Raw genomic sequence first — 57,671 nt, 5'->3', positions numbered from 1 at the left:
AGCCGTCTCTTCCCCGCCCGTCTGTGTCCTCGGCCTCGGTCTGATCGGTGGTTCTCTGCTGCGCGCCGCCGCGGCCACCGGAAGGCAGGCGTGGGGTTACAACAGGTCGTCGCAGGCCGTGGAGGCCGCCGTCGCCGACGGCTTCGACGCGTCCACCGACCTCACGGCCACGCTGCGTCGCGCAGCCGACACCAGCGCCCTGGTGGTGATCGCGGTGCCGATGCCGGCAGTGGGCAGCATCCTCGAGGCGGTGGCCGAGCACGCCCCCGAGGTCGCGCTCACCGACGTGGTGAGCATCAAGGCGGAAGTGGCCGCTGCCGTCGCCGCTCACGGCCTGTCGCGGCGTTTCGTGGGTGGACACCCCATGGCAGGTACGGCGGAGTCCGGCTGGACCGCTGGGACCGCCGACCTGTTCCGCGACGCGGTGTGGGTGGTGACCGTCGACGACGGCACCGATCCCGAGGTGTGGCGGCAGGTCGCCGACCTCGCGCTCGACTGCGGCTCCGTCGTCGTGCCCGCCGAATCCCGGGAGCACGACGCGGCGGTCGCGCGAGTCTCCCATCTCCCCCATCTCCTCGCCGAAGCGCTGGCCCTCTCGGGCGCCGGAGGCGGCGATCTCGCACTCGGTCTCGCCGCCGGCTCCTTCCGGGACGGCACACGGGTCGCCGCGACGGCCCCGGCCCTGGTCGACGCGATGTGCGAAGGCAACGCGGAAGCCCTGCTGGTCGCGCTGGACGAGACACTCGAGGTGCTGAGAACGGCCCGGGAGCAACTGGCCGACCGCAGCACCTCCGAACTCACCCGCGCCGGTCACGCGGCTCGGACCCGCTACGAACAGCGCCGTCGCGACCCCATCGTCGGCACGCAGCCCGGCGACGAGGGCTGGATCGCAGCGTTCCGCGAGGCCGGACGACGCGGTGGAGTGTGGACACGATGAACCTCCGCGACATCGCCACGGCGCTGACCACCGGCAAGACGACCCCCACCGAACACGTCCGCTCGGTTCTCGCCGAACTCGACGCCCTCGTCGGGACCCCCTGGGGGAACACCGTCGCCGCCCGCAACGACGAGGCGGCGCTCGAAGCCGCAGCCCTCGCCGACGAGCAGATCGCCGCCGGGAGCTGGATCGGCCCGTTGCACGGCGTCGCGGTCGCGGTGAAGGACAACATCGACGTCGCCGGGTTCCCCACCCGCTGCGGCAGCGCGGTCCTCGCCGATGCGCCTCCGGCCCGGCGCGATGCTCGCGTCATCGAGAAGCTCCGCGAAGCCGGAGCCATCGTGGTGGCGAAGACCCATCTCCACGAGTTCGCCTACGGGCCCACCGGGTTGATCAATGTGTCCGGCGCGGCCCCCCACCCCCACAACCCGGACCTGATCAGCGGTGGTTCGTCGTCGGGCTCCGCAGTGCTGGTCGCGAGGGGCGTCGTGCCCGTCGCGCTGGGAACCGACACCGGCTGCAGCGTCCGTACCCCGGCGGCGCTGTGCGGGATCGTCGGATTCAAGCCGGGCTTCGGTGCCCTGCCCGAGCAGGGCGTGTTCCCGCTGTCGACGACCTTCGACCACGTCGGTCTGCTCGCCGCCGACGCTCTGGACGCTTCACTCGCGTGGGGCGCCCTTCCGGGCATCGCGCACCTGCGCACCCCGGTCTCCGAACTGCGCATCGGACGCCTGCGGGGCGGCATCTGGGATCTGTCACCCGTCTTCGACGAGGCCGTCGAGACGGCGTGCCGCACCCTCACGGATCTGGGCGCCCGCGTCGTCGACGTGGAACTGCCCGAGACCGCCGAGATGCTCGAGTTGTATCCCGTGGTCACCGGCTCGGAAGCATACGAGACGCATCGCGCGTGGTTCGAAGCCGATCCCGACCGCTACCAGCCTCCGACGGCCGCTCTGCTCGCCGCGCAACGCGACCGGCCGGCCTACGAGTACATCCACGCGGCCCGGGCGGTGGCGCGACTACGTCACGACGTCGTGCACCGCCTCCGCACCGTGGACAAGCTCGACGCGCTGATCACCGTCACTACCGGCGTGCGTTCGGCGCCGCTGACGAGCGATCCCGTCGAGCTGCGCGCACCGCTGCTGCAGATGTGTGTCCCGTTCAGCGTCCTCGGTGTCCCGGCCCTGTCGGTGCCGGCTCCGGACGGCGGGTCGTCGCCGGTCGGACTCCAGATCGTCGGCCTCACCGGCGGCACGCACGGGCACGGCAGCCACCCCGCCGAATCGGCCGCGTTCGCCGTGGCGATGGCGGTGGAGGCGTCGGGACAGCCCTAGATGCGGGAGGCGAGTCCTCGGTATTCGAGGACGAAGCCGTCCTCGTCGACGGTCACCGACGACGACGAGCGCGGCGACAGCACGTGGATGCCGTCGGACGCACTGCTGTAGACGACCGTGGCCTCCTCGATGCTGAGATCGATGAGGTTGACGTAGACGACGGGCACCTCCACGTCGTCGGCTCCGGCCTGCAGGTCGTGCCGGCGGATGGGCAGGGCGTTGAAGAACGGGCTGAACACCACGTCGACGTCGAGTGCCCCGCCGAAGGTGGACCGCTGATGGTCGATGCCGTTGTCGGACATCCAGATGCCCTCTTCGGACCGGGTGAGGGACATGTGCCGTTCGCCCGAAGCGAGGGTGGTGCGCACCGACAATCGGCGGGTGACACCGTTCTCGTCCGTCACCAGGTCGTACGACGCGCTGAAGGCCGGATGGTCGGTGCACTCCGCACCCACGATGCGACCGGACGCCTTGATGCGGCGGCCGGAGAGCTGTACTCGTACCGACTCCATCCGAGACGCATCGGCCGCACGCCACGTGAGTAGCGCGGGCCACGTCGACGCGGAACCGGTGGCGTCAGAGGCTGGGGTGCTCACGGTCTATACGGTATGCGACGAAGCGCACACGGTGGGCAGCGGTGCCGTGATTCGTCCACAACACGGTTGCGGCGGGCCCACCTGCTCACGCCGTGTCCGGCAACGCCTCGTGCCGGGACATCTGACGCAGGTGGTGTGAGAACACCGACAGCGCCGCGGCGCCCACGGCGACGTTGAGCAGCGCCCCGAACTCCTGGACGGCGAACTCCAGCACGTCGACGAAGAAGACGGTGATCAACGCGGCCGTCCGGAGCGCACGGATCGCCCACCTCCGCCTGCGCCACAAACCCACCGATCCCACCACGCACAGCAGGACGGTGACGCCGGAGCCGACGAGCTGGATCACGGTCACCACGTTGCTCGTCCGCGCGGCGAGATCCTCCTCCAAGGTCGCAGCGGCATTGAGGAGAATGCCGACGGAGAAAACGGTGAGCAGGGCTGCCGCGACGCGGACGCTGCGCTCACCTCGCAGTCGCTCCGGCAGCCGGAGCGACACCCACGAGAAGCGCGATGGTACCTCCCGGCACCGGGCGAGCAGGAGATCGATCTGTTCGACGACCTCGGGATCGACTCCACCCTCACGTGCGCGTGCGAGCTGCACTCGCGCCTGGTCGCGATCGGTCGGGGTCAGGCCGTGGGCGAGCCCGTCCGTCGCCGTGAGCGCGGCGTTGGCGAGATACTCGTCGGGCGACGGCCCGCGACGGAGGTGCACCGCTCGATTGACGACGAGCAGCAACACGACCACCACGTACATGATCGCCACCGAGGGTCGGTAGAAGTAGTCGTTGGTCTTCGTGACGAACTTGCCGACCTCGTCGAGGAAGAGACCGAACCCGATACCGCCGAGCAGCACCGCGATGCGGTCGGGCGCCCTGCCGATGAAGGTCAACGAGACCATCAGCGCGGCGACCATGAGCAGACCGCCCCACAGCACGTGAGCGATGTGCAGGACCGACCCGCCGACCTGCGGATAGCCCGTCAGATGCAGGTACAGACGAGTGACGAGGATGGTCGCGACCGTGATGATCAGAAGTGCTTCGACCTGCGCGGACGACGCGGTGTCCCGCAACAACCGAGAACGGGAACGGGTCCGCACCGCTGTCATGGCACGCGAGCTTATCCGGCTCGGGTTCTCCTCGGGTTCTTCCTCCGGATTCGGCGGCGCGGCGCCTGCGCGGAGCGACTCCCCAATCTTGTGTGTGGCCTAGAGTCGCTCTATGCGCACAGTGTGGACAGTTCCTCCGAACATTGCCCAAACTCTGTTGGAATCTCCCGAGATCCAGATGTTCCTGACCAGCAACGAGTTGCCGGATACAGCGGACGATCCACGCCAGAGACTTGCGGAGTTCACCCACGCGCTCGGCGCCCTCAGCCGTCACATCGGACGCACCTTCGGTTCCGTGGACGCAGCCAACCGCGAACTGTTCGGCGGCTCCGCCGGCAAGGTCCCCGTGGCACTGCGCCTGACCGTCCTGCGGGCTCTCGTGAACCATGTCGAAGACCGCGCCCCCAGCCCGAAACTGCTTCCGAAGAACATTTGCGACCAGCTCGGCGCCTACGTCTACGCCCTGCTCGACCCTCGCGACCGGAGCATCTTCTACGTCGGCGCCGGACGCGGAAATCGCATCTTCACCCTCGTCTGGACGGCGCTCGGAGAGACCTCGAAGCTGACCGAGGCCGGCGAGAAGACACCGCTGGCCACCCCCGAGACCGAGGCGGCTCTGCGGCGCATCCGAACCGTCTACGAGTCCGGCTACGCGGTGGAGCATTTCGTCGTGGCCGACGCGCTGAACCCGAAGACCGACGCCGACCACACCGCCGCAGTGACGGCCGAAGCGGTCATCGCGGCGCTCGGACTGACCGAACCGCACCGCGGCGAATGCGTACTCACCAACCTGGCGGGCGCAACCGAGGAGTCCGAAGCCGATCGCACGGCGATCCCGATCGCGGAGCTCGTCCGTCAGTACTCGGCCTCGCCTGCTCCCGAGCTGCCGACGCCATGCGTGGTGCTGCGGGTCAACGAAGCGAAGAAGGCGTCGCCGGCTGCGGTGCGCGAACTCGCGTCCAAGCCGTGGCCGGCAGGATCGGCGGCGCGTGGAATCGACGGACTGCCGATCATCGTCGTCGCCGACAACATCGTCCGCGCGGTCTACCGCGCTACCGGGTGGGAGGCAGCCGCTCGCACGGAGGAGAACGGCGGCACGATCCTCTACCGGTTCGTTGGGGAGGCCGACGAAGAGCTCGAGGGCAAGTTCGTGAACACTCGCGTCACGCCGGACCGGCTGGGTCTCAAGCGTTGGCCGTCGCACGGTTGGGCTCCGCGTCTGACGCGTGCACTGCCGCGGCCGGTCGCGCGTCCGAAGGCACCGCGCCCCTGATTCTCCGGCTGCTTCCCGGTTCGTCTGCGGACCGGGAAGCAGCTCGTGCCGGTTCTCGAAAACCGTTGGGCCGGCACATTTTCTGCATAAGAAAACACGAAAGGGGACCCACAGTGTGGGTCCCCTTTCGGAACGGGTGTTCGGCGGTGTCCTACTCTCCCACACCCTGTCGAGTGCAGTACCATCGGCGCAGACAGGCTTAGCTTCCGGGTTCGGAATGGGACCGGGCGTTTCCCTGTCGCTATGACCGCCGTAACTCTATGAAACAATAGTCCACGCAGATTCCTCGAATCACCTGCTGCTGCAGGATTTTCGGATCTGTGTGTGTTGTTTCAGATACCGCACAGTGGACGCGTAACATCTTCGTGGTAAGTCCTCGGCCTATTAGTACCGGTCACCTCCACCCATTGCTGGGCTTCCAGTTCCGGCCTATCAACCCGGTGGTCTGCCGGGGGCCTTACCCCCTCGAGGGGGTGAGAAACCTCATCTTGGAACAGGCTTCCCGCTTAGATGCTTTCAGCGGTTATCCCTTCCGAACGTAGCCAACCAGCCATGCCCCTGGCGGGACAACTGGCACACCAGAGGTTCGTCCGTCCCGGTCCTCTCGTACTAGGGACAGCCTTCCTCAAGTTTCTAACGCGCGCGGCGGATAGAGACCGAACTGTCTCACGACGTTCTAAACCCAGCTCGCGTGCCGCTTTAATGGGCGAACAGCCCAACCCTTGGGACCTACTCCAGCCCCAGGATGCGACGAGCCGACATCGAGGTGCCAAACCATCCCGTCGATATGGACTCTTGGGGAAGATCAGCCTGTTATCCCCGGGGTACCTTTTATCCGTTGAGCGACACCGCTTCCACATGCCGGTGCCGGATCACTAGTCCCGACTTTCGTCCCTGCTCGACCTGTCAGTCTCACAGTCAAGCTCCCTTGTGCACTTGCACTCGACACCTGATTGCCAACCAGGCTGAGGGAACCTTTGGGCGCCTCCGTTACATTTTGGGAGGCAACCGCCCCAGTTAAACTACCCACCAGGCACTGTCCCTGAACCAGATCATGGTCCGAGGTTAGAGGTCCAATACGATCAGAGTGGTATTTCAACAACGACTCCACCCATACTGGCGTATGAGCTTCACAGTCTCCCACCTATCCTACACAAACCGAACCGAACACCAATACCAAGCTATAGTGAAGGTCCCGGGGTCTTTTCGTCCTGCCGCGCGTAACGAGCATCTTTACTCGTAATGCAATTTCGCCGAGTCTGTGGTCGAGACAGCAGAGAAGTCGTTACGCCATTCGTGCAGGTCGGAACTTACCCGACAAGGAATTTCGCTACCTTAGGATGGTTATAGTTACCACCGCCGTTTACTGGGGCTTAAATTCTCAGCTTCGCGGAGTAAACCCCGCTAACCGGTCCTCTTAACCTTCCAGCACCGGGCAGGCGTCAGTCCGTATACATCGTCTTACGACTTCGCACGGACCTGTGTTTTTAGTAAACAGTCGCTTCTCTCTGGTCTCTGCGACCACCCCCAGCTCGGACCGCAAGGGCCGTCACCGGGCGTGGTCCCCCTTCTCCCGAAGTTACGGGGGCATTTTGCCGAGTTCCTTAACCACAGTTCTCTCGATCGCCTCGGTATTCTCTACCTGACCACCTGTGTCGGTTTGGGGTACGGGCCGTGTACCAACTCACTAGAGGCTTTTCTCGGCAGCATAGGATCACTGAATTCCCCTCAACGGGTACGCATCACCTCTCAGGCTGTGTGAATGGCGGATTTGCCTACCATTCGCCCTACCGGCTTACACCAGGTACTCCATCACCTGGCCCAGCTACCTTCCTGCGTCACCCCATCGCTTGACTACTACAATCAGGGTCCCGTGCAGCCATCCCCACAGTTCCCGAAGGAACAGCGGAAACTTTTGGACGGTTAGCACAACTGATTCGCCATTGGGCGCGGATACACGGGTACGGGAATATCAACCCGTTGTCCATCGACTACGCCTGTCGGCCTCGCCTTAGGTCCCGACTCACCCTGGGCGGATTAACCTGGCCCAGGAACCCTTGGTCATCCGGCGGACGAGTTTCTCACTCGTCTTTCGCTACTCATGCCTGCATTCTCACTCGCACAGCCTCCACACCTGGATCACTCCGGCGCTTCCACGGCTGCACGACGCTCCCCTACCCACCCACACCACTGCACACGTTCCCGCAGGAACGAATGGGTGTTGTGTGAGTGCCGCGGCTTCGGCGGTGTACTTGAGCCCCGCTACATTGTCGGCGCAGAACCACTTGACCAGTGAGCTATTACGCACTCTTTCAAGGGTGGCTGCTTCTAAGCCAACCTCCTGGTTGTCTCAGCGATCCCACATCCTTTTCCACTTAGTACACGCTTAGGGGCCTTAGCCGGCGATCTGGGCTGTTTCCCTCTCGACTACGAAGCTTATCCCCCGCAGTCTCACTGCCGCGCTCTCACTCACCGGCATTCGGAGTTTGGCTGATTTCGGTAAGCTTGTGGGCCCCCTAGACCATCCAGTAGCTCTACCTCCGGTGAGAAACACGCGACGCTGCACCTAAATGCATTTCGGGGAGAACCAGCTATCACGGAGTTTGATTGGCCTTTCACCCCTACCCACAACTCATCCCCTCAGTTTTCAACCTAAGTGGGTTCGGGCCTCCACGACGTCTTACCATCGCTTCACCCTGGCCATGGGTAGATCACTCCGCTTCGGGTCTAGAACATGCCACTCATGCGCCCTATTCGGACTCGCTTTCGCTACGACTACCCCACACGGGTTAACCTCGCGACATGCCACTAACTCGCAGGCTCATTCTTCAAAAGGCACGCCATCACCCACCACGAACTGAATCGTGCATCGGCTCTGACGGATTGTAAGCGCACGGTTTCAGGTACTATTTCACTCCCCTCCCGGGGTACTTTTCACCTTTCCCTCACGGTACTAGTCCGCTATCGGTCACCAGGGAGTATTCAGGCTTATCGGGTGGTCCCGACAGATTCACACCGGATTTCACGGGCCCGGTGCTACTCGGGTATTCGAATCGACAGTCACCGTGTTTTCGTCTACGGGATTCTCACCCTCTACGACAGGCCGTTCCAGACCACTTCGACTAACACGACGATTTCTCACTGTCGGCCGGCATGGCAGCGCCGACACAACGAACCCCACAACCCCACGGATGCAACGCCTGCCAGCTATCACACACCCATGGTTTAGCCTCATCCGCTTTCGCTCGCCACTACTCACGGAATCACATGTTGTTTTCTCTTCCTGTGGGTACTGAGATGTTTCACTTCCCCACGTTCCCTCCACACACCCTATATATTCAGATGCGGGTAACACGACATCACTCGTGCTGGGTTTCCCCATTCGGAAATCCTCGGATCACAGCTCGGTTGACAGCTCCCCGAGGCATATCGCAGCCTCCCACGTCCTTCATCGGCTCCTGGTGCCAAGGCATCCACCGTACGCTCATAAACACTTACAACAAAGATGCTCGCGTCCACTGTGCAGTTCTCAAACAACACACAACAACCCCTACCGCAAGAAAACTGATTTCCTTGTTTCGCGGATCATCGTCGCTGATCAAACACATTGCGTGTTCTCTCAGGACCCAACAGTGCACCGATATAATCACCGCGACGAGGATCTGTATCCCCGCCATACGCGGTGATGGTTGTCAGCGTTCCACCCATGAGCTTCTGCCGTTCCACCTGCGGGAACGAAACAGTCTCTGCCCGTGAGGAAGTCACCTGTGTGACCCCTCGCCGGGAGAAATGCTCCTTAGAAAGGAGGTGATCCAGCCGCACCTTCCGGTACGGCTACCTTGTTACGACTTCGTCCCAATCGCCGATCCCACCTTCGACGGCTCCCTCCCACAAGGGGTTAGGCCACCGGCTTCGGGTGTTACCGACTTTCATGACGTGACGGGCGGTGTGTACAAGGCCCGGGAACGTATTCACCGCAGCGTTGCTGATCTGCGATTACTAGCGACTCCGACTTCACGGGGTCGAGTTGCAGACCCCGATCCGAACTGAGACCGGCTTTAAGGGATTCGCTCCACCTCACGGTATCGCAGCCCTCTGTACCGACCATTGTAGCATGTGTGAAGCCCTGGACATAAGGGGCATGATGACTTGACGTCGTCCCCACCTTCCTCCGAGTTGACCCCGGCAGTCTCCTGCGAGTCCCCACCATCACGTGCTGGCAACACAGGACAAGGGTTGCGCTCGTTGCGGGACTTAACCCAACATCTCACGACACGAGCTGACGACAGCCATGCACCACCTGTCTACCGGCCACAAGGGAAACCACATCTCTGCAGTCGTCCGGTACATGTCAAACCCAGGTAAGGTTCTTCGCGTTGCATCGAATTAATCCACATGCTCCGCCGCTTGTGCGGGCCCCCGTCAATTCCTTTGAGTTTTAGCCTTGCGGCCGTACTCCCCAGGCGGGGCGCTTAATGCGTTGGCTACGGCACGGATCCCGTGGAAGGAAACCCACACCTAGCGCCCACCGTTTACGGCGTGGACTACCAGGGTATCTAATCCTGTTCGCTACCCACGCTTTCGCTCCTCAGCGTCAGTTACTGCCCAGAGACCCGCCTTCGCCACCGGTGTTCCTCCTGATATCTGCGCATTTCACCGCTACACCAGGAATTCCAGTCTCCCCTGCAGTACTCGAGTCTGCCCGTATCGCCTGCAAGCCCGCAGTTGAGCTGCGGGATTTCACAGACGACGCGACAAACCGCCTACGAGCTCTTTACGCCCAGTAATTCCGGACAACGCTCGCACCCTACGTATTACCGCGGCTGCTGGCACGTAGTTGGCCGGTGCTTCTTCTCCCACTACCGTCACTTGCGCTTCGTCATGGGTGAAAGAGGTTTACAACCCGAAGGCCGTCATCCCTCACGCGGCGTCGCTGCATCAGGCTTGCGCCCATTGTGCAATATTCCCCACTGCTGCCTCCCGTAGGAGTCTGGGCCGTGTCTCAGTCCCAGTGTGGCCGGTCGCCCTCTCAGGCCGGCTACCCGTCGTCGCCTTGGTAGGCCATTACCCCACCAACAAGCTGATAGGCCGCGGGCTCATCCTGCACCGAAAAACTTTCCACCCCAGAACATGCATCCCGAGGTCATATCCGGTATTAGACCCAGTTTCCCAGGCTTATCCCAGAGTGCAGGGCAGATCACCCACGTGTTACTCACCCGTTCGCCACTAATCCACCCAGCAAGCTGGGCTTCATCGTTCGACTTGCATGTGTTAAGCACGCCGCCAGCGTTCGTCCTGAGCCAGGATCAAACTCTCCGTTGAAGACTCACAATCACCCCCAAAAGGGGCAATCAGTCAAAGACAAAAGAGTCAAATCACTAGCATAAAAACTCAAACTAGCTCAAACACTGACCATCCCAGACGGAAGAATGAGACGATCAGCAAATACCCACCCCATCGAAAATGATGGAGCGGAGTACCAAAAATATTTGGCACTGACATTCATCGGCACACTGTTGAGTTCTCAAAGAACACGCACACATCATCACGCTCCGGACTGACGTCCGACCCGCTCTGAGGCAACTGTTCCAGCCTACTTCCTCATCCTCACGAACGCAAGTCCGTATGGTTTTCGGAACCAGGGGCGGCTCGAAACCTTACCAGAAGGTTCGCAGCCATCACATTCGCAGGCGCCTTCGTCCAACCTCGTTGTCCCGTTCCTCTCGGCCCGGGTCGGTGTCCGTGTCGCTCTGACCTGGAATAAGTTACGCGAACATCTCCCAGAACACCAAATCGCGAGGTCAATGGCTGTTTCGATGGCCCGTAGCCCTTCACCGGAGGGGTAGGACGACCCCTCCATCGTGGTGCTCGTCGCGTCCGCTCACTGATCGTCCTACTTCTCGAGTAACGTTCACCGTTGAGCTGAGCGAGGAAGGGTGCCGTGACGTCGACGGGGAACATGGTGGGGTTGTTCGCCGGTATCGGCGGACTGGAGCTCGGACTCGGGCGACACGGGTGGAACACCGAACTCCTCTGCGAGATCGAGCCGGGTGCTCAGGCAGTACTACGTACGCGCTTCCCCGACGTTCCGCTTCATCCGGACGTCACGCGTCTCCGCTCTCTCCCCCGCGATACGGAACTGGTCGCCGCAGGCTTCCCGTGCCAGGACCTCTCCCAGGCCGGACGCACGGCCGGCATCACGGGATCGAAGTCCGGGCTCGTCGACGAAGTGTTCCGTCTCGTGAAGCGTAAGAACGGCCCGCGCTGGCTCGTCGTCGAGAACGTTCCCTTCATGCTGCAGCTCGGCCGCGGTGCGGCGATGCGCCACATCACCGACGCGCTCGAGGAACTCGGCTACATGTGGGCCTATCGCGTCGTCGATGCCCGCGCGTTCGGTCTCCCCCAGCGTCGGCACCGCGTCCTGATGGTCGCCTCACGCACGGACGATCCCCGCACGGTGTTGTTCGGCCAGGACGCCGGCATGCCCATGGAGGGCAATCCCGATCTGTTCCCCTGCGGCTTCTATTGGACCGAGGGTGTGCGCGGTCTCGGATGGGCAGTCAACGCCGTGCCCACGCTCAAGGGCGGTTCGACCCTCGGTATCGCCAGCCCTCCGGCCGTGCGACTGCCGTCCGGCGAGATCGTCACCCCCGGCCTGACCGACGCCGAGAGACTCCAGGGCTTCGACGCCGACTGGACGGCTCCTGCCGTCGAGGCCCCCGGTGTCCGCGCCGGACACCGGTGGCGTCTGGTCGGCAATGCCGTCAGCGTGCGGATGGCGTCGTGGGTGGGCCACCGGCTGAACAACCCCATCGCGTACAGCTCCGACCACGAGACCCCGCTGCTTCCGGGCGACACCTGGCCGACCGCCGCGTGGGGCGCCCGCGGACAGGCGTTCCGCGTGCACGAGTCGCAGTGGCCCGTTCAAGCTCCCTACGAGGACCTCGGCGGTTTCCTCCTCGACGCCCGTCTGCTGTCGGCGCGGGCGACGGCAGGATTCCTCCGACGCGCACGCTCCGGCAATCTGCGCTTCCTGCCCGGATTCCTCGAGGACGTCGAGAACCACCTCGAACGCATGGGTGGCTTCCCGCGAGTGGCGGCCTGAAAGACACCGTGATGGCGGCGTCGGATCGGCCCGGGACGGATCCGCGTACGAGTGCGCGGATGAGCCGGCAACGCCGACGCGACACCGTTCCCGAAGTGGCGTTGCGCAAGGAACTGCATCGCCGGGGGCGGCGGTTCTTCGTCGACCGCGCTCCTCTGCCGGGGATGCGACGCCGGGCCGACCTCGTCTTCCCTCGTCGTCGGGTCGCGGTCTACGTGGACGGCTGCTTCTGGCACAGCTGCCCGCAGCATGAGACGTTCCCGAAGAACAACGCCGAGTGGTGGGTGGCCAAGCTCGCTGCCAACGTGCAGCGCGATCGGGACACCGATGCGCGCCTGCAGGCCGCGGGCTGGACGGTGGTGCGGGTGTGGGAGCACGAGGATCCCGTCGTCGCCGCGACGCGCGTGGAGGATGCTCTGTCGGCTCCGCCGGAAACGGATGCAGGGCCGGCGCAGGGGTGATCCCCCGCACCGGCCCCTGGACCGATCCGATCAGCCCTTCGTGAGCTGTGCGTACCGGGCGACGTGCTGTTCGGCGGTGCCGAACTCGTACTCGATCGCGGTCAGTCGCTTGAAGTAGTGCCCGACGGCGAGTTCCTCCGTCATGCCCATGCCGCCGTGGAGCTGGACGGCGTTCTGGCCGACGAAGCGTGCCGCACGGCTGATCGTCGCCTTCGCGGCCGAGACCGCGCGTGCCCGCGTGGCGTCGTCGCTGTCGAGATGAAGAACGGCCAGGTAGACGGCGGACACCGCCTGCTCGACCTCCATGTACATGTCGACCATGCGGTGCTGGAGTGCCTGGAAGCTGCCGATGGGCTGGCCGAACTGCTGACGCTGCTTGGCGTACTCGACGGTGTCGGCGAGCACCTTGCGCATCAGACCCACGGCTTCGGAGGACACGGCGGCGGTCGCCTCGTCGGTGCCGCGCGAGACGGACGGCCATGCGCTGCCCTCCTCGCCGAGCAGCGAGTCGGCGGGCAGTCGCAGACCCGAGAAGACGATGTCGGAAGCGCGTCGGTCGTCGATCGTGCGGTAGGAGTGGATCTCCACGCCGGCCGGCGGGTTCGCGGGGTCGAAGTCGACGAGGAACAGCGAGATGCCGTCGGTGTCGGTGCGCTCGCCCGACGTGCGGGCGGTGACGAGCAGGTGCGTTGCGAGCGGAGCGCTGGTGACGACGGTCTTCTCACCGTCGATGACCCACTCGTCGCCCTCGCGACGCGCGGTGGTGGACACGTCGTGGAAGACGTATCCGGAGGTGGGCTCGGTCGCGGCGAACGCCGTGACGGCTTCACCGGCAGCGATCGCCTCGAGGACGGACCGGGCTCGATCGACCCCTGCACGACCGAGCAGCCCGCCCCCGAGGACGACCGTGTCGACGTACGGTTCGATGACGAGTGCGTGCCCGAGTGCCTCGGATACCACCATCAACTCGACCGGTCCGCCGCCCATCCCCCCTACCTCTTCCGGAAGCGTGGCCCCGAGGATTCCGAGATCCTCGGCGAATGCCCGCCACACCTCCGGTTGCCAACCTTCGCCGGTGGTCGCGACCTTCCGGCTTTGCGCCAGGTCGTAGCGACCGGCGAGGAACTTGGTGACCGAATCACGAAGGAGCTCCTGCTCCTTGCTCAAACCGAAGTCCATCAGAGCCCCAATGCTGCTTTGGCGAGAATGTTTCGCTGGATCTCGTTGCTGCCGGCGTAGATCGACCCGGCGCGGTCGTTGAAGTAACGCAGCGGCGCGACAGCCTGCCACTCCTCACCGCTGACGTAACCGTCGGCGGGCGGCACGTAGTCGGCCACCGGACCACCGGGCGCGGTGATGTGCGGCTGGTAGACCCGACCGCGCGGACCGGCCGCCTCGAGGGTCAGCCGGGTGATCGTCTGGCTGAGTTCGGTGCCCAGGATCTTGAGCATCGACGACGCGGGGCCGGGATTCTTGCCCGCGGATAACGCTGCAAGAGTGCGGTATTCGAGGATCTCGAGTACGTCGGTGCGGATACGTGCCTCGGCGAGCTTGGCGGAGAACGCCGGATCGTCGATGAGCCTGCCACCCGACGGACCGGGCTGTTCGGCGGCCTCCTCGGCGATTCGTTCGGCCATGACCTGCAGGGCCGGCGCTGCCGCCGCTCCCCCGCGTTCGAAGACGAGCAGGTATTTCGCGACGGTCCAGCCGTCGTCGATCTTCCCGAGCACGTTCTTCTTCGGGACGCGCACACCGTCGAAGAAGACCTGGTTCTGCACTTCCTCACCGGACGTCATGACCAGAGGGCGGATCTCGATGCCGGGCGAGGTCATGTCGATGAGCAGGAAGGTGATGCCCTGCTGCTTGCGACCGGTCTTCGACGTGCGCACGAGCGCGAACATCCAGTTCGCCTCGGTGGCGTGCGTGGTCCAGATCTTGCTGCCGGTGACGATCAGGTCGTCGCCGTCGTCGACCGCCGCCATGCTGAGCGACGCGAGGTCGGAGCCGGCCTCGGGCTCGGAGTAGCCCTGACAGAAGAAGACCTCACCTGTGAGGATCCGGGGCAGGAAGTAGCTCTTCTGTTCTTCGGTGCCGTAGGCGACGATCGCGTGCGCGACCATGCGGATGCCCATCGGCGACAGGTTCGGGGCGCCCGCGAGGATCGACTCGCGGCTGAAGATGTAGTGCTGCGTTTGCGTCCAGTCGCATCCGCCGTACTCGACCGGCCAGGCCGGCGCCGCCCAACCACGCTCATGGAGGATGCGCTGCCACTCCATGCTCGCTTCGTGGTCGGAGTACACGCTCGTCGCGAGTCGGCCGGCCCGCCGCAGTTCGGGCGTCAGCTTCTCCTCGAGACACGATCGCACCTCGTCTCTGAAGGCGGCGTCGGCCTCTGACCACGCAAGTTCCATGTCTTCTCCCCGCAGAGCGCGACCGCCGCTGCCGGACCGTCGTGCGAATTGTCGTTAACTTTTCGAGAGTGGTACGAAATCTACTTCCGCCCCAGCGGGCTCGTCAATAGACGGATTCCACCTGCGGTACCGGCAGGATCTCCGACCGGGGACGCGAACGATCGAGTCCCCGACTCCAGGTGGAGGGTCAGCTCGAAACGAAGACGGGACGTTCACTCGTAGCGCAGGAACCGGGGACGGTGGCGTTTCACCTCATGACTGCGGTCACATACTCTGATGGAACCTTGTTCTTGATAATGTAAACGTCACTCTTTCATCGTCGGCGCGCATCGAAGATTCGGGGGGCATTCGAGTGAAGTTCCGGAGCGGGACCGCATTCATGAAGGCCGCGGAGATGCCGGCCGTCGCCCGCATGCTCGACGACGCCGGATTCCACGGCCTGCTCGTCTCGGACCACCTCATCTACCCGAAGGAGTTGAAGACGGTCTACCCCGGGCACGAGAGCGGCAAGCCGTTCTGGTCGCCGGAGACCGGGTCTCCATCGGACTGTCCGCGGGATGGATGCGCGAGGAGTTCGAACTGCTCGGCCAGGACTTCGACAACCGCGGGCCCCGGCTGAACGAGATGATCCGGGCGCTGCGCGAACTGTGGAAGGGAGGATGGGTCTCGTTCCGGGGCGAGTACTACGACATCCCCGAAATGACCATCGAACCCCACCCGCCGAGCCCGGTACCGATCCTGTGCCGGCGTCATGGTGTCGCCGTGGGCCAACTGGGAGGCCACCCACTCGGGCGACCACGATCACCTCCTCGGCACCGCCGAGCAGTACCGCGCGCCGATCGAGGACTTCGCCGAGAGGATCATCGCGAAGCTCACGTGAGCGCAACCGGAAACAGTAATCCTCGAACGAGAAAACCCTCACCGACAGGATCGATGAGGGTTTGGTCTGTGTGCCCGAACTGGTCGAACCTAGCCTGTCAGGCGTTTGCAGCCAGTTCCCGGCCCTGAAAGTACCTGGAGTGCGTGCGACGAAGCGTCTCGAGGGAGTCGCTCACCAGCGAAACAATCTCCACATCTTTGTCCGTTCGAGACTTCTCGAGCTCGAGACGCCGACGCATAGCAGCACGTCGTCCGTCGACGCCGGGGAATGACGTAACCGTCCGGTCGGCAGTCTTCCGGTTGTACTCGATCACGAAAGCCGTCACTGTTCCATCCCCTTCCGCTGTGCGTCTCGAAGCAGCTTCTCTACATCGTCGAGCATAGGAGAGAGTTCGGCTTCGTCTTCCAGCACCTTGCACCCGAGCTGGCGCCGTGAACCTCTGCCGCCAACTCGTCGTACCAGATCATGACGTCGTCGTAGTCGGGAGCGCCCTCCGGTGTCGCGACATTGTCACGGAGGCACTGGGCAAGAATCTCCATCTGTTTGTTGGACCAGGACCGATCTTGCACACACCCTCCTGTAGTCCGGGGAAGTCACGTGACGCCCCTTGCCGAGTGAAGATAGCCACAAGATGTCGCTGAAGCCGGTCAGCAAGCCGTGTCGATTCTGTGTCGTGGCGACTCCGTAACCAGATACGAGAAAACCCTCACCGGAGTACCGGTGAGGGTTTTCGTGTGTGCGCCCGAAGGGATTCGAACCCCTAACCTTCTGATCCGTAGTCAGATGCTCTATCCGTTGAGCTACGGGCGCATGTGTATTCAATTGTCGTTGGTGACGCTACACCAACTGGCGGAGGCGAGAGGATTTGAACCTCCGGTCCCCGGTAAGGGGGACAACTCATTAGCAGTGAGTCCCATTCGGCCGCTCTGGCACGCCTCCTCGGGGATTCGATGCTCTCGAACCGCCGGATCGAAACATTACACATGCCCCCAGGGGAAACGCAAAACGCCTGGTCAGAGGCGTGTAGATGGACGGTCTCCCCCATCCTGCCGACCGGCGGTCACACGACGAGGCGCATAATCGGCTCGTGACTCCACAGACCCGCCCCGACCTCGAATCGATCCCCGCCTACGTTCCGGGCCGCTCGTTCCCCGGTGCGGTGAAGCTCGCCAGCAACGAGACGACCATCGGTCCGCTCCCCAGCGTCCGGGAGGCGATCGCCGACGCTGCCGCCGGCCTCAACCGCTACCCCGACAACAGCGCGACGGAGCTCATCGCGGCACTGTCGGAACGACTCGGCGTCCCGACCGAGCAGATCGCCGTGGGCTGCGGATCGGTGAGCCTGTGCCAGGAGCTCGTGCAGATCACGTGCGATGCAGGCGACGAGGTGATCTTCGCGTGGCGGTCGTTCGAGGCGTACCCGATCATCGCGGCCGTCGCCGGCGCGACCGCCGTGCGCGTCCCGAACACCGCGGACCACGGTCACGACCTGAAGGCCATGCTCGCCGCGATCACCGACCGCACGCGGCTGATCTTCGTGTGCAATCCCAACAATCCCACCGGGTCGCTGCTGGGCAAGGAGGAGCTCGCGCAGTTCCTCGACGCCGTCCCCGAGCACATCGTCGTCGCTCTCGACGAGGCGTACTTCGAGTACGTCCGCCCCGAGCCCGGTGAGGATCTGGCCGACGGTCTCGAGCTCGCGGAGGGTCGCCGCAACGTCGTCGTGCTCCGCACCTTCTCCAAGGCCTACGGTCTCGCCGGTATCCGCGTCGGATACGCGGTCGCCGACCCGTCCGTCGTGACGACGCTGAGCAAGGTCCACACCCCGTTCTCCGTGAACTCGCTCGCCCAGACGGCTGCCGTGGCCTCGCTCGCCGCCGCGACCGAGTTGCTCGCGCGCACCGAGGGCGTCGTCGCCGAGCGGGAACGGGTCCACGCGGCACTCGTCGAGGCCGGCTACGAGGTGCCCACGAGTGCCGCGAACTTCCTCTGGCTGCCGCTGGGTGAACGCTCCGCCGCGTTCTTCGAAGCCGCAGCGGAGGCAGGCGTGGTGCTCCGCAACTTCACGGGCGAGGGCACCCGGGTGACGATCGGCGACCCGCACGAGAACGACCTCTTCCTCGACTTCGCGACCGGGCAGGGACGGGCACTCGCCGGCATCGGCTGATCCTGTGACGAGACCCAACCGTTATAGCTGGGTATCGGTGGCGTGATCCGGCCCTGACAGACTCGGGCGGTCGGATCGGGCGGGTGGCGGAGGAACTGCATGGGGGCAGGCAAGGTGCGGCGCGCCCTGTCGGCCTGCGCAGTCGTCGGCTCACTGGTCGCCTTCGGTGGTGCGGCACCTGCCGGAGCCGCGCCGACGAGCACAATCCCCTCGAACGCCGTCCCGCTCCGGGTGATCGCATTCGGCGACCTGCACGGAAATCTGCTGCCCCCGCAGGGACTGCACGGCGAGGTCGTCCGGTCGGACGGCGTCTCGGTCCCCGCGGGGGGTGCGGCCTATCTCGCCGCCTACGTCCGGCAGCTCAGGGAACAGGCCGACAACTCCGTGCTCTACGCCGTGGGCGACACGTGGGGTTCGTCGCCGCTCGAGTCGGGCCTGTTCCACGACGAGCCGACCATCGCCCTGCTCGACGAACTCGATCTCACCGCCGCGACCCTCGGCAACCACGAACTCGACCGCGGCTACGCCGAACTCGAGCGACTGCGGGACGGCGGTTGCCACCCGAAGGAAGGGTGCCTCTACACCGAACCGTTCGAGGGCGCGAACTTCCCGATCCTCGGCGCCAACCTCACCACGACGGACGGCACACCGGCCGCACTCCCCTACAGCATCGACTACGTCGACGGACTGCCCGTGGGCGTCATCGGTGTCGTGCCGAGCAACACCCCCGACATCATCCGGCCCGACGCGATCGCGGGACTGCAGTTCGAGGACGAGATCGCCGCTGTCAACCGCACCGCCGACATTCTCGGTGCGCTCGGCGTCCGTTCGATCGTGGTGCTCTACAAGGGCGACATCGGGGCCATCGACGGCGACGATCCGTGTCCGAGCGGGGACGACGGAGCGGCGGCGATCGCGACGTCCGTCTCCCCCGACGTGGACCTCATCGTCACCTCCGACGGCGACCGGCACTTCAACTGCACCTACACCGACCCGGCGGGCAGGCCGCGCACCGTCGTGCAGGGTGCTTCGCACGGGCGCATCCTGTCGGTCGCCGACCTCGTCATCGACCGGCAGAGCCGGGAGGTGCTGCGCGACCGAACCGTCGTGTTCACGCAGGTCGTCACGCACGACATCGATCCGGATCCGACCACTCTCGAGTTCGTCGACCGGGCAGTCGAGAAGTCGGCGGAGGTCGCGAACCGGTCCATCGCGCGCATCGGCGCCGACGTCACGCGCAGCGAGAGCCCGAGCGGAGAGTCGGCGCTGGGCAATCTGGTGGCCGACGCACAACTCGCGGCGACGCGGCATCTCGGCGCGCAGATCGCGCTGATGAACCCCGGCGGACTCCGCGGCGACCTCCTCGCCGGCGACGGCACCGTCTCGTACCGGGAGACCTACGCCGTGCAGCCCTTCGGGAGCATGCTGCAGGTGCTCGACCTCACCGGAGCCCAACTCGACGTGCTGCTCGAGCAGCAGTTTCAGGACAGCCCGGTCGGCTCGGAGGTCGAACGCATCCTGGCGCCCTCGCACAATCTGACCTACACGCTCGACCGCCTGGCGCCGCGCGGCGAACGGATCCGTTCGATCACGATCGACGGCGAGGCCGTCGACCCCGAGCGTGTGTACAAGGTCGTGATGAACAACTTCCTGGCCGGCGGCGGAGACGGTTTCACCGTGTGTACGGAAGCGCACGGACTGGTCGGCGCGGGCAAGGATCTCGACGCCCTCAACAACTATCTGGCGACCCGCTCACGCGTGGAGCCGCCAGCCGTCGACCGCATCCGCCTCCACTGAGACGGTGCCGTCGACGCGCGATCAGCGGAGTCGGAGTGCGTCGGCGAGGGTCGGCCACGCGGCCTTGATGTCGTCCTGCCAGTAGCCCCACGAATGCGTACCCCACGGGCGGTAGACGACCTGCGCGGGGATACCGAGTTCGCGGAGGCGACGGTCGTAGGTGACGGTGCACACGAAGGTGCCGATCTCGAGCGGCGCGCCGACGGTGAGCACGTCCTGACCGGCGCCGAGATCGTGCGGGCCGAGCAGGCCGTTGCCGGTGCTGAGGAAGACCTCCTTGCCGCGCAGCTTCTCGGCGAGCAGGTAGGAGTCGTGCTCCTCCCATCGGGCGTCGTCGGGCGGTCCCCACATGTTGTCGGGGTTGCCGCCCTTGTACGCGACGGTTCCGCGGACGGTGTCGCGGGAGCGGTCGCTGGAGGTGTCGTAGCAGCCGCTGAGCGCCGCGACTCCCTGGTAGAGGTCGGGATTGCGGGTGATCAGGGACATCGCCCCGGTGGCGCCCATCGACAGGCCCGCGACGGCGTTGGTGCCGTTGCCGTCGAACTCGGCGTCGATCAGCGGGGGTAGTTCCTCAGTCAGGAAGGTCTCCCACTTGTTGATCCCGAGCACGGGGTCGGGGTTGTTCCAGTCGGTGTAGTAGCTCGCGGTGCCACCCACGGGAAGGACGACGTTGGTGTTCTTGTCGGCGAAGAACCCCGCGATGTCGGTGCGCTGGGTCCACGTGCTCTCGCGGAACTCGGACTCCTCGCCGGCGCTGACACCGTCGAGCAGGTAGAGGGTGGGGCGCGGCCCCGCCGAGGCCGGGTGCAGCACCTGCACCGGCACGACCCGGTTCATCGCGGTCGAGTGGACGAACAGCTTCGTCTGCCTGTCGCCGACCCGCTCGACATGGTCGATCCTGGCCGACACCGGCTGCACGTGCGCCGGTTGTGCATGGATCGGTTGGGCATGGGCGATCGTCGTGCCGGAGACCGGCACCATCAGGGCCACCGCTACAGCCGCCGCGCGTCTCTTCACCATCGAACTCCCCGTCCCCCGACGACCTGCAGTGATCTCACAGTCACTACCTGTACCCGGTCAAGCGGACCTGCACGCGACCCTAATATTCACCCTCCGATTCGTGACGAATCGGAGGATCCACGGCCGCGTCGCCCCCGCCGGGCGGCGGGAGCGACGCGTGGGAGAGCTATGTCGGTCAGCGGAGGTGGTGCACCTCCTGCAACCCGTAGACCGGGGTCGGGAGGCCCTCGTAACGCGCCTTGAGTTGCAGCGCCAAGTAGAGCGAGTAGTGCCGCGACTGGTGCAGGTTGCCGCCGTGGAACCACAGGCCGTCCTGCTGCGTGGGCTTCCACATGTTGCGCTGCTCACCCTCCCAGGGGCCGGGGTCCTTGGTGGTGTCGGAGCCCAGGCCCCAGCACTTGCCCACCTTGTCGGCGACCTCCTGCGAGATCAGGTCGGCGACCCAGCCGTTCATCGAGCTGTAGCCGGTCGCGTAGACGACGAGATCGGCCTCGAGTTCGGTGCCGTCCTCGAGGATCACCGACGTCTCGGTGAGTTCGCGGACGTTGCCGTGGGCGAGCTTGATGTCGCCGTTCGCGACGAGTTCCGAGGCACCGACATCGATGTAGTAGCCGGATGCGCGACGCAGGTACTTCATGAACAGGCCCGAACCGTCGTCACCCCAGTCGTGCTGGAAGCCCGCCTTCTCGAGCCGGTCGTAGAACTCGGCGTCGCGTTCGCGGATCTTCTCGTAGATGGGGATCTGGAACTCGTGCATGATCCGGTACGGCAGGGACGCGAAGGTCAGGTCGGCCTTCTGGGTGGTGACGCCGGCGGCGAGGGCCCGCTCGGAGTACAGGTCGCCGAGACCGAGATCCATCAGCGAATCGGACCGGACGATGTGCGTCGACGAGCGCTGCACCATGGTGACGTCGGCGCCCACCTCCCACAGGGCACCGCAGATGTCGTGGGCACTGTTGTTGGCACCGATCACGACGGCCTTCTTGCCGGCGTAGGCGTCCGGACCCGGGTGGGCGCTGGAGTGGTGCTGCTCGCCGCGGAACAGGTCCATGCCGGGGAAGTCGGGGATGTTCGGCTTACCCGACATGCCGGTCGCGATGACGAGCTGCTTCGGCCGGAGGACCACCGGTTCGCCGTCGCGCAGGACGTTGACGGTCCATTCGCCCGTCGCCTCGTCGTAGCTCGCCGAGGTGCACTCCGACTTCGACCAGTAGGGGACCTCCATCACCTTCGTGTACATCTCGAGCCAGTCCGCGATCTTGTCCTTGGGCGCGAAGACCGGCCAGTTGTCGGGGAACGGCATGTACGGCAGGTGGTCGTACCAGACGGGGTCGTGCAGACACAGCGACTTGTAGCGGCTGCGCCACTGGTCGCCGGGACGGTCGTGCTTGTCGAGCACGATTGCGGGAACACCGAGCTGACGCATGCGCGCACCGAGCGCGATACCGCCCTGACCACCACCGATGATCACGACGTAGGGCTGACGCGTGTAACCGAGTTCGCGTTCCTCGATCTCGCGCTGCTCCGACCACGTGACCCTCTGCTTGTCGGCGCCGTGCTTCGTGCCGCGGGGACGACGCGTGCCCTTGTTCTCCTCGTATCCCTTCAGCTCCTGCATCGTGGTCAGCAGCGTGAAGGCGCGGTCCTGGCCGCTCTCCTCGTCGCGCTTGAGACGCAGGTGGCCGACGCCGCGACCGACCGCGGTCTCGAACGCGATCCAGGCGCTGAGTACGCCGTCGTCGTCGCTCGCTGGTTCGGTGGTGCGGAAGCCGCTGGGATCGGTGTCGGCGAGTCGCGCGTGCAGCATGTCCGAGACGCCCTCGCGTCCCTCGACGGTCTTGAGGTTCCAGGTGAAGGCGACCAGGTCGCGCCAGAAGGAATCGGTGCCGAACAGGCCCGCAGCGGCGTCGACATCGCGCTGTGCGAGGGCGGTTTCGAAAGCTTGCAACCAGGCGTCGACGCGTTCGTCGGGCGTCGCGGTGCCGGAGGTCGTGGGCTTGTCGAGGGTGTCGGTCATGGTGAGTCCTTTCCCGTGGTGATGTGATCCAGGACACTCCCCGCGGCCGGTCCCCCGCAAGCGTTGCGTCACGTTGCACGGCGCCCCACTTGTGGCGCAGCACACATTTGCCACCTATGCTCCGAGGACGACGACGAAGAGGAGACCGTGACCACGTTCAGCGCGATCGCGCCCGGCACCGACCTGTCGCGCTACGCGCGCGAGTTGACGCGGATGCACGACGCGGTCATCGGCGGCGCCCGGTCACCCATGCGACCCCGTCCGCTCGTGTCCCGTTCGTGGCAGCGCGTGCTCGACGCGGGCCTCGATCCCACCGGCACCAACGAACGCAGCCGGCTGCCCGTCGCGGAGATCGAGCGACGTCGCCGCGCGTCCGCCCTCTCCGCGGTGATCGGCGATCTCGAGCAGGTCATCACACCCGTCGCCGACGCCTCGCATCTGCTGCTGGTGGTGACCGACGCCGACGGCGTGATCCTCTGGCGCAGCGGTTCGGCACCGATCCGGTCACGCGCCGACGCCCTCGGTTTCCAGGAGGGAACTGTGTGGACCGAGTCGACCGTCGGCACGAACGCCATCGGCACGGCGCTCGCGGAGGCCGCGCCCGTGCAGTTGTTCTCGGGTGAACACTTCGAGACGACCCAGCATCCCTGGTACTGCACCGCTGCGCCGATCCACGATCCGATCCGCGGCGACCTACTGGGCATCGTCGACGTCAGCGGTCCCGCGCTGACCCTGCACCCGGCCATCATCGCCCTCGTCGACACCGCCGTCCGGCTCGCCGAAGCACAACTGTGGCGACGGCACGAGGTGCGACTCGAACGGCTGCGCACCGAGGCTGCTCCGTTGCTGTCGTCGACGCGGGGACCGGTGCTGCTCGTCGACGAGGACGGCTGGGTCGCGCACGCCTCCGGTATCGCCGCCGAGCGGGTCGCGGTTCCGCGGCACGCACGCCCACTGACCGTTCCCGGTATGGGACTGTGTGTGCCCGAGCGGCTTTCGCACGGCTGGCTGATCCGTGGCGCGGCCTCGTCGTCGCGCATGCGGATGGTGCTGCACGTGTCGTCGTCGCCCACAGTGGAGGTCTTCGGGGACGACGACTCGTGGCACAGCATCGTCACCGCACGTCAGGCCGAGATCCTGCTGTTGCTGCACGAGCGCGGCCCGGACGGCATGACGGTCGCAGCGCTCAGCCGGGCCCTCTACGGGGACGACGACCATGCCGTGTCGGTACGCGCCGAGGTGTCGCGACTGCGACGCGCGATCGGGGACGTGATCGAGAGCAAGCCCTACCGGCTCGCCACCACCGTCGACCTGTCGCTGGATCTCGGTGCGGACGAACGCCTCGCCGACTCCGAGTTCGTCCGCCGGTCGGGGGCGCCGGGGGTGCGGGCACTCGGCGTCTACCGCTGACACGGCCGGGGGGCATGTTTCCGCCCCTCGGGGACCGGGAACGCACCAGTGAACCCAAGCCGCCGAACATGCTGGAGACACAATGACCGTTCTCGTCGTCACGGACAGCTCCGAAGGTCCGGCCCAGAAGATCGCCCGGCTCGTCGCCGACGCGCTGGGAGAGCGGGACATCGACGTCACCGTCGGTGACACCTCCGATCTCGAGCGGTCGGAAGAGTTCGAGGGCGTCGTCTTCGGAGGCGAGGTCGACGCCGGCGAGTACTCGCCCGACACCGTCGAACTGTTGTCGTCGCGGGCCTCCGGGCTGAGTCAGCAGCTCGTGTGGTTGTTCGCGGTGGGCGACGAAAGCACCGAGGACACAACGGATCTGGTTCCCGAACTCGCCGCGCTCGACTACCGGTCGTTCAGTCCGTCCGCAGGTGAGGACGAGGTGCGGTCGTGGGCCGCCTTCATCGCCGACGAGATCGACGGACACAGCTGAACCCGCACGTTCACCCGAGCGAAGGGCCGCCATGCTCCACACGGATGTCGCACCGGGCGTGCATCGCCTCGCGCACGCCGACGTCAACGTCTACCTGATCGAGGACGACGCCGGAGTGACCGTCGTCGACACGGGACTACCCGCGACCGCTGGTCGCATCGAAGAGGCGATCTCACGCATCGGTCGCCGGATCGACGACGTGCAGGGAGTCGTCCTCACGCACGCCCACTTCGATCACGTCGGGTCGGCGAAGCGGCTGCGTGAACGGTGGCGGGTTCCGGTATGGGCGCATCGCGACGAGAAGTTCCTCGCCGCCCACCCCTATCGTTACCAGCACGAACGCAACCGGCTGCTCTATCCCGTTCGATATCCCGCCTGCATCCCCGTTCTCGCCCGGATGACCGTGGCCGGTGCGCTGTGGGTGCGCGGGGTCCACGACGTGACGCTCTTCCAGGACTCCCAACCGCTCGACCTGCCGGGCCGCCCCGTCCCCCTGCACACACCCGGCCACACCTACGGGCACTGCGCGCTGCATCTCCCGGACCGCGACACCGTGATCGTCGGCGACGCCATCGTCACCCTCGATCCGTACACGGGCAGGCACGGTCCGCAGATCGTCTCGGGTGCGGCGACCGCCGACAGCAGGACGGCCCTCGCCTCGCTGGCAGCCATCGCCGGCACCGGCGCGAAGCACGTCCTCGTCGGCCACGGTGAGCCCTGGCACGACGGTGCGGCCGCGGCCGTGGAACGAGCGGTGGCCGCCGGACCGAGCTGACAGGTGTGATCGGTCCACGGGAACCGGGGACATGCCCGCACGGCGCGGGCACACCGGCCGCATGAATGCTCTCGGTGCCACTCTTCTGACCGGCGTCGCCGACCCGAAGCTCGAGGCCTTCTCACGGTTCGACGGAAGCTGGGGACGAGGGGCGCACCTGGATCCTCGAGGAGAAGATGGTCGCCACCCGGCGGTAGAAACGAGAAGAGGCTCCGACTCCCTGACGGGTGCCGGAACCTCTTCCGTGGCGGAAGCGGAGGGATTTGAACCCCCGTTGGTGTTACCCAAGCTCGCTTTCAAGGCGAGTGCATTCGGCCGCTCTGCCACGCTTCCGTGGCAGATCCTAACCGCTCCGCGCAAGCAGGGCATAACCGATTCGCGACCTCAGCGGTCGGCCAGAGTGTGCTCGACGCGCGCGAAGACCCGCGCCAGCATGTCGAGCTCGTCGGCCGACAGCAGGTCGATGAGGTAGTTGCGCACGTCGTCGACGTGGGTGGGGGCGGCCTCCGCCAGACGCCGCCTGCCTTCGTCGGTGATGGTGGCGAGCACACCGCGACCGTCGTCGGGGCACGAGCTGCGCACGACCATCTTCTCCTGCTCCATCCGCCGGATCTGATGGGTGAGCCGGCTGCGTGAGGAGAGCACGCCGTCGGCGAGATCGCTCATGCGCAGGGCGCCCTCGGGGGCTTCGGAGAGCATGACCAGGATCCGATACTCCGCCAGCGACAGGTCGTGTCGGTCGTTGAGAGACCGACTGAGGGCGCTCATGAGACGGTTGTTGCCGTCCATGTAGAGACGCCAGGCCTCCTGCTCCTTTGCGGTCAGCCACTTGGGTTCGTCTCGTTCGCTGGTCACGCCGGGAGTGTAATGCCGACGGCCCGATCCGGTTACCGCACGGTAGCTTCGAGCAGGTGAGCGCGCGGCGAGCGGCGTGATCGTCTCCTCACTGCCCCGCACGCGATAGCGTCGAACACATGTATGCAATCGTCGCCACCGAACCCGGTGGTCCAGAAGTTCTCCGGTGGACCGAGCAGCCCGACCCGGACCTGCCTCCCGGGCACGTACTTCTCGATGTCGCGGCGACCGCGGTCAACCGCGCCGACCTGCTGCAACGGCGCGGCCTCTACCCGCCGCCCCCGGGGGCGAGCGACATCCTGGGCCTCGAATGCTCCGGAGTGATCTCCGAACTCGGCGAGGGTGTGACGGGCTGGAACATCGGCGACAAGGTCTGTGCCCTCCTCACCGGTGGCGGTTACGCCGAGAAGGTCGCGGTCCCTGCCTCCCAGCTGCTGCCCGTCCCGAAGGGCATGGACATCGCGGTCGCCGCGTCGCTTCCCGAGATCGCGTGCACGGTGTGGTCGAACGTCGTGATGACCGCCGGCCTGAAGCGCGGCGACGTCCTGCTCGTCCACGGTGGCGGCGGAGGCATCGGCACACATGCCATCCAGGTGGGCAAGGCGCTCGGCGCGAAGGTGGCGGTGACGGCCTCGGCCGGCAAACTCGACCGCTGCCGCGAACTCGGCGCCGACCTGGCGATCGACTACCGCGAACAGGACTTCGTCTCCGAGGTGCGCACTGCCTTCGGTGGCGCCGACGTGGTGCTCGACAACATGGGTGCGAAGTACCTGTCCCGGAACATCGACGTCCTCGCTCCGGACGGACGGCTCGTCGTCATCGGCATGCAGGGTGGCACGAAGGGTGAACTGCACCTCGGCAAGTTGCTCGCCAAGCGCGGTCACGTCATCGCGACCGGTCTGCGCGGCCGTCCGGACTCGGGGCCGTCGGGCAAGAGCGCGATCATCGACTCCGTGCGCGCCGATCTGTGGCCGCTCATCGAGGAGGCGAAGGTCCATCCCGTCGTGCACGCCGAGCTGCCGATCACCGAGGCGGCACAGGCGCACGAACTGCTCGACAGCCCCGAGACCGTCGGGAAGGTCGTGCTGCGGATCGAACGGAACTAGAGGTTGCGGAGCTCACGGACGAGCTGATCGACCTCGAAGCTCGTGGTGTAGGGGGCGAGGCCGATGCTCACCGCTCCCCCTTCGTCGCTGACGCCGAGGGAGTCGAGGAGCCGGCTCGATCCGCGGGTGCTCGCCACCGTCGCGATGCGGCGGTCGGCGAGATGCGCGGCGACCTTCTCGGCCGGGACCCCGTCGACGGTGAAGCTGAGGGTGGGGACGCGGCTCGACGCGCGGCCGAGCACGATCACGCCGGTGAGACTGTCGAGCTGTCGCATCAGACGGTCGAACAGCACGTCCTGGTAGTTCTGCATCGAGCTGATCGAGATGTCGAGACGCTCGCGGCGCGAACCGGTGGCGTCGTCGTCCAGTGAGGCCATGAAGTCGATGGACGCGGGGATACCGGCGAGCAGACCGAACTGGTGACCGCCCACCTCGAGGCGTTCGGCGCCGCGCGCGTGCGGGTTCAGCGACATGGCCGGAACCCGTTCGAGATGCGCGGGGTCGGAGAAGACGAGCGCACCGATCTGCGGGCCGCCCCACGAGGCGATGTCGACGGTGATGACGTCGGCGCCGAGATCGTCGATGTCGACGTGGGCGTAGGGGGCAGCGCCCGCGGCGTCGACGACCATGAGCCCACCGACCTCGTGGACGAGATCCGCGACGACCCGCACGTCGGGCGCGGTGCCGACGATCGACGACGCCGCGGTGAGCGCGACGAGCCGGGTGGTGGGCGTGATGAGTTCCTCGTACTGCCAGGTGGGCAGCTCGCACGTCTCGATCTCGACCTCGGCCCAGCGCACCTGCGCGCCGTAGCGGCTCGCGACCCGCAACCAGGGAGCGATGTTCGCCTCGTCGTCGAGCCGTGAGAGCACCATGCCGGTGCCGAGCCCGAGGCGGGAACTGAGTGCTTCGGCGAGCCAGGCGAGCAACACCGCGTGGCTCGGGCCCAGGACGACCCCGTCCGGATCGGCACCCACGAGTTCCGCGACCGCGACGCGCGCCTCCTGGAGGATCGCGGCGCTGCGACGTGACGACAGGTGCCGTCCGGTCGACGACGCGGCCGAGTTGCGGAAGGCAGTGGACACGGTGCGCGACACCACATCGGGGATCTGCATACCGGCCCGTGGATCGAGATGGATCCACCCGTCCCCGAGCGAGGGGATCAACCCCCGGATCCGGGCAACGTCGTAAGCCATGGCAGACACTCTAGGTCCCGATGTCAATGGGACGCGCCGTACCTGCACTCGGCGTTGCCCTCTCGGTAGGCTCGATCGGGGTACCCGGCACTCCGGGTCCCTCGGGTAACCGGGCACCCCCGAGGTGGGAAAGGGAGAATGGAGCCATGACGCATCCGGACAACGACCAGGTTCTCGTGATCGGCCCCGACGGCCGGCCCATCCGTGTCTCCCGCGAGGAGGCGGCCCGCGTGGAGGCCGACGGCCGGCCGGAGGAGGAGAAGACCGAGAACGGCGGCGAATCCCTGGCCGACATGGTCGAGCAGCCGGCGAAGGTCATGCGGATCGGCACCATGATCAAACAGCTCCTCGAAGAGGTGAAGGCCGCGCCGCTCGACGACGCCAGCCGCACCCGGCTCAAGGACATCCACCTGTCGTCCATCCGCGAACTCGGTCAGGGCCTCGCCCCCGATCTGCGGGAGGAACTCGAGCGGCTCGCGCTGCCCTTCGGTGAGGACGCGGTGCCCTCCGACGCCGAGCTGCGCATCGCGCAGGCTCAGCTCGTCGGTTGGCTCGAAGGTCTGTTCCACGGCATCCAGACAGCGCTGTTCGCTCAGCAGATGGCGGCTCGTGCCCAGCTCGAGCAGATGCGTCAGGGAGCGCTTCCTCCCGGCGTCGCGCAGGGCGGTCGCGGCCAGAACGATCAATCGTTTCCCGGTCAGACCCACCCCGGAACCGGCCAGTACCTGTAGTCCCACCGGGTACGCCCCGGGACTCGGGTATCGGCGCGACGGGTACGCTCGGGTCCCGTGTCAGCGTCTGGAGCAGCATCGTGAGTCGGGTCAGCATCGAAACGCGCGGCGCGTGCGTCGACTTTCCCATCTTCGACGCCAAGACCCGGTCCTTGAAGAAGGCCTTCCTGGGTAAGGCGGGCGGGGCGATCGGCCGCAACGACTCCGATGTCGTGGTCGTCGAGGCTCTGCGCGACATCACGATGTCGTTGAAGGAAGGCGACCGCGTCGGGCTCGTCGGCCACAACGGTGCCGGCAAGTCCACGCTGCTGCGTCTGCTCTCCGGGATCTACGAGCCCACGCGCGGCCACGCTCGGGTGAAGGGTCGCGTCGCGCCGGTGTTCGACCTCGGCGTCGGCATGGACCCGGAGATCTCCGGCTACGAGAACATCATCATCCGCGGCATGTTCCTCGGGATGAGCCGCAAGCAGATGCTGGCCAAGGTCGACGAGATCGCGGACTTCACCGAGCTCGGCGACTACCTCAACATGCCGCTGCGCACCTACTCGACCGGTATGCGGGTGCGTGTCGCGCTCGGCGTTGTCACCAGCATCGATCCCGAGATCCTGCTGCTCGACGAGGGCATCGGCGCGGTCGACGCGGAGTTCATGAAGAAGGCGCGGGTGCGTCTGCAGGATCTCGTCGCGCGCTCGGGCATCCTCGTGTTCGCCAGCCATTCGAACGAGTTCCTCGCCCAACTGTGCGACCAGGCGATGTGGATCGACCACGGCCAGATCCGCGAGCAGGGCGACATCGAGCACGTGGTGCGCGCCTACGAGGGCGACGAGGCCGGCGATCACGTGCGCACGATCCTCCACGAGCTCGAGCGTGAGCGGATCGCGAAGTCCGCCCCCGACGCCGCGGCCTCGACGGGTTCGAACGGTGGCTGACGAACGGATCATCGGCGTCGTCGTCACACACCGCCGACGCGAACTGCTGGCGGATTCGCTGAAAGTTCTTGCCTCGCAGTCCCGTCCGCTCGACCATCTCGTGGTGGTCGACAACGGCGACGAGGACGCGGTGCGTGAGCTCGTCGACGCGGTGGACCTGCCCACGAGTTATCTCGGCTCGAAGCACAATCTCGGTGGAGCAGGCGGCTTCGCCCTCGGCATCCTGTACGCGCTGTCGCTGGGAGCCGACCGGGTGTGGCTCGCCGACGACGACGGCCGCCCAGAGGGACCGGACGTGCTCGCGACGCTGCTCGACTGCGCGCAACGCAACGGCCTGGCCGAGGTGTCGCCGGTCGTGTGCGACATCGCGCAACCCGACCGCCTCGCCTTCCCGCTGCGTCGCGGTGTGGTGTGGCGGCGGTGGCGGCACGAACTCGGCGACGAGGACCTGTTGCCCGGCATCGCCTCGCTGTTCAACGGTGCGCTCTTCACCGCCGCGGCGATCGACGCGGTGGGTGTGCCCGACCTGCGCCTGTTCGTCCGTGGCGATGAGGTCGAGGTGCACCGGCGTCTCGTCCGCTCGGGACTGCCGTTCGGCACCTGCCTGCAGACGGCCTATCTGCACCCGGACGGTGCCGACGAGTTCAAGCCGATTCTCGGCGGCCGGATGCACACGCAGTATCCGGACAACGACACCAAGCGCTTCTTCACCTACCGCAACCGCGGCTACCTGCTGTCGCAGCCGGGACTGCGCCGGTTGCTGCCCCAGGAATGGGTGCGGTTCGCCTGGTACTTCCTGATCACGCGCCGCGACCCGGCCGGTCTGCGCGAGTGGATCCGGTTGCGCAGACTCGGGCGCGAGGAGAGATTCGAACGCCCCTGACGGTGCCGTCGCTCAGTCGGTGATGACCGTCTGCGCTGCGATCTCCTTGAGTTTCGCGTTCGCCCAGCGCAGTTGGCGCAGGGTCTGCGGATGGCAGCGTTCGGAGAGGGCGAGCAGTTCGCGGTCGCTCAGGGCCTGCGCCGTCTGGGCGAGGATCTCCCAGTCGAGGGAGACACCCGCCGCCATGCGGTGCACGGTGCGCAGGTCCCGCAGCAGCAGGACACTCGGGGTGTGTCGGCGTCCGAGCATCTCGCTTCCCTTCCGCCGCACCTCAGCGAGCACCTCGTGGACGCCCTGAGGCTCGTCGTCGAGGTCGAGGTCGTAGTCGTGGCCGGCGCGGGCGAGTTCGCGCACATGCTGCTGCGACCAGCCGGCGATGTCACGCGCAACGTGGAAGATCTCGTGGTCGACCTTGTGCCGGTCCGCCGTGCGCAGCAGTTCGGTCGCCAGGTCGTTCTCCGAGCGGTGCAGTTCGCGGATCGCCAGGGAGACCTTGTTCATCGCGGTCCTCCGTCGTCGAGCGTCTCGGTGATCTCGGCGTCCGGTCCACCCGAGGTGGCGGGCACGCTGCCGGAGACCGGTGCCGAGGCGGTGGTGGTCGGTGCCGCGGACGGCCCGCCCTCGGCGACGGCGACCCGTTCGACGCGCGCGGCGCCCGACTTGAACAGGGGTTGCTTGGACGCCGGGTCCCAGTCGGTGAAGGTCAGTTCGTTGGCCGCGCGCCCCTCGAGCGCCGGTTCGTGGCCCGCCGGGGTGTCCCAGTAGCCGTAGTGGAACGGCAGGAACAGCACCCCGTTCCGGATCCCGCTGATCCGCAACCGCGCGGTGACGTGCCCGCGCGGGGTGTCGATCCGCAGCAGGTCGCCCTCCGACCAGCCGTGCCGCTCGGCGTCGCCCGCCGACATCTCCACCCACACCTCCGGTGCCGCGCGTTGCAGTTGCGGGGCGCGGCCGGTCTTCGTGCGGGTGTGGAAGTGGTAGAGCGTGCGGCCGGTGGTGAGTAGATAGGGATACTCGTCGGAGACCGTCTCGTGCGGGGGAAGATACTCACCCGCCTTGATGATCGCCTTGCCGAAGGGGTTCAGCGCCCGGTACTCGGTGGGTTCGACCGGCGCTCCGGTGACCATGTCCCGCCCGTAGTTCTCGCAGTAGTCCGGTGCGGCCCAGAACTTTCCGCCCTCGTAGAGACGTTCGGTCCCGTCGGGTGCGTCGGCGTTGCACGGCCACTGGATTCCGCTTCCGCCACGTAGTTTTTCGTAGGTGATGCCCGTGTAGTCGCAGGGCCGCCCGGCCGTGCACTCCTTCCACGCCTCGAATGCCTCCTCGGGCGTGGACCACTTCACGAGCGGGTCTCCGTCCTTGTCACGCAGATCGATCCGGCGCGCGTAGTCGACGAAGATGTCGAGATCGGGTCTGGCCTGTCCGGGTGGTTCGACGGCCTTCTCCGACAGGTGCACGGTCCGGTCGGTGTTGGTGAACGTCCCGGTCTTCTCACCCCAGGTCGCAGCGGGCAGGACGACGTCGGCCAGCTGCGCGGTCTCCGACAGGAAGATGTCCTGCACAACGAGGAAAAGCCTGTCCTGGGAGAGGATCTCACGCACCCGGCGCAGTTCCGGCAGGGACACCGCCGGGTTCGTCCCGCTCACGTAGAGGAAGCGGATCGAGCCGTCCTCGACGTACCGCATCATCTGCATGAGGTGGGTGGGCGCGGTGTAGTGCGGGATCCGCATCGGATCGATGTTCCACACCCGGGCGAGGTCCTCGACGTGCGATTCGTTGGCCCAGTTGCGGAAGGCCGGCAGGTCGCCGTCGGCGCCGCATTCGCGGGTGTTCTGCGCGGTGGGCTGCCCGTTCATCTGGAGGACTCCGCAACCGGGCCTACCGAGCATGCCGCGCACGAGATGGATGTTGTTCACCTGCACGGCAGCCGCGGTGGCCTGATGGGACTGGTAGAAGCCCTGCAGGACCGTCGAGAGCAGCCGCTCCGCCGTGCCGAGCAGTCGAGCGGCCTCCCGCAGATCCTCGATGGGGACGTCGCAAATCTCGGCGGCCTTCTCGAGGGGATAGTCGTCGAGTTGGGTGCGCAGTTCGTCGAATCCGACGGTGTGGTCCTCGATGTACTTCTCGTCGATCCACCCGCGTCGCAAGATCTCGTGCAACAGCCCGTTCATGAGGACGACGTTGGTGCCCGGGCGCGGGGCGAGGTGCACCGTCGCGGCCCGCGCGACCGGCGTCCGCCGCGGATCCACACAGATCACGGCCGGCGGATTCGGTCCGGCGAGCCGATCGAGGACCCGCGTCCATGTCACCGTCTGCGTCTCGGCCATGTTGTGTCCGTAGAGCGCGATGACGTCGGCATGATCGATGTCGGTGTAGGAGCCGGGCTGGCCGTCGCACCCGAAGGACTGTTTGAGGGCGGCAGCCGCCGTCGCTGTGCACAGCCTCGTGTTGCCGTCCATGTGGTTGGTGCCGATGCCACCGTGACCGATGAGCGCGAGGGTGTAGTACTCCTCCAGGAACAGCTGCCCGGTGGTGTAGAAGCCGACCGAACTGGGGCCGCGCTCGTCGAGCAGTTGTTTCGTGCGACCGGCAACGGCATCCATCGCGGTGTCCCAGTCGGTCTCGACGAGTTTGCCGTCGCGGCGGATCAACGGCACGGTGAGCCGGTCCTCCGAGTGGTTCGCCTGCCAGCCGAACAGATCCTTGGGGTCGAGCCGCCCGTGGTTGACCCGGTCGACGGCGCGTCCGCGCACCCCCACCATGCGTCCGTCCTTGACGGCGATGTCGAGGCCGTCGCCGTTGGAATGCAGGATGGTCGCCGACTGCACCCATCTGTCGACATCGTCCTCGGTCAGTCCGTCGGCGAGATAGGTGTCGACGCGGATGGGCCAGCGTTGCCCGCGTCCGTAGGGTGTGCGCGAACCCCACGGATCCGCGATGCGATCCACGGTGGTCATGTTCCCGGCAGTACCCGGGGTGGGAGTGCTCAAACGTTGCACCCCCACACGACCGGACCTTCAGTTCCTCGCAGCGACGATGATGGCGTGGATGATCCATACCGGCAGCCACGCGCCGCACGTGATCAATGTGAGGACGAGATGCAGGAGATGGGGGCAGTCCGCGCGTTTCACATTATTGACGGTGACCTGCTGGATCGGCGCGAACGGCTGCGGGGGCGGGTACGCAGACTGCGGATGCCCGTGGAACTGCTGATGCGCGTAATTCTGTGGCGGGTACTGCTGTTGCGCGTGCGGATACGGCTGCTGATTCTGCTGCTGTGCATACAGGTTCTGCTGGTGCTCGGCGACTCTCCGTTGCTGTTCTTCGAGCGCGATCTGCTGATGGTGGTCTCGAAGACGCTGAGCTTCGGCCTCGCGCTCCTGCTCTTCCTTCCAGGCGCGAAGACGGTTCAACTCCTCGAGTTCCCCTGGCTCGAGATCCCTCTGGTACTTCGGTTGCGGTTCCCAGTTTCCTGCCGGTCCGGTCATCGGTGGTTCCTCTCCCCTCGCCGGTTCCACGAAACCGGAACGAACGTCAAATAGGTCGAATCGTACAGACAGGAGTCACTACAGCCGAGATCTGACTCTGCCTGTTCCTCAGTCCATCCCATCAGGACACGCGCGCGAAATCTCGGAACACAATCCGGCAGATCCGACCGCGGATGTACGCACTTCGTCCTACACTTTCGCCACCCTCGACCTCGGGAGCCAGTGATGACCCCTCGTGCCACCTCACCGTCGACCCTCTGCGAAGCCTTCCAGACCACCGCCGCGGCGTACCCCGACAAGGTCGCGCTGCGCACCCCCGACGACTCCGTCTCCTACACCTGGCGTCAGTACGCGCAGCGCGTCGAACGCCTCGCCGCCGGACTCGCCGGGCTCGGCGTGAACCGCGGGGACACCGTCGGCCTCATGCTCACCAACCGGCCCGAATTCCACCTTCTCGACACCGCCGCGATCCACCTCGGCGCGGCGCCGTTCTCGATCTACAACTCGCTGACCGCCGAACAGATCTCGTACGTGCTCGGCAACGCCGGCAACCACGTGATGATCGCCGAGGAACAGTTCGTCCCCGTCCTGCGGCAGGCGATCGGCGACACGAAGGTCGAGCACCTGGTGTGCATCGACGGCAAACCGGAAGGCACCATCTCCCTCGACGGCCTCGAGGCCGCCATCGATCCGTCCTTCGACTTCGAGGCCTCGTGGAAGGCCGTGCAACCGCCCGACCTGCTGACCCTCATCTACACCTCGGGCACCACAGGCCCGCCGAAGGGTGTCGAACTCACCCACGCCAACCTGCTCGCCGAACTCGAAGCGACGAGCTCGTATCTGCCCATCGGTCCGGACGACCGGATCCTGTCGTATCTGCCCGACGCGCACATCGCCAACCGCTGGGGCTCGCACTACTCGAGCCTGTACAGCGGCATGCAGATCACCACGCTCGACGACCTCAAGCAGGCCATCACCGTGCTACCGAGCCTGCGGCCGACGCTCTTCGGCGCCGTCCCCCAGGTCTGGTACAAGCTCAAGGCCGCGATCGACAAGACCCTCGCCGAGGAGTCGAGCCCGATCAAGAAGAAGCTCGCGCTGTGGGCGATCGACGTCGGACGCAAGCGCGCCCGGCTGCAGTCCGACGGCAAACCGGTCCCCCGGTCCCTCGAGGTGCAGCACGCGGTGGCCGACAGGCTGGTGCTGTCCGCGATCCGCGGCAAACTCGGTCTCGACCAGGTCCGCGCCGCCGTCACCGGAGCCGCGGCGATCTCGCCGGAGGTCCTCGAGTTCGTTCTCGCCCTCGGCATTCCGTGCTCCGAGGTGTGGGGCATGTCGGAGACCTCGTGCGTGGTCACGATGAACCGGCCGGGCGCCATCCGCATCGGTACCGTCGGCCAGGCCGTGCCGTGCGCGCAGATCAGGATCGCCGAAGACGGCGAACTGCTCGTCTCCGGCCCGCTGCTCATGAAGGGCTACCGCAACGACCCCGAGAAGACTGCCGACGCAATCGATTCCGACGGCTGGTTGCACACCGGCGACATCGGCGAGATCGACGCGGACGGTTACCTACGGTTGATCGACCGGAAGAAGGAGATCATCGTCAACGCGGCGGGGAAGAACATGTCGCCCACCAACATCGAAGGCGCCCTGCGTGCCGCGTGCCCGATGCTCGGTGGCGCCGTCGCCATCGGCAACGACCGCCCCTACAACGTCGCCCTGCTCGCACTCGACCCCGACGCCCTGGCCGTCTTCGCCGAACAGCACGGTCTCAGCGGCACCCACGAGGAACTCACCCGGCATCGGGTGGTCCTCGAGTCGATCGCGAAATCGGTCGAGGAGGCGAACAGCAAGTTGTCGCGGGTCGAGCAGATCAAGAAGTACACGGTGCTGCCGACGATCTGGGAACCCTCGGGCGACGAACTGACCCCGACCATGAAGCTCAAGCGCAAGCCCATCGACGCGAAGTACGCGGAGGAGATCGACAAGTTGTACGCGGGAGCCTGATCCGTCACAGGGCGGCTGATCCCCGAGTTATTTCGACGAATCGGTGAGCGACGCGGTGTAATCGCCGACGATCTGCTCGGCGATCTCACGCACCTTGACGTTGCGGTGCTGGGAGAAGGCGACGAGTTTGTCGAACGCCGCGTCGGCGTCGCACTTGAACGTGGCCATCATCAGTCCGACGGCCTTGCTCAGTGTCGACCGGGTCTCCAACGCCGTCTTCAACTGGTCGGACTCACGCTCCCGCGCGGCGAGCATCTGCTCACGCAGCCACGACAATTCGAGGTTCACGCGAACGCGGGCGACGAGTTCATCGGGGTGGAACGGTTTGGTGATGTAGTCGTCGGCGCCGGTGCGCAGACCACCGATCGTGGCCTCCGCGCCGGCACGTGCCGTCAGGAGGATGACCGGCAGACGGGAGGTCGCCGGGTCGCGGCGGATCTCCCCGAGCAGCTCCACCCCGTCCCGGCCGGGGAGCATGATGTCGCTGAGGACGAGATGCGGCGGTCGCGATCGGATCCGCTCGAGTGCGGCATCGCTGTCCCCCACCGCATCCACGTGCCAGCTCTGGCGACGCAACAACTGCGTCAGGTAGTCACGCATGTCCGCGTTGTCCTCGATCACGAGGATCCGTGGCAACGATTCCACATCCTCTCCCTGCGTGGACGATTCGTCCTCGTCGAAAGTGACCCTGTCCCACTGTTGCGCTTCGCCGACGTACATGGCGCCCAGATCCCCCGGAACGGTTCCGGCCGGAGACTCCGACGTCGGGTCGAGGACGCGGGGAACGGACACGGTGAAGGTGCTGCCGCGTCCGAGTTCACTGGACACGGTTACCTCTCCCCCGAGCGCGTGGACCCAGTCCGAGACGAGGGACAGACCCAGCCCGATCCCTTCCCGGCTGCGTCCGCCGGCGCTCTCGACGCGATGGAACCGTTCGAAGACGCGGGCGAGTTCCGACTCCGGAATGCCGAGACCCGTATCGGCGACCTTCAGGACCAGTCGATCGCCCTCGACGTCCAGATCCACCTCGACCGACCCCGAAGGGGTGTACTTGATCGCGTTCGAGAGCAGGTTCAGCACGATATGAGCCCACGTCTGGGGATCGAGCCGGGTCTGCTCGGCCGCCGCGTCGGCGATCCGGCTGCGCAGGTCCAGGCCCGCACGCTGAGCCGCGTCGGCGAACAGGTCCACACATTCGGCCGTGAGCGCCGCCGGATCGGTCGGCCTCAGGGGCTTCCGCGACGGGTCGGTCTCGGCACGCGTCGCTTCGAGCAACGCGTCGACGAGCCGCCGCAACCGGATCGCGGCGCGCTGAGAGGCCTCCAGCGACTGCCGCTGCGCGTCCGTCAACGTCGTGGCCTCGTCGAGCACGCTCTGCAACGGGCCGAGGAGCAGCGTGAGCGGCGTGCGGAACTCGTGGCTGATCGATTCGAGGAACCGCGTCTTGGCAGCGTCGAGCGCCGCGAACGCATCGGCCCGGCGACGCTCGGCATCCATCGCTGACGCATCGCGCAGCAGCCCCGAAATCTTCGTGACCACGAGGTCGACGAAGGTCGAGTACGCGGCGTCGAACACCCGGTACGGACTCAGTCCGACGGCGAGGACACCGAGCGGGAAGTCGTGTCCCGACGCCGTCAACGGCACGAGGAGGAGGGTGCCGATCGGATGGTCGCCGAGGGCCCGCTGCGGGTCGAGCAGATCCGGGGAACGCTCGGCGACGCCGGAGACGACGAAGGGTTCGGAGGCTCTGGCGGCCTTCGACAGCAGCTGGTCCTCATCCGGTCCGAGCAGGGCACCCGAGAAGCCGGGCTTCGTCCCCATTACGGCGAGCTGCTTCCAGTTCGGTTGCGGATCATCGGGATCCACCACCCGGCTGTCGAGGAACAGCGCGGCCAGGGGAATGTCCTGATGGCTCGGAGCGAGCGCGTCCAGCGCGTTCCGGCACGTGTCGATCACCGACAGGCCCGAATCGGTGATCGCCACCGTACCCAGGCGGCTCAGAGCCTCCAGACGACGCTCACCGAGTACCCGTGAGGTGACGTCGGTGGTCGCGACGAAGACCCCCGCGACCTCGCCGGACTCGTCGCGGATCGGGCTGTAGGAGAAGGTCCAGTAGGTTTCTTCCTCGTAGCCGTGGCGCTGCATGAACAGCAGTTCTTCCTCGGCGAAGGTGGCGGTGCCCGCCATCGCCCGTTCGACGCGCGCGCCCACCTCGTCCCACACCTCGTGCCAGCATTCCGGCGCCGGTTGCGCGACCGCCGCGGGGTACTTGTCGCCGAGGACGGGGATGATCGCGTCGTTGAAGATCTGCACCAGCTGCGGCCCCCACCACAGGAGCATCGGCACCTCGGACGGCAATACCGTCCGCACTGCCATGCGCAGTTCCGCCGGCCAGGACTCCACCGGCCCCAGAGGGGTGGCCGACCAGTCGGTCTTCCGAAACCGTTCCAGGCATTCTCCCGGCCCCGCGAACAGGCGTTCCGCCGACCACGCCTCTCCCGACTCGGCTGTCGCCCTCATGCCCCGTCACTCCCATCTCCGGTACGTCCCGCCCGCCGTCATTCTCCCCCGATATCGCGCAGAACGACGCCACATGGAGGACATGCGTCCTCCTTTCCCCAGGTGGGCGGCATGGGTGGAAATGGTGGTACGTCGGCGGACGCTGGGAACAGTGAAGGCGGCGGCTTCGGCGGCGGGGCCCGACCCGCCGGCGCCTACGTCATCAGCGGTGGGAACGTGTCGGGCGACCCGCCGTGGACGTCAACCGTCTGGTGCGCTCGATCGCGGGGGTGGTGATCACCTTCCTGATCACGCGCACTGTCGTCGACCGTCCGCCGAGTCGAACCGTTGGTCTAGTACAGGACCGACCGTTGCCCGTATTGCGCTTCCGGACGGTCCCGTAGAACTTCACCGATGGCGGCCTGCCTGCACTTCCTTCGACGCGCGCTCGGCCTCCACCACAACTGAGGGCGAACCCTCGGCGCGCTCGTCGCCGGTGCATGGCTCGGCGAGACGCAGCAGGTGCAGATACAACCGACGTCGGAACTGTACGAGTGGCTGGGCGACTCCGGCCATATGGACGACGGCGACTGACGAGGAGCCGAGCGAGTCCGACGTTGTGTGCGAGGAAACGCCGAGAACTCGACAACAACGTCGGACTCGATTGCACCCGATCGTGTTTCCCGCGTGACAGATGTGCATACTGTTGCGGGTCGTTCAGGGGGAACGACCGCGACGATCAGGGGGATCATGACCGACCTCAGCATGCCCGCAGCCGGCTCCGACAGGTTCGAGGGTCTGAGCGAGACGTGGCGGTTCCGCTTCGAATTCTTCGCCGCATACGGCGTCCCGGGATCGCTGAAGACGTCTCCCGAATACACCGCGGCCTTCCGCGCCCTGCCGCTGCGGCAGCGCATGAAGCTGAACATGAATCTGCTCGGGTTCCTGTTCGGCATCTTCTACCTGCTGTATCTACGGTTGTGGAAGAAGGCGCTGGTGGTGTTCGGCGTCGGCCTCATGCTGGGTCTCCTCGTCGTCGCGCTGGCGCTGCCCTCGACCGTCGACACCGCTCTCACACTCGGCCTGTGGCTCTACGCCGCGAGTCGCGTGAACGTCTACCACTACGAGAACCGGGTACTCGGCCGTCAGACGTGGGGCCTGTAGCCCCGGCTCCGGCGTGCACTTCTCGTCGTGAATACCGCGCAAGATCGACAGGACCTGCACACGCACGGCGGTCCCGTCGACCCCGCGCCCCGGCAGGTCACATTTACGCCGCGGGTAGGCTCGGGACCCGTGTCTGATGCCCTCACCGTCGACGACGAACCCATCGAGTCGTCCTCACGTTCGTTCCGGCGCGCGTTCCAGGATCTGCGCGAAGGCTTCAACCACCGCGAACTGTGGTTGCTGCTCGGCTGGCAGGACATCAAGCAGCGCTACCGCCGGTCGGTGCTCGGCCCGTTCTGGATCACGATCGCCACGGGTGTGTCGGCGATCGCGATGGGTGTGCTCTACGGCACGCTGTTCAACCTCGATGTCCCGGAGTTCCTGCCGTACGTCGCGCTCGGCTTCATCATCTGGAACCTGATCCAGGGGTCGATCCTCGAGGGCGCGGACGTGTTCATGTCCAACGAGGGCCTGATCAAACAGCTGCCGACGCCGCTCAGTGTGCACGTCTACCGGCTGGTGTGGCGGCAGATGATCCTGTTCGCGCACAACATCGTCATCTACATCGGCATCTTCATCTTCTTCCCACGTCAGCTGTACTGGACGGCCTTCCTCGCCATCCCGGCGCTGGCGTTGATCGCGATCAACGCGGTGTGGGTGTCGCTGGTGTTCGGCATCCTCGCCACGCGCTACCGCGACATCGCGCCGCTGCTCGGCAGCATCGTCCAGCTGCTGTTCTTCATGACACCGATCATCTGGACGGAGAAGACGCTCGAGGGCACCGGCAACGAGGGGCGGGCGCGGATCGCGGAGATCAACCCGCTCTACCACTTCCTCGACATCGTGCGGACCCCACTGCTCGGCGGCGACCAGCAGCTCTACCACTGGGTCATCGTCCTGATCATCACCGTCGTCGGCTGGGGTATCGCCCTGCTCGCGCTGCGCAACTACCGCTCGCGCGTCGCCTACTGGGTCTGAGCCGGTTCGAGCCGGACCAGCTGTGAACGGTGGATCGGCTCCCGGTCGGTGATCCGGAAACCGACGGCCTCGAGCTCCCGGTAGGTGTCGGTCTCGGTGAACCGGTGGGGTTCGAACCGCCACCACACGTTGTTCGGGTGCCACACCCGGAAGCCGGTCTCGCGCTCGCCGTCGGCGACCACCCACAGCACCTCGCATCGGGCCGCCGCGCGTCGGGCGAGTTCCGGCGGCGGAGCGTCGGTCGACCACAGGTTCACGCGGTCGACGGCGTCGTAGCCGAGCCCCACGTCGTCGAGTCCTTCCACCGCGTCGGGCCGGGCGTCAACGACCGCGCGCAGTGAGGTCGGTGCCCACGAGACGCGCGATTCGAAAGCGACACAGTCGCCGGGTTCGGAGCGTTCGACCAGCCGGTCGGCGATCACGCTGTAGTCCATCCCGCCGGCCTTGCCGAACGGCTGTCGCTGCTGCACGTAGGCCGGCGCAACGCTGACGGCGACCGCAGTCAGCACCACCAGCATCGACCACCAGCGGGTTGCGATGCGGGCCGCCGCCCAGCCCACGAGCAGCACCATCGCGGGAACCGTGAACGACAGATAGCGCTCGAGGTACATGTTGTCCTCGAGCAGCGAGTAGCCGAGCAACAGCACCATGGGCACGGCGAAACCCGGCACAGCGAGCCACAGCAGGGTCCGCTCCCCAGGCTCCGCGCCACGACGGCACGCGGCGATCACCCCGGCGACGACGATCGCGGCGAACAAGGCGGCCGTCCACGGGGCCTGCGGGAACCACTGATCGAGAGCGATCGTGCGGACGATCGTCGAGTCGAGCGGAGGAATCCAGGCGACCTGCTTGGCCTGCGAATAGGCGAGCAGGACGAACGGCGTCGACAAGGCCGCGCCCACCCCTGCGGACAACAGGAACGCACCGCGCCCACGACCACGGACCAGCACGGTGAGGAGATGCGCGACAACGACCGTCGCGGAGTACACGAACATCACCGTCGCGACCGGCAGGACGACGGCGTACAGCGCCCACCACCGTCTACGGCCGGTCGCGCAGCCGAGCGCGACCAGCAGCGACAACACCGCGACCAGCGCCGCAGCGAAGGCATAGGACCGCGCTTCGGTGGCCGCCCAGGTCACCCGCGGCGACAGCGCGAACAGCACCCCGGCGGCGATCCCCACGCGACGACCCGCCAGCACCTGGCCGGTCGCCGTGACGGCTGCGGCACCCACCCCGAGCGCGAGCACACCGGGCAGGCGGGCGGTGAACTCGTCGACGCCCACGAGGGAGAACCAGTAGTGCAGCAGCAGATTGTGCAGGCCGTGGACGGCGTCGATCCGGGTGTGGACGCGGAGCATCCCCTCGACCGACCGGTCGGCACTCGAGATGGTGGCGGCCTCGTCCCACCACAGCGAGGGGACCCACGAGAACGCCCCTGCGACGAGCACGGTCGCAACCCCGATCAGCAGGGGAAACGACCATGCCCTCACGGTCTACCCGTCGATGCCGTACAGGCGCGCCCAGTTCTCGCGGCTCGTGAGCTTGGGGAGCGCTTCCTGCCAGACCGTCTTCATCCGGGGCGCTTCCTTGCGAAGCTGCCAGCACACCTTCGCGGCCTGCTTCGCGAGGTCGACGGCGGTGTCCTTGTCGCGGTGACGCACCCGCACGGCGTTCTGCGAGGCGTCGGTGACGACGGCCTTGTCGAACAACGACACGTGCCACCACGATGCGAAGTGAGCGGGAACGGTGACCGTCCGGCGGTCGACCTTGCCGGCGAACTGCTGCACGGCACGCTTGAGCAGCACCAGGCCCTCGCGCTTCTTGTCGGGCTCGAACTGCCAGACCGACATCTGCGTGTGCGGATCGGATTCCTTGCCCACCTGCGCGGCCGGAAGCGGCTTCGTCTCGGGATAGCGGTCGCGCAGTTCGCGCAGTTCCTTCAGCACGGACTGGCCGCCGTCGTAGAGGAAGTCCGGTCCGGCGAGGAAGTCCTCCGCAGCCTTGATGAAGGTCGCGGCGAGACCGTACTGCATCGAGACGATGAGCTCACTGATCTTGCGGAACAGGTACTTCGACATGTCGTTACCGTCGAAGCGCCCGTAGATGGACGAGACGATCAGGCCGTTGCGGATGCTGAAATAGCGCGCCCAGTCGTCGTAGTCCTTGAGATAGAAGTCGGCATGCCACACACCCGCATTGGGCAGGGTGACCGTCGGATGCCCCGCGTACCGGGCACGGATGCCGTATTCGATGTCGTCCCACTGGAAGAACAGCGGGATGGGCAGACCGCAGTCGGCGATGATCTCGGCGGGCAGCAGGCAGGTCCACCAGCCGTTCCAGCCGGCGTCGAAACGCATGTCCTGCTTCTTCTTCACGAGGTCGATGCCCATGCGCGCACCCGGAGTCAGTGCGCCGGCGGTGATCTCGTCGAGCACCTCACGCTCGGCCGAGACGTGCAGGACCTGGGGATTGCTCAGCGACAGCATCTGGGCACCGACGATCGTCGGCTGCACCGTCATGTTCGCGAAAGCGTTGAGACGCAACACCGATTCGGGTTCGCACAGGATGTCGTCGTCCATGACGATGACGTTGGCGTGCTCGGCCTTGGCGGAACCGGTGATCTCGTACATGCCGCGCGAGAAGCCACCCGCACCACCGAGATTCGGCTGGGTCAGGTAGATGAGCTTGTCGCCGAGCTTGTCGGCGACCTCGGCGAACGCCGAGCGCGAGCGCACCTGGTCGGTGCCCTGGTCGACGATGCACACCGCTTCGATGTCGGCCATCGCCCCGTCGTCCGAGGCGAGAGTGCCGACGGTGACGGTGCAGTCGTCGGCGCGGTTGAACGTGCAGATGACCACAGCCGCGGGACGCAGGTGCTCGGGAGCGGCGACCGTCCAGCGCGCGTCGGAGACGAGCACCGATCCGTTGCCGGCATCGATGGAGAACCACATCGCACCGCCGTCGACGAACCGTTCGATCGGCAGCTCGAGGTCGAGCTCGCCCGAACCCGACACCGTCTCGACCGTCACGATCCGCTCGCGTCCGCGTGCATCGGACGCCCACACGGTGAACTCAGCCGTACCGGAGCAGCCGTAGGTGAGCTGCAGGTTCACGGTCTTCACGTCGGTCCAGCGCTGCCAGAACGTCGCGGGAAAGCGGCCGAAATAGGTGTTGGTGTGGGCGGTCGCGCCGTCGGCGAGCTGCAGCCCGTAGCGGTCGGACGCCGCGCCACCCTTCGTGTGGACGTACATCTTCTCCGGCACGCGCGGCGACAGAGATGCGAAGACACCGCGCTGGACGATCAGCCGGTCGCGACGCACCGGTTCGGTGAGAACCTCGTCCAGTGTGTCCGCCTCATGTCCGATCGTGCTTGTGTCGCCGGCAGCTGCCTGCTCCATCGGGCTACTCCCCGCTCGTGGTCGATCCGCTGTTTTCGATGCGACAGTAGCAGCGGAAACAGGAGCTCCACGGTTGTGTGCGTCGTGTACCGGTGTTTCGACCCATTCGCGAATTGTGCCGGGACCACCCCGAACGGCGCGGGTTATCCGCCCAGAACGCGCTCGACGCGCCTGTAGGCGGCCTCGGTGGCCCGTTTCTGTGGCGTCCACCACTGCTCGTGGGCGCGGTACCAGTCGATGGTCGCGGCCAGCCCTTCACGGAAGTCGCGGTAGCGGGGCGCCCAGCCCAGTTCGGTGCGCAGTCGGGTCGCGTCGATGGCGTACCGCAGGTCGTGGCCGGGGCGATCGGTGACGAAATCGAACTCGTCACGGCCCTTGCCGCACAGCTCGAGGACGGTTTCGACGACGGTGCGGTTGTCGGTCTCCCCGTCGGCGCCGATCAGATAGGTCTCGCCGAGCCGGCCGTGTTCGATGATCGTCCACACGGCGCTGTTGTGGTCGTCGACGTGGATCCAATCCCGCACGTTGGTGCCGGTGCCGTAGAGCTTGGGGCGCACACCGGTGAGCACGTTGGTGATCTGGCGGGGGATGAACTTCTCCACGTGCTGATAGGGGCCGTAGTTGTTCGAGCAGTTGGAGATGGTCGCGCGGACGCCGAACGAGCGCACCCAGGCGCGCACCAGCAGATCCGAGCCGGCCTTCGTCGACGAATAGGGGCTCGACGGATTGTAGGCGGTGGTCTCGGTGAACTTGATCGGATCGTTCAGCGGCAGGTCGCCATAGACCTCGTCGGTGGAGATGTGGTGATAACGCACGTCGTACTTGCGGACGGCCTCGAGCAGGGTGAAGGTGCCCACGAGATTGGTCTGCACGAACGGTGCGGGGTTCGCCAGCGAGTTGTCGTTGTGGGATTCGGCGGCGAAGTGCACCACCAGATCGGTGTCGGCGACGAGCCGGTCGACCAGCTCGGCGTCGGCGACATCGCCCTGGACGAAGGTGATCGTGTCGGCGACGGGGTCGAGGGAGGCGCGATTGCCGGCGTAGGTGAGCTTGTCGAGCACGGTGACCTGCGTGTCGGGTCGTTCCGCGACGGTCTGATGGACGAAGTTCGCGCCGATGAAACCGGCACCACCGGTGACGAGCAGCCTCATTGGCGCAAGCCTACTCATGCGAGACTGTCCGACATGCGCGGAATCATCCTCGCGGGTGGGACGGGCTCGCGTCTGCATCCGATCACCCAGGGCGTGAGCAAGCAACTCGTGCCCGTCTACGACAAGCCGATGATCTACTACCCGCTCTCGACGCTCATGCTCGCCGGGATCCGCGACATCCTCATGATCACCACCCCGCACGACGCCGGACAGTTCCGCTGGTTGCTCGGCGACGGTTCGCAGTTCGGCGTGAACATCACCTACGCGATCCAACCCTCACCCGACGGCCTGGCACAGGCCTTCGTGCTCGGCGCCGACCACATCGGAACCGAGCCGGTCGCATTGATCCTCGGCGACAACATCTTCTACGGCCCCGGCCTCGGCACCCAGCTCAAACGCTTCGCCCACATCGACGGTGGTGCGGTGTTCGCGTACCGGGTGTCCGATCCGTCGGCCTACGGGGTGATCGAGTTCGACTCCACCGGTCGCGCCCTGTCGCTCGAGGAGAAACCCGACGACCCGAAGTCGAACTTCGCGGTGCCGGGGCTGTACTTCTACGACAACGACGTCGTCGAGATCGCCCGGTCGCTGAAGCCGTCGGCGCGCGGGGAACTGGAGATCACCGACGTCAACCGCACCTATCTCGAAGCGGGGAAACTGCAGGTCGAGGTGTTGCCGCGCGGTACCGCCTGGCTCGACACCGGCACCTTCGACTCGCTGCTCGACGCGTCGAACTACGTGCGCACCATCGAACAACGTCAGGGATTGAAGATCGGTGCGCCCGAGGAGGTCGCGTGGCGTCTCGGGTTCATCGACGACGAGCAACTGCGCGCCGCGGCCGAGCCGCTGGTGAAGTCGGGCTACGGCAGCTACCTGCTGGATCTGCTCGAACGAGGAAAGGACCGCTAGGTGCACTACCGCGAACTGAAGGTCGCCGGGGCGTGGGAGATTACGCCGAAACAGTTCGGCGACGACCGGGGCGTGTTCCTCGAATGGTTCAAGCAGGAGAGTTTCACCGACGCCGTCGGCCGGCCCCTGGAGTTGGCGCAGGCGAACTGCTCGGTCTCCGCCGCCGGAGTACTGCGCGGCATCCACTACGCGGATGTACCTCCCGGACAGGCGAAGTACGTCACGTGCGTGTCGGGGTCGGTGCTCGACGTTGTCGTCGACCTGAGGGTGGGGTCGCCGACCTTCGGGCAGTGGGATTCGGTGCTGCTCGACACGAAGGACCGGCGCGCGATCTTCCTGTCCGAGGGCCTCGGCCACGGTTTCCTCGCCCTCGAGGACAACTCGACCGTCGTCTACCTGTGCTCGACGGGCTACGACCCCGACCGTGAGCACGAGGTGAACCCCTTCGATCCGGAGATCGGGATCGATTGGCCGACAACGGGACCTGACGGCAGGTCGCTGACCTACGAACTGTCGGCCAAGGACCGGGCGGCACCCACCCTCGCCGACGCCCGCGAAGCGGGTCGTCTCCCGCACGCACAAGACTCAGCCACCGATCCGTAACATCTTGGGACTCTTGCCGATAGCCAGGGCAGTGCTTCCGCACCGACATACCGAAGAGACAGGATCCGACCGTGAACTTGAAGACCACCCTCGGACGGGTAGCGAGCGTCGGCGTCGCAGCCGCCGTTACCGCCGGCCTCGCTGTTGCCGGAACTTCCACCGCTTCCGCGGACTCGAACTGGACCACGTTCACCAATACGGTGGGTCTGCACCTCGATACGGGTTCGAGCGGGTATGCCGGCAACGCAACCCCGTTCATCGATGCACCGGTCGTGCTCCGAACCGACCCCGCCTCTCCCGAACTGCCACTCTGGATCGGGGGAATCGGATCACCGTTCTGCCCCTGCACCGTGCACTGGCACAACGAGACCACAGGTGAGCGCGGGAGGGTACGTGCCAACAGCACTCTGCTCCCCTCGGAAACGGGTGCCGGGGAGATCTCGGCATACGTCACCATCGACGGCAACGTCAGCGTCACCGCCGTTCGTGGCGTCGCCAACTGGACCGCCCGATAGCAGATCTGGTTGTTCCGACGGCGTTCAGCGCGGTCGGAACAACCAGATCATCGGGTGCGGCCGAGTGCCGCACGGATCCGGCGTACGACGCCGTCCGGGTCCTGCGTCAACATGTGCCAGGTGAATCGCAGAACGTGCCATCCTGCGTTGATCAGGACGTTCTGTCTTTCGATGTCGTGGCAGTGACGGTCTGCGTCGCGATGCCACACCCAGCCGTCGATCTCTATCGCCACCCGTTCGGCCTCGAACGCGACGTCGATCTCGTATCCACAGCTCATCACGTGTGCACGCCAGCCGGTGAACCCTGCCTGACGTAGCAGCCGATGGAAGATGCGTTCGGCCTGGGAATGCCCGCCGTCCCGGGCGGTGCACAACAATTTCTCCGCAGCGCGCGACCCACGACGTCCCGGATTCCTCAGGTGGGACCGCTCCAGCAGAGCCAACGACGTGTGTCGTTGAAGTGCTCTGTCCATGAGGACGGAACCCTCTTTCAGCTCGACCGCTGCCTCCAACACCGTGAGAGGTACACCTGTGACCCGCAGCCCGCGCACGGTCACGATGTCGTCGGCGGGCAGGTCCCTGCGACGGAGGTGCACATTCCCGTTCCTCACGATGGCCCGCCCATGTGGGACGGTGACGAAGTAACGGGCGGGAGGCCTGTCGAGGATTCCGTGCCACCACGCGGCGCTCGGACCCCATGCCGTCGCCGCACGTCCCGCACCGTAGACAGCGGCGCGAAGGTGCACCGAAGGGGTCCGCTCCCGATCGGCACGGAGATACACACCGGGAACCAGTGAGACCCATTCACCCGACCGCACGTAGTGATCGATGATTGCGATGCTCAGACCGCACCGCACCGCCTGATCGCGGGTGACGACACCGTCCTGCCTGGCCATGATCGCGTGTGCTCGGGAGCGTGACATATCCGGTTCGACGCCACAGGAGCCGGACCGGTTCCACACAGCTCGGATCTGGTTGGTCCGACCGTGTATGTCGCCGTCGAACCAACCAGATCAGCGCAGGCGGAAGATCACGACGCGCTGGACGACGAAGTTGATCACCGTCGCGACGCCTTGGGCGACGACGAAGGCGAAGGGCGTGACCCACCACTCGTCGCCGAGGGCTTCGTTGAGTACACGGTTGATGCCGACCTGTGCGGCGAACGTCACTGCGTAGAGGACCACCACGGCTGCGAAACGAACGCGGCTCGGCGGGGCCTTGAAGGTCCAGCGGCGGTTGATCAGGTAGGCGGTGGTGGTGCCGGCCACGAACGACAGGGCCTTCGCGACGTCGCGCGTGACGCCCAGTGCCATGAGCAGGACGTACAGGCCGTAGTCGACGATCGCCGAGAACCCACCGGTCAGGACGAACCGTGTGAGCTGCGTCTTCAGGTCCAGCGCTTCGTCGGCCGTCGAATCGGTCAACGGCAGTTCGGGAGCCAGTGGGGCGTGATGCTCCGGCAGCGGCTGCACATGGTCGTGGGATTCCGGCACGCAGACGAGGGTAACGCCCGTGAGGAACAGCATCTTGCCGGGTGACCAGGACACACGGGTAGCCTTTATCCCGATGTCCACGACAGCTACGGAGCAGGCGAGCGAGCCGCTCCCCACCCAGACCCGCACCCTGACCGGCTGGGGGCGCACTGCGCCGACCACCGCAGAGGTGCTGTCCACCCCCGACGTCGAAGTGATCGCCAAGGCGGTCGCGCGGGTCGCGGAAGACAACGAGTCGAAGCCGTCGCACCTGCGGCGCGGCGTGATCGCACGCGGGCTCGGACGCTCCTACGGCGACCCCGCGCAGAACGCGGGCGGGCTCGTCGTCGATATGACGGCGCTGAACAAGATCCACAGCATCGACCGTGACTCCCGCAAGGTCGTGGTGGACGGTGGTGTGAGCCTCGACCAGCTCATGCGCGCCGCGCTGCCGTTCGGTCTGTGGGTGCCCGTCCTGCCGGGCACGCGCCAGGTCACCATCGGTGGAGCGATCGGTGCCGACATCCACGGCAAGAACCACCACAGCGCGGGCAGCTTCGGCAACCACGTCAAGTCCATCGACCTGCTCACCGCCGACGGCCAGGTCCGCACGTGCACCCCCACCGGGCGCAACGCCAAGCTGTTCTGGGCGACCGTGGGCGGAATGGGTCTGACAGGCATCATCCTGCGCGCGACCATCGAGATGACCCCCACGGAGACGGCGTACTTCATCGCCGACAGCCGCCGCACCGAGTCGCTCGACGAGACGATCGCCCTGCACAGCGACGGTTCGGAAGCGAACTACGACTACTCCAGCGCATGGTTCGACGCCATCTCGCCGGAGCCGAAGCTCGGCCGCGCCGCAGTCTCCCGAGGCAACCTCGCGAAGCTCGACCAGCTGCCGAAGAAGCTGCAGAAGGACCCGCTCAAGTTCGACGCGCCGACCCTGCTGACCCTGCCCGACGTATTCCCGAACGGGCTGGCCAACAAGTTCAACTTCTCGGTGATCGGTGAGCTGTACTACCGGAAGACGAAGAACGCCGACAACCAGGTCCAGAATCTGACGGCGTTCTACCACCCCCTCGACCTGTTCGGGGAGTGGAACCGCGGCTACGGACCCAACGGCTTCCTGCAGTACCAGTTCGTGGTGCCGCCGGAAGCGGTCGAGGAGTTCAAGAAGATCATCCGCGACATCCAGGCGTCGGGACATCACTCGTTCCTCAACGTGTTCAAGCTGTTCGGTGAAGGGAACAAGGCTCCGCTCAGCTTCCCCATCCCCGGCTGGAACATCTGCGTCGACTTCCGGATCAAGCCGGGCCTGAACGAGTTCGTGCGCGAACTCGACAAGCGGGTCCTCGAGTTCGGTGGTCGCCTCTACACCGCGAAGGATTCGCGGACCGACGCGGAGACCTTCCACGCCATGTACCCGCGGATCGACGAGTGGCTGAAGGTGCGCCGCTCCGTCGACCCCACGAACGTCTTCGCCTCCGATATGTCCAGAAGGTTGGAACTCCACTGATGATCAACGCCGTCGGCAATCCCCAGACCCTGCTGCTGCTCGGTGGCACCTCCGAGATCGGCCTGGCCATCGTCGAGGAGTACCTCCGCAAGGCACCGGCCCGCGTGATCCTCGCGGCCCTGCCCGGCGACCCGCGTCGTGAGGACGCCGTCGCCCAGGCGAAGTCCGCGGGTGCGACGCAGGTCGACCTGATCGACTTCGACGCGCTCGACACGGCGAGCCACCCGGCCGTCATCGACCAGGCGTGGAAGGACGGCGACGTCGACATCGCGATCGTCGCCTTCGGTCTGGACGCCGACGCCGAGGAGCTGTGGCAGAACCAGAGCAAGGCCGTGCGGGTCGCGGAGGTCAACTACACGGCCGCCGTCTCCGTGGGTGTGCTGGTGGGCGAGAAGATGAAGGCGCAGGGCTTCGGGCGCATCATCGCGATGTCGTCGGTTGCCGGCGAGCGCGTCAAGCGCGCCAACTTCGTCTACGGTTCCACCAAGGCCGGCCTCGACGGCTTCTTCCTCGGACTCGGTGAGGCGCTGCGCCCGTTCGGGCCGCGCGTGACCGTCGTGCGCCCCGGCCAGGTGCGCACGCAGTTCAGCGCGCACGTCGACGAGGCCCCGCTCACCGTGAACAAGGAAGATGTCGCGAAGCTCGCTGTCGCGGCCTCCGATCGCGGCAAGGAGATCGTCTGGGCGCCGGGCACCTTCCGGTTCGTGATGATCGTGCTGCGTCACCTGCCGCGCGCGATCTTCCGCAAGCTGCCGATCTGACAGACGTGCACCCTCTGCCCCGCCGGACCCGTTTCGGCGGGGCAGTCGTCTTTTCGGGGTCTACCGGACGTAGCCGGTTCCGCTGTGGATCATCCCGGGCGGCCCGTAGCACCAGTGGTTGATCGACCCTTCGTTCACGAAGACACCGTTCACCATGCCGTCCTGCCCCGCCTCGTTCGTCGCGTAGCCGACACCCGGCGCCCCGACGACGATGCACTGGTAGGGATCGACGCCGTGGTGGTCGTACAACCGGCCGTCGATGGGACCGCCGGGCGCACCCGGTTCGATCACCGGATACGCCGAGGCCTGCGCCGCCCCGAAGACGAGGAGAGGCGCCGTCGCGAGCGTTGCAAGGGCCGCACGAACTGCTTTACCTGTCATGATCTGAGCCTTCCGTTCGGATTCCCCGGGCGGTACCGACAGCCCGGTTTCCCGACGCAACTTCCAGGATGAAGGTCCCGACCGGTGGACGGCGGCGTTTTGGCGGCGCGGATCGGGCCACCACTCGTCTCGCGGACGCATCTCTATGCTCGTGGGGTGCTCGCCGACACTCCTGTAGCAGTAGCCCCGTTACGCCGTGCCGTCTCGACGCTCGTGCAGTTCGTCTGCGCAGCGCTCGTCGCAGCACTCGTCGCCGCGGTGGGGCTGTTCGCTTTCGACCGTGTGCAGTGGCCGGCGTTCAATTCGTCGAACGTGACGCAGGCCGTCACCACCGTGATGCAGTTCGCGGCACTCGCCGTGCTCGGCCTGTCGATCTATCTGTTGCGTCGCCGCAGATGGGTGACGGGGGCGCGGGTGCTGTCGTGGGCGGCGCTGTCCGGCCTGGTCACCGCGACCCTCGGGATGCCGCTCGCCGCGACCCGCCTCTACCTGCACGGCATCTCCGTCGACCAGGAGTTCCGCACCCAGTTCCTCACGCGACTGACGGACAGCGCGGCGTTGCGCGACATGAACTACGCCGACCTGCCGTCGTTCTATCCGGCCGGGTGGTTCTGGATCGGTGGCCGTGTCGCGAATCTGCTGGGTATGGACGGCTGGGAAGCGTTCAAGCCGTATGCGATCGGTTCGCTGGCGGTCGCGGCGGTCGTCGCGCTGGTGCTGTGGTCCGAATTGGTCCGCTCCGATCTGGCGGTGCTCGCCGCCACCGCGACGACGCTGGTCGTGCTGGCCTACGGTTCGCCGGAACCCTACGGAGCGGTGATCGCGGTGCTGGTCGCGCCGGCGTTGGTGCTGGCCTGGGGTGGTTTCCTGCCCGCTACACGCGGTGGCCGGGGACGACAGGGCTGGGGTGCCGTCGTGGGGACGGGCCTGTTCCTCGGTCTCGCCGCGACCTTCTACACCCTCTATCTCGGTATCGCGGCGTTCGCGGTGACGGTGATGGCCGTCGTCGCGGCGTACCTCGCGCGTCGCGCCACCGGGTCGTGGCGCGCGGTCCTTCCGGTGCTCGTCCGTCTCGTGGTGATGGCGTCGATCGCGGTGCTCGTCGCGTTGATCGTGTGGGCGCCGTTCGTGTTCGACGTGCTGGGCGGTAATCCCCCGTCCGAGTCCGGGACCGCGACCCACTATCTCCCCGATGCCGGTGCGCGACTGCCGTTGCCGATGTTCCACATGTCCCTGATCGGACTGTTGTCGTTGCTGGGCACCGTGTGGCTCGTGGGCCGGGCGTCGTCGTCGCATCGGGCGCAGGCGCTCGGGCTCGGGGTGATCGCGGTCTACCTGTGGTACCTCGCCTCGATGGCGTTGACCGCCGTGGGCAACACCTTGCTTGCGTTCCGTCTCGAGGTCATCCTGCTCGTACTGCTCGCTGCGGCAGGCGCATTCGCCTTCGTCGACTTCTCGCGTTGGATCAGCCTGGCGACCAGCGAGAATCCGCGCGTGCGCAGGGTTCTCGTGGCGGTGGGTGCTCTCGGTGCGCTGGCGTTCACCCAGAACATCCCCCAGGTGCTCGGGAGCGAGATCACCGTCGCCTACACCGACACCGACGGGGCCGGTGAACGCGCCGACCAGCGACCCGCCGGAGCCGCGTCCTACTACGCCGAGGTGGACGACGTCCTGCTGTCCCAGCTGGGCGGCGAGCGTGACGACCACGTGGTCCTCACGGCCGACACGTCCTTCCTCGCCTACTACCCGTACTTCGGTTTCCAAGCCCTGACCTCGCACTACGCCAACCCGCTGGCGGAGTTCTCCGCGCGGGCCGCAGCGATCGAGGAGTGGTCGGAACTCTCCTCCCCCGGCGAACTGCTCGCCGCCTGGGAGGAGTTGCCGTGGAGAGCCCCCGACGCCGTCGTCTTCCGGCAGGGCGCCGAGGGCTACACGCTGCGTCTGGCCGAGGACGTCTACCCGAACGATCCCAATGTGCGGCGGTACACGGTGACCTTCCCCAAGGAACTGTTCTACGATCCCCGATTCACCGTGACCGAGGTGGGGCCGTTCGTCGTCGTCACCGCGACGGGCGAACCGGCATGATGCGACGAACTCCGATGTCGCGCAACCACAATCCACCCCATACCAGAATTCCGGTGTAGATCGGGAAGAGAGTCGTGCTGACGATCGGCTGCTCGGTGAGCAGATTCGTCGCGACAGCACCGCCGAGATAGCCGGTGAGGAGTGCGGCGCCGAGGATCGCGGTGGGCGGCAGGACGTAGGCGATCAGGCAGATCAGCAGGACCACGCCGAAAACGCGGTTGAGGCTCGGATCGAACCCGAGATCGGCCATCGCTTCCTGCACCTGCGAGACGTTGGCGATGTGGATGATCGAGTCCCACAGCAGGAACAGGACGACGAGGCCGCTGACGATCAGGCCTGCGATGCGGGCGGTGCGTGAGGGCGCCGCGGCGGTGTCGTCGCGGGTGCCGGTGGTGGATGCGGTGAAGGTGTTCATGACGGCCTCCTGGTAGGTGGGCAGCGGTGCTGTCGCAGATACCGACCGGGCAGGAGCCGGAAACTCATCGCCGCTGCGGTAAGGTCGCGGCGAGTCGTACGGGGGGTACGACGGAATCGGGGGATTCGATGAGCGACGTTCTGTATGTGCCGATCCGACGCCGCGACAGTTCCGGGCAGGTTCGGCTCGAGATGCGCACACTGCCCGACGGCCGGCTGGCGTTGCCCGCCTACACCTCACCGAAGGAACTGGCCCGCTGCTGCGGACCGCAGCAGCCGTGGATGGGCGTCGACAGCACAGGGCTGCAGGAGGTCCACCGGACCACCGGGTACGACGTGGTCCTGCTCGACGGCCGACAACCACCGCCACCCCCGGTCGGGGACGACGACCGTCCGTTCGAGGACCCACTCGGCAGGAGAGAGACCCGGTGAGCATCGACATCGGCGACCTCGACGCGGTCGCGAAGCACCTGGCGACCGGAGCGATGGGCATCGACGAACTCGGATCCGATCCAGCACCGATACCCGACGCAGGTGCCGCCACCGCACTGCTCGTCGACACTCTCGGGTCGATTGCTTCCGCGCTGGACGCGGCGGTCCGGTCGCTGGCCGATGCAGCAGACGCCGCCCAGGACAGTCTGCGCGCCTACCAGGACGCCGAGTCGCACACTGCTCAGGAGATGGCGAAGGCCGGTGAGGGATGAGCCTCGACACCCGAGTCTTCGGCGACCCCACCTCCTGCTACGCATGCGCGGATTCGCTCACTGCCCTCGCCACGGGTGTGAACGACCGACTGAAGGCGGCACGCGACGGACGCACCGAGTCCGAGTACGAATTCAGAAGCCCTGCGGGAGATGCGTTCCGCACGACGCTCGACCGCATCATCACGGGGACGACCGAGGCCGCAGACCAGATCGACGTGATCGCCGCTGCCCTGCGCGCATTCGCCGACGGACTCGTCACCGTCCGGTCACGCATGTCGCAGGCCGAGGCGACAGCGGCGGAAGCCGGTATTCCCGTGGAGTTCGGCGTCGGCATCGGTGATCCGATCGATATCGACCCCAACTCGTACGACATTGCACCCCAGGTACTTCGGGCGAAGCAGATCGCGGCCTACGAAACGGCTGCGGGGCTCGTCGCGAACGGTCGCGCGGTCGAAACCGGAGCGCACAGCGCGCTCGCGGAAGCCTTGCGCGGGCCGACGACGATTCTGAAGGACGCAGGAGCCCAGTGGGGAGGCTGGTTCTGCACACAGTCGGTGGGTATCTGGCTACGGCGGTTTCCGAGCTGTCGAAATGGGGAGACCTGGCCGAGGCACGCGGCGCGAACCTTGCTCGGCTGCGTGAGCTTGCCGCGGAAGCGGCGCGGTTGGGTGATCCGTACCCAGAAGCTACTGCGGCCAGGGCTGTTCGGGCCTTCCAAGGGGGTGCGGACGATGCTGCACGATTCGCTGCGGAGAACTCGCGACTGCTTGCCGGGCTCGGTGACAACAAGGTCATCCGATTTCTTGGCAGCAGTTTCGGCGAACATATCCCTAAAGGGACCGAACTGGCGCATTTCGGGTCGAAAGTTCCTGTCGTGGGTGGAATTTTGACCGCCGCCCAGACATATGACGACGTCATGAATGCCGAAACAACGGGAGATGCCGTAAAGGCGGTCGCAAAGGATGTCGGTGGATTCGTCGCTGGAACGGTTGCAACCGAGTTGATTCTTGCAAGTGCGGCCGGTGGTCCCGTCACTTTGCTTGCGGTCGGCGCCGGGGTCGGTGTCGCGTTTGGTGTGGGCGAAGTAATCGAACACTGGGACGACATATCCGGTGCCGTCGGTTCGGCGGCGCGCTGGGCTGGAAACCTGTTCTGAGGACGAGAATGAACGAGGACAATCTCCCTCCCATGCCTGACACGATCACCGGTGTACCTCGCCCGCCTCACGCACCACGCATTCATAACGGCATCGAGTACACACCGACCGACCGACAACCACGAAAACCACCGGAAGCACCGGACCATCTCGGTCCCACTCTCGAATGGTTCCAACCTCACGTCCGCGAAAAATACATCAGCGCATTTACCCTGATGACCATTACGGTCGCGTTCTTCACAATCTCCAACGGGGATCTTCGCTGGATTCACTGGTGGGGTGCGTGGCTCATCATCACTGCGGGTGGCTGGCTGATGTTTCGCGGGATCAGGAACCATTGGACGGCAGCAGGATCCACATGGGTGCAATGTCGCGACAGCTGGGTCGACACCTACCACCTCACCCGTATACGTTTCTCCGCAGACGGGCCGAACCGCGTTCTTCGTTTGAAAGACGCTCACGGCAACGAGATCCACTCGTTCAAGATCAGCGACATTCAAGGAAACCCTGACCTGTGGGATCTGGTCTACAACGGCATCCTCCACTCCGTCGCGTCGGACAACTGCGACATCGACGCCAAGACCCGCCACATCCTGAAGATCCCCTACGAACTCGGGCCGCGCCCAACCAGAAGCGAACGCATCAGAGGACGACGCCGCAGATGGTGAACCCCATCGATCTACCACCGATGCCGGATTCGATCACAGGCGAACCCCGCCCACCCCGGGCGCCCCGCATCTACCACGGCACGGAATACACACCAGTCAAGCGCTCCCCACGAAACCCACCGAAGGCACCGGATCACCTCGGACCCACCCTCGAATGGCTCCAGCCCAGCCTTCGCGACCAGTACGGCGATGCCGCGATGCTCGCCGGACTACTCTCGGTATTCGGGACGATCAGCGCAGGGGGATTCAGCTGGGTCCTCGAATGGTGGGCATGGGGTCTGCTCGCGCTCTTCCCATGGATGATGTTCCGGACCTCCGGAAACCACT

General features: G+C 66.2%; 50 protein-coding genes, 3 tRNA genes, 3 rRNA genes and 1 pseudogene (2 of these 57 only partly in view). 32 read left to right on the top strand and 25 right to left on the bottom strand.

Translation table 11 applies throughout. From position 1 onward, the window contains the following. A protein-coding gene (locus RBB84_RS22405) for a prephenate dehydrogenase (RefSeq protein ID WP_019290313.1) crosses the window boundary here: on the top strand, positions 1-937 show its 3' portion. 8 nt of this gene lie to the left of the window's left edge; only the last 937 of its 945 coding nucleotides appear in the window; the start codon falls outside the window, past its left edge; its stop codon occupies positions 935-937. Continuing rightward, complete coding sequence (locus RBB84_RS22400) at positions 925-2,271, top strand: amidase (RefSeq protein WP_064257248.1); 1,347 nt, start codon at positions 925-927, stop codon at positions 2,269-2,271. Before RBB84_RS22405 ends, RBB84_RS22400 begins: the two co-directional genes overlap by 13 nt. Here RBB84_RS22400 and RBB84_RS22395 read toward each other — a convergent pair. Together RBB84_RS22395 and RBB84_RS22390 are read right to left on the bottom strand one after the other, a co-directional pair. Continuing rightward, positions 2,268-2,783 carry a putative glycolipid-binding domain-containing protein gene (locus RBB84_RS22395; protein ID WP_006552542.1) on the bottom strand — a complete coding sequence of 172 codons (516 nt, stop codon included), beginning with the start codon at positions 2,781-2,783 and terminating at the stop codon, positions 2,268-2,270. The genes RBB84_RS22400 and RBB84_RS22395 overlap by 4 nt on opposite strands. Positions 2,784-2,952: 169 nt before the next feature. After that, complete coding sequence (locus RBB84_RS22390) at positions 2,953-3,972, bottom strand: hypothetical protein (RefSeq protein ID WP_024102732.1); 1,020 nt, start codon at positions 3,970-3,972, stop codon at positions 2,953-2,955. 178 nt (positions 3,973-4,150) lie between these two features. Between RBB84_RS22390 and RBB84_RS22385 the strand changes: the two genes are divergently transcribed. Next, positions 4,151-5,245 (top strand): GIY-YIG nuclease family protein, encoded by a 1,095-nt coding sequence (locus RBB84_RS22385; RefSeq protein ID WP_254707463.1) that lies wholly within the window; start codon positions 4,151-4,153, stop codon positions 5,243-5,245. 138 nt (positions 5,246-5,383) lie between these two features. Here RBB84_RS22385 and rrf read toward each other — a convergent pair. From rrf to RBB84_RS22370, 3 genes are all read right to left on the bottom strand, one after another. Beyond that, positions 5,384-5,500: ribosomal RNA gene (gene rrf / locus RBB84_RS22380) — 5S ribosomal RNA — on the bottom strand. Positions 5,501-5,609: 109 nt separating this feature from the next. Next, positions 5,610-8,745 (bottom strand): 23S ribosomal RNA (locus tag RBB84_RS22375). Between the two features lie 300 nt (positions 8,746-9,045). Next, positions 9,046-10,567, bottom strand: a 16S ribosomal RNA gene (locus tag RBB84_RS22370). The 16S, 23S and 5S rRNA genes sit together here, the layout of an rRNA operon. Positions 10,568-11,186: 619 nt before the next feature. On the opposite strand from RBB84_RS22370, the gene dcm reads away from it, so the two are divergent. Then, positions 11,187-12,350: a DNA (cytosine-5-)-methyltransferase gene (gene dcm / locus RBB84_RS22365; RefSeq protein ID WP_019290316.1), complete on the top strand. Its 1,164-nt coding sequence runs from the start codon at positions 11,187-11,189 to the stop codon at positions 12,348-12,350. Between the two features lie 59 nt (positions 12,351-12,409). Continuing rightward, positions 12,410-12,811 carry a very short patch repair endonuclease gene (locus RBB84_RS22360; protein ID WP_231912087.1) on the top strand — a complete coding sequence of 134 codons (402 nt, stop codon included), beginning with the start codon at positions 12,410-12,412 and terminating at the stop codon, positions 12,809-12,811. A 30-nt stretch (positions 12,812-12,841) separates the two neighbouring features. Here the strand turns inward: RBB84_RS22360 and RBB84_RS22355 are convergent, their stop codons facing one another. Together RBB84_RS22355 and RBB84_RS22350 are read right to left on the bottom strand one after the other, a co-directional pair. Next, positions 12,842-13,990, bottom strand: a complete 1,149-nt coding sequence (locus tag RBB84_RS22355; protein ID WP_064257184.1) for an acyl-CoA dehydrogenase family protein — start codon at positions 13,988-13,990, stop codon at positions 12,842-12,844. Continuing rightward, complete coding sequence (locus RBB84_RS22350) at positions 13,990-15,222, bottom strand: acyl-CoA dehydrogenase family protein (RefSeq protein WP_064257185.1); 1,233 nt, start codon at positions 15,220-15,222, stop codon at positions 13,990-13,992. Before RBB84_RS22350 ends, RBB84_RS22355 begins: the two co-directional genes overlap by 1 nt. A 379-nt stretch (positions 15,223-15,601) precedes the next feature. Here RBB84_RS22350 and RBB84_RS22345 point away from each other — a divergent pair, with 379 nt between their 5' ends. The 3 genes and pseudogenes from RBB84_RS22345 to RBB84_RS22335 all read left to right on the top strand — a co-directional run bounded on the left by RBB84_RS22345 (position 15,602) and on the right by RBB84_RS22335 (position 16,102). Next, positions 15,602-15,841 (top strand): hypothetical protein, encoded by a 240-nt coding sequence (locus RBB84_RS22345; RefSeq protein ID WP_231912089.1) that lies wholly within the window; start codon positions 15,602-15,604, stop codon positions 15,839-15,841. Next, a pseudogene (locus tag RBB84_RS22340) lies at positions 15,802-15,900 on the top strand (LLM class F420-dependent oxidoreductase); the annotation flags it as partial. The gene RBB84_RS22345 and the pseudogene RBB84_RS22340, both read left to right, overlap by 40 nt. 73 nt (positions 15,901-15,973) lie before the next feature. Continuing rightward, a complete protein-coding gene (locus RBB84_RS22335) occupies positions 15,974-16,102 on the top strand; it encodes a hypothetical protein (protein ID WP_019290319.1) in 129 nt (42 codons plus the stop codon). Between the two features lie 737 nt (positions 16,103-16,839). On the opposite strand, the gene RBB84_RS22330 is transcribed toward RBB84_RS22335, so the two are convergent. Further along, positions 16,840-16,912 (bottom strand) — tRNA-Arg (locus RBB84_RS22330). Between the two features lie 37 nt (positions 16,913-16,949). Further along, positions 16,950-17,041, bottom strand: a tRNA-Ser gene (locus RBB84_RS22325). 148 nt (positions 17,042-17,189) lie between these two features. Here RBB84_RS22325 and hisC point away from each other — a divergent pair. Beyond that, positions 17,190-18,269: a histidinol-phosphate transaminase gene (gene hisC / locus RBB84_RS22320; protein ID WP_064257186.1), complete on the top strand. Its 1,080-nt coding sequence runs from the start codon at positions 17,190-17,192 to the stop codon at positions 18,267-18,269. Between the two features lie 99 nt (positions 18,270-18,368). After that, positions 18,369-20,066: a bifunctional UDP-sugar hydrolase/5'-nucleotidase gene (locus RBB84_RS22315; RefSeq protein ID WP_064257187.1), complete on the top strand. Its 1,698-nt coding sequence runs from the start codon at positions 18,369-18,371 to the stop codon at positions 20,064-20,066. 21 nt (positions 20,067-20,087) lie between these two features. Here the strand turns inward: RBB84_RS22315 and RBB84_RS22310 are convergent, their stop codons facing one another. Both RBB84_RS22310 and RBB84_RS22305 read right to left on the bottom strand, forming a co-directional pair. After that, the gene (locus RBB84_RS22310; protein WP_064257188.1) at positions 20,088-21,086 is read right to left on the bottom strand and encodes an alpha/beta hydrolase family protein; all 999 of its coding nucleotides are present in this window, start codon (positions 21,084-21,086) and stop codon (positions 20,088-20,090) included. A gap of 175 nt (positions 21,087-21,261) precedes the next feature. Next, entirely contained in the window at positions 21,262-23,103 is a 1,842-nt protein-coding gene (locus RBB84_RS22305) for an NAD(P)/FAD-dependent oxidoreductase (protein ID WP_064257189.1), read from the bottom strand. A 147-nt stretch (positions 23,104-23,250) separates the two neighbouring features. Here RBB84_RS22305 and RBB84_RS22300 point away from each other — a divergent pair, with 147 nt between their 5' ends. The 3 genes from RBB84_RS22300 (at position 23,251) to RBB84_RS22290 (ending at position 25,769) form a co-directional block, all read left to right on the top strand. After that, positions 23,251-24,513: a GAF domain-containing protein gene (locus RBB84_RS22300; RefSeq protein WP_019290322.1), complete on the top strand. Its 1,263-nt coding sequence runs from the start codon at positions 23,251-23,253 to the stop codon at positions 24,511-24,513. An 82-nt stretch (positions 24,514-24,595) separates the two neighbouring features. Continuing rightward, positions 24,596-24,994: a flavodoxin domain-containing protein gene (locus tag RBB84_RS22295; protein WP_064257190.1), complete on the top strand. Its 399-nt coding sequence runs from the start codon at positions 24,596-24,598 to the stop codon at positions 24,992-24,994. A 31-nt stretch (positions 24,995-25,025) separates the two neighbouring features. Further along, entirely contained in the window at positions 25,026-25,769 is a 744-nt protein-coding gene (locus RBB84_RS22290) for an MBL fold metallo-hydrolase (RefSeq protein WP_006553497.1), read from the top strand. 245 nt (positions 25,770-26,014) lie between these two features. On the opposite strand, the gene RBB84_RS22285 is transcribed toward RBB84_RS22290, so the two are convergent. Both RBB84_RS22285 and RBB84_RS22280 read right to left on the bottom strand, forming a co-directional pair. Next, positions 26,015-26,102, bottom strand: a tRNA-Ser gene (locus RBB84_RS22285). 51 nt (positions 26,103-26,153) lie between these two features. Then, complete coding sequence (locus RBB84_RS22280) at positions 26,154-26,624, bottom strand: MarR family transcriptional regulator (RefSeq protein WP_006553483.1); 471 nt, start codon at positions 26,622-26,624, stop codon at positions 26,154-26,156. 119 nt (positions 26,625-26,743) lie between these two features. On the opposite strand from RBB84_RS22280, the gene RBB84_RS22275 reads away from it, so the two are divergent. Further along, positions 26,744-27,730 (top strand): NAD(P)H-quinone oxidoreductase, encoded by a 987-nt coding sequence (locus RBB84_RS22275; RefSeq protein WP_006553482.1) that lies wholly within the window; start codon positions 26,744-26,746, stop codon positions 27,728-27,730. Here the strand turns inward: RBB84_RS22275 and RBB84_RS22270 are convergent. Then, positions 27,727-28,926, bottom strand: a complete 1,200-nt coding sequence (locus RBB84_RS22270) for a cysteine desulfurase-like protein (RefSeq protein WP_024102719.1) — start codon at positions 28,924-28,926, stop codon at positions 27,727-27,729. The genes RBB84_RS22275 and RBB84_RS22270 overlap by 4 nt on opposite strands. A gap of 146 nt (positions 28,927-29,072) precedes the next feature. Between RBB84_RS22270 and RBB84_RS22265 the strand changes: the two genes are divergently transcribed. From RBB84_RS22265 to RBB84_RS22255, 3 genes are all read left to right on the top strand, one after another. After that, positions 29,073-29,657, top strand: coding sequence for a bacterial proteasome activator family protein (locus RBB84_RS22265; RefSeq protein ID WP_006553480.1), 585 nt, complete (start codon positions 29,073-29,075; stop codon positions 29,655-29,657). 77 nt (positions 29,658-29,734) lie between these two features. Then, on the top strand, positions 29,735-30,586 hold the full coding sequence (locus tag RBB84_RS22260) for an ABC transporter ATP-binding protein (protein ID WP_085989319.1): 852 nt from the start codon (positions 29,735-29,737) through the stop codon (positions 30,584-30,586). Further along, positions 30,579-31,469, top strand: a complete 891-nt coding sequence (locus tag RBB84_RS22255; RefSeq protein WP_064257191.1) for a glycosyltransferase family 2 protein — start codon at positions 30,579-30,581, stop codon at positions 31,467-31,469. Before RBB84_RS22260 ends, RBB84_RS22255 begins: the two co-directional genes overlap by 8 nt. Positions 31,470-31,481: 12 nt before the next feature. On the opposite strand, the gene RBB84_RS22250 is transcribed toward RBB84_RS22255, so the two are convergent. Genes RBB84_RS22250 through RBB84_RS22240 form a run of 3 tightly spaced genes read right to left on the bottom strand, consistent with a single transcriptional unit; the run spans position 31,482 to position 34,957 of the window. After that, positions 31,482-31,970, bottom strand: coding sequence for a hypothetical protein (locus tag RBB84_RS22250; RefSeq protein WP_064257192.1), 489 nt, complete (start codon positions 31,968-31,970; stop codon positions 31,482-31,484). Next, positions 31,967-34,426: a nitrate reductase gene (locus RBB84_RS22245; RefSeq protein WP_064257193.1), complete on the bottom strand. Its 2,460-nt coding sequence runs from the start codon at positions 34,424-34,426 to the stop codon at positions 31,967-31,969. Before RBB84_RS22245 ends, RBB84_RS22250 begins: the two co-directional genes overlap by 4 nt. 60 nt (positions 34,427-34,486) lie before the next feature. Then, positions 34,487-34,957: a hypothetical protein gene (locus RBB84_RS22240; RefSeq protein ID WP_138841334.1), complete on the bottom strand. Its 471-nt coding sequence runs from the start codon at positions 34,955-34,957 to the stop codon at positions 34,487-34,489. Positions 34,958-35,182: 225 nt separating this feature from the next. Between RBB84_RS22240 and RBB84_RS22235 the strand changes: the two genes are divergently transcribed. Continuing rightward, complete coding sequence (locus RBB84_RS22235) at positions 35,183-36,964, top strand: long-chain fatty acid--CoA ligase (RefSeq protein ID WP_350246872.1); 1,782 nt, start codon at positions 35,183-35,185, stop codon at positions 36,962-36,964. A 27-nt stretch (positions 36,965-36,991) separates the two neighbouring features. Here RBB84_RS22235 and RBB84_RS22230 read toward each other — a convergent pair whose 3' ends face one another. Next, positions 36,992-39,484: a response regulator gene (locus RBB84_RS22230; protein ID WP_350246870.1), complete on the bottom strand. Its 2,493-nt coding sequence runs from the start codon at positions 39,482-39,484 to the stop codon at positions 36,992-36,994. 729 nt (positions 39,485-40,213) lie between these two features. Between RBB84_RS22230 and RBB84_RS22225 the strand changes: the two genes are divergently transcribed. Next, positions 40,214-40,627 (top strand): DUF2628 domain-containing protein, encoded by a 414-nt coding sequence (locus RBB84_RS22225; RefSeq protein WP_006553472.1) that lies wholly within the window; start codon positions 40,214-40,216, stop codon positions 40,625-40,627. Between the two features lie 129 nt (positions 40,628-40,756). After that, a complete protein-coding gene (locus RBB84_RS22220) occupies positions 40,757-41,605 on the top strand; it encodes an ABC transporter permease (RefSeq protein WP_006553471.1) in 849 nt (282 codons plus the stop codon). Here the strand turns inward: RBB84_RS22220 and RBB84_RS22215 are convergent. The 3 genes from RBB84_RS22215 to rfbB form a co-directional block, all read right to left on the bottom strand. Next, positions 41,593-43,098, bottom strand: coding sequence for a glycosyltransferase family 39 protein (locus tag RBB84_RS22215; protein ID WP_350246869.1), 1,506 nt, complete (start codon positions 43,096-43,098; stop codon positions 41,593-41,595). The two genes, RBB84_RS22220 and RBB84_RS22215, sit on opposite strands and share 13 nt — an antisense overlap. Positions 43,099-43,101: 3 nt before the next feature. Then, complete coding sequence (locus RBB84_RS22210) at positions 43,102-45,006, bottom strand: glycosyltransferase (RefSeq protein WP_006553469.1); 1,905 nt, start codon at positions 45,004-45,006, stop codon at positions 43,102-43,104. 143 nt (positions 45,007-45,149) lie between these two features. After that, the gene (gene rfbB / locus RBB84_RS22205) at positions 45,150-46,157 is read right to left on the bottom strand and encodes a dTDP-glucose 4,6-dehydratase (RefSeq protein WP_350246867.1); all 1,008 of its coding nucleotides are present in this window, start codon (positions 46,155-46,157) and stop codon (positions 45,150-45,152) included. A gap of 33 nt (positions 46,158-46,190) precedes the next feature. Between rfbB and rfbA the strand changes: the two genes are divergently transcribed. The 3 genes from rfbA to RBB84_RS22190 all read left to right on the top strand — a co-directional run bounded on the left by rfbA (position 46,191) and on the right by RBB84_RS22190 (position 48,184). Next, entirely contained in the window at positions 46,191-47,066 is an 876-nt protein-coding gene (rfbA, locus tag RBB84_RS22200; RefSeq protein WP_019290334.1) for a glucose-1-phosphate thymidylyltransferase RfbA, read from the top strand. Continuing rightward, a complete protein-coding gene (gene rfbC, locus RBB84_RS22195; RefSeq protein WP_064257665.1) occupies positions 47,067-47,669 on the top strand; it encodes a dTDP-4-dehydrorhamnose 3,5-epimerase in 603 nt (200 codons plus the stop codon). Between the two features lie 71 nt (positions 47,670-47,740). Beyond that, the gene (locus RBB84_RS22190; RefSeq protein WP_064257664.1) at positions 47,741-48,184 is read left to right on the top strand and encodes a hypothetical protein; all 444 of its coding nucleotides are present in this window, start codon (positions 47,741-47,743) and stop codon (positions 48,182-48,184) included. Positions 48,185-48,231: 47 nt separating this feature from the next. Here RBB84_RS22190 and RBB84_RS22185 read toward each other — a convergent pair whose 3' ends face one another. After that, positions 48,232-49,107: a DUF559 domain-containing protein gene (locus RBB84_RS22185; RefSeq protein WP_033097832.1), complete on the bottom strand. Its 876-nt coding sequence runs from the start codon at positions 49,105-49,107 to the stop codon at positions 48,232-48,234. A gap of 90 nt (positions 49,108-49,197) precedes the next feature. After that, positions 49,198-49,731, bottom strand: coding sequence for a GtrA family protein (locus RBB84_RS22180; protein ID WP_006553463.1), 534 nt, complete (start codon positions 49,729-49,731; stop codon positions 49,198-49,200). Between the two features lie 19 nt (positions 49,732-49,750). Here RBB84_RS22180 and RBB84_RS22175 point away from each other — a divergent pair, with 19 nt between their 5' ends. Next, positions 49,751-51,175, top strand: a complete 1,425-nt coding sequence (locus tag RBB84_RS22175; protein WP_019290337.1) for an FAD-binding oxidoreductase — start codon at positions 49,751-49,753, stop codon at positions 51,173-51,175. Continuing rightward, a complete protein-coding gene (locus tag RBB84_RS22170; protein WP_006553461.1) occupies positions 51,175-51,936 on the top strand; it encodes a decaprenylphospho-beta-D-erythro-pentofuranosid-2-ulose 2-reductase in 762 nt (253 codons plus the stop codon). Before RBB84_RS22175 ends, RBB84_RS22170 begins: the two co-directional genes overlap by 1 nt. A 60-nt stretch (positions 51,937-51,996) precedes the next feature. Here RBB84_RS22170 and RBB84_RS22165 read toward each other — a convergent pair whose 3' ends face one another. After that, positions 51,997-52,317, bottom strand: a complete 321-nt coding sequence (locus RBB84_RS22165) for a hypothetical protein (RefSeq protein ID WP_350246864.1) — start codon at positions 52,315-52,317, stop codon at positions 51,997-51,999. Between the two features lie 156 nt (positions 52,318-52,473). On the opposite strand from RBB84_RS22165, the gene RBB84_RS22160 reads away from it, so the two are divergent. Then, complete coding sequence (locus RBB84_RS22160) at positions 52,474-54,402, top strand: arabinofuranosyltransferase (RefSeq protein WP_197481954.1); 1,929 nt, start codon at positions 52,474-52,476, stop codon at positions 54,400-54,402. Here RBB84_RS22160 and RBB84_RS22155 read toward each other — a convergent pair. Beyond that, positions 54,377-54,817, bottom strand: a complete 441-nt coding sequence (locus tag RBB84_RS22155; protein WP_064257662.1) for a DoxX family protein — start codon at positions 54,815-54,817, stop codon at positions 54,377-54,379. The genes RBB84_RS22160 and RBB84_RS22155 overlap by 26 nt on opposite strands. 128 nt (positions 54,818-54,945) lie before the next feature. Between RBB84_RS22155 and RBB84_RS22150 the strand changes: the two genes are divergently transcribed. The 6 genes in view from RBB84_RS22150 to RBB84_RS22125 are tightly spaced (at most 8 nt apart) and all read left to right on the top strand, a layout consistent with a single transcriptional unit that may run on beyond the window. Further along, positions 54,946-55,248, top strand: coding sequence for an SAV_915 family protein (locus RBB84_RS22150; protein WP_350246863.1), 303 nt, complete (start codon positions 54,946-54,948; stop codon positions 55,246-55,248). Continuing rightward, positions 55,245-55,520: a hypothetical protein gene (locus RBB84_RS22145; RefSeq protein ID WP_252173542.1), complete on the top strand. Its 276-nt coding sequence runs from the start codon at positions 55,245-55,247 to the stop codon at positions 55,518-55,520. The genes RBB84_RS22150 and RBB84_RS22145 overlap by 4 nt, the downstream gene beginning before the upstream one ends. After that, positions 55,517-56,410, top strand: coding sequence for a hypothetical protein (locus RBB84_RS22140; protein WP_350246861.1), 894 nt, complete (start codon positions 55,517-55,519; stop codon positions 56,408-56,410). The genes RBB84_RS22145 and RBB84_RS22140 overlap by 4 nt, the downstream gene beginning before the upstream one ends. After that, a complete protein-coding gene (locus tag RBB84_RS22135; RefSeq protein WP_350246860.1) occupies positions 56,407-56,676 on the top strand; it encodes a hypothetical protein in 270 nt (89 codons plus the stop codon). The genes RBB84_RS22140 and RBB84_RS22135 overlap by 4 nt, the downstream gene beginning before the upstream one ends. Before the next feature lie 8 nt (positions 56,677-56,684). Further along, positions 56,685-57,344 carry a hypothetical protein gene (locus RBB84_RS22130; RefSeq protein WP_024102688.1) on the top strand — a complete coding sequence of 220 codons (660 nt, stop codon included), beginning with the start codon at positions 56,685-56,687 and terminating at the stop codon, positions 57,342-57,344. Further along, positions 57,338-57,671, top strand: the 5' portion of a protein-coding gene (locus tag RBB84_RS22125) for a hypothetical protein (RefSeq protein WP_252173540.1). 329 nt of this gene lie beyond the right edge of the window; only the first 334 of its 663 coding nucleotides appear in the window; it begins with the start codon at positions 57,338-57,340; the stop codon falls past the right edge of the window. Before RBB84_RS22130 ends, RBB84_RS22125 begins: the two co-directional genes overlap by 7 nt.

Origin of the sequence: Rhodococcus sp. D-6 (assembly GCF_040256695.1) — a bacterium.
GTDB classification, from domain to species: Bacteria; Actinomycetota; Actinomycetes; order Mycobacteriales; family Mycobacteriaceae; genus Rhodococcus; species Rhodococcus pyridinivorans.
This window is presented reverse-complemented; position numbering and strand designations above follow the sequence as displayed.

Coding starts and splice junctions, on each gene's coding strand:
- RBB84_RS22235 (WP_350246872.1), top strand. CDS start 35,183: ATGACCCCTCGTGCCACCTCACCGTCGACCCTCTGCGAAGCCTTCCAG.
- RBB84_RS22345 (WP_231912089.1), top strand. CDS start 15,602: ATGAAGGCCGCGGAGATGCCGGCCGTCGCCCGCATGCTCGACGACGCC.
- RBB84_RS22150 (WP_350246863.1), top strand. CDS start 54,946: ATGAGCGACGTTCTGTATGTGCCGATCCGACGCCGCGACAGTTCCGGG.
- RBB84_RS22265 (WP_006553480.1), top strand. CDS start 29,073: ATGACGCATCCGGACAACGACCAGGTTCTCGTGATCGGCCCCGACGGC.
- RBB84_RS22155 (WP_064257662.1), bottom strand. CDS start 54,817: ATGAACACCTTCACCGCATCCACCACCGGCACCCGCGACGACACCGCC.
- RBB84_RS22245 (WP_064257193.1), bottom strand. CDS start 34,426: ATGACCACCGTGGATCGCATCGCGGATCCGTGGGGTTCGCGCACACCC.
- rfbB (WP_350246867.1), bottom strand. CDS start 46,157: ATGAGGCTGCTCGTCACCGGTGGTGCCGGTTTCATCGGCGCGAACTTC.
- rfbA (WP_019290334.1), top strand. CDS start 46,191: ATGCGCGGAATCATCCTCGCGGGTGGGACGGGCTCGCGTCTGCATCCG.
- RBB84_RS22230 (WP_350246870.1), bottom strand. CDS start 39,484: ATGAGGGCGACAGCCGAGTCGGGAGAGGCGTGGTCGGCGGAACGCCTG.
- RBB84_RS22390 (WP_024102732.1), bottom strand. CDS start 3,972: ATGACAGCGGTGCGGACCCGTTCCCGTTCTCGGTTGTTGCGGGACACC.
- RBB84_RS22395 (WP_006552542.1), bottom strand. CDS start 2,783: ATGGAGTCGGTACGAGTACAGCTCTCCGGCCGCCGCATCAAGGCGTCC.
- RBB84_RS22295 (WP_064257190.1), top strand. CDS start 24,596: ATGACCGTTCTCGTCGTCACGGACAGCTCCGAAGGTCCGGCCCAGAAG.
- RBB84_RS22240 (WP_138841334.1), bottom strand. CDS start 34,957: ATGACCGGACCGGCAGGAAACTGGGAACCGCAACCGAAGTACCAGAGG.
- RBB84_RS22315 (WP_064257187.1), top strand. CDS start 18,369: ATGGGGGCAGGCAAGGTGCGGCGCGCCCTGTCGGCCTGCGCAGTCGTC.
- RBB84_RS22270 (WP_024102719.1), bottom strand. CDS start 28,926: ATGGCTTACGACGTTGCCCGGATCCGGGGGTTGATCCCCTCGCTCGGG.
- RBB84_RS22225 (WP_006553472.1), top strand. CDS start 40,214: ATGACCGACCTCAGCATGCCCGCAGCCGGCTCCGACAGGTTCGAGGGT.
- RBB84_RS22335 (WP_019290319.1), top strand. CDS start 15,974: ATGGTGTCGCCGTGGGCCAACTGGGAGGCCACCCACTCGGGCGACCAC.
- RBB84_RS22350 (WP_064257185.1), bottom strand. CDS start 15,222: ATGGAACTTGCGTGGTCAGAGGCCGACGCCGCCTTCAGAGACGAGGTG.
- RBB84_RS22130 (WP_024102688.1), top strand. CDS start 56,685: ATGAACGAGGACAATCTCCCTCCCATGCCTGACACGATCACCGGTGTA.
- RBB84_RS22360 (WP_231912087.1), top strand. CDS start 12,410: ATGAGCCGGCAACGCCGACGCGACACCGTTCCCGAAGTGGCGTTGCGC.
- RBB84_RS22290 (WP_006553497.1), top strand. CDS start 25,026: ATGCTCCACACGGATGTCGCACCGGGCGTGCATCGCCTCGCGCACGCC.
- RBB84_RS22210 (WP_006553469.1), bottom strand. CDS start 45,006: ATGGAGCAGGCAGCTGCCGGCGACACAAGCACGATCGGACATGAGGCG.
- RBB84_RS22250 (WP_064257192.1), bottom strand. CDS start 31,970: ATGAACAAGGTCTCCCTGGCGATCCGCGAACTGCACCGCTCGGAGAAC.
- RBB84_RS22170 (WP_006553461.1), top strand. CDS start 51,175: ATGATCAACGCCGTCGGCAATCCCCAGACCCTGCTGCTGCTCGGTGGC.
- RBB84_RS22305 (WP_064257189.1), bottom strand. CDS start 23,103: ATGACCGACACCCTCGACAAGCCCACGACCTCCGGCACCGCGACGCCC.
- RBB84_RS22385 (WP_254707463.1), top strand. CDS start 4,151: ATGTTCCTGACCAGCAACGAGTTGCCGGATACAGCGGACGATCCACGC.
- RBB84_RS22140 (WP_350246861.1), top strand. CDS start 55,517: ATGAGCCTCGACACCCGAGTCTTCGGCGACCCCACCTCCTGCTACGCA.
- RBB84_RS22355 (WP_064257184.1), bottom strand. CDS start 13,990: ATGGACTTCGGTTTGAGCAAGGAGCAGGAGCTCCTTCGTGATTCGGTC.
- RBB84_RS22185 (WP_033097832.1), bottom strand. CDS start 49,107: ATGTCACGCTCCCGAGCACACGCGATCATGGCCAGGCAGGACGGTGTC.
- RBB84_RS22275 (WP_006553482.1), top strand. CDS start 26,744: ATGTATGCAATCGTCGCCACCGAACCCGGTGGTCCAGAAGTTCTCCGG.
- RBB84_RS22165 (WP_350246864.1), bottom strand. CDS start 52,317: ATGACAGGTAAAGCAGTTCGTGCGGCCCTTGCAACGCTCGCGACGGCG.
- RBB84_RS22310 (WP_064257188.1), bottom strand. CDS start 21,086: ATGGTGAAGAGACGCGCGGCGGCTGTAGCGGTGGCCCTGATGGTGCCG.
- RBB84_RS22175 (WP_019290337.1), top strand. CDS start 49,751: ATGTCCACGACAGCTACGGAGCAGGCGAGCGAGCCGCTCCCCACCCAG.